Source organism: Marinilabilia rubra, assembly GCF_003121985.1.
Taxonomy (GTDB): Bacteria; Bacteroidota; Bacteroidia; order Bacteroidales; family Marinilabiliaceae; genus Marinilabilia; species Marinilabilia rubra.
Genome location: NZ_QEWP01000025.1, coordinates 1 through 48,497, shown reverse-complemented (window position 1 = coordinate 48,497; position 48,497 = coordinate 1). Strand labels below are relative to the sequence as shown.

The 48,497-nt window shown below is 39.0% G+C and carries 37 protein-coding genes and 1 riboswitch; of the genes, 27 read left to right on the top strand and 10 right to left on the bottom strand.

Going from position 1 to position 48,497, the window contains the following annotated elements; genetic code table 11:
• The first annotated feature begins 117 nt into the window (after positions 1 to 117).
• Together DDZ16_RS18975 and purL are read left to right on the top strand one after the other, a co-directional pair.
• Positions 118 to 1,116 (top strand): NADP-dependent oxidoreductase, encoded by a 999-nt coding sequence (locus DDZ16_RS18975; RefSeq protein WP_232526820.1) that lies wholly within the window; start codon positions 118 to 120, stop codon positions 1,114 to 1,116.
• A 94-nt stretch (positions 1,117 to 1,210) separates the two neighbouring features.
• On the top strand, positions 1,211 to 4,891 hold the full coding sequence (gene purL / locus DDZ16_RS18970; RefSeq protein WP_109266060.1) for a phosphoribosylformylglycinamidine synthase: 3,681 nt from the start codon (positions 1,211 to 1,213) through the stop codon (positions 4,889 to 4,891).
• Positions 4,892 to 5,118: 227 nt separating this feature from the next.
• Here the strand turns inward: purL and DDZ16_RS18965 are convergent, their stop codons facing one another.
• On the bottom strand, positions 5,119 to 5,796 hold the full coding sequence (locus DDZ16_RS18965) for an FAD-binding oxidoreductase (RefSeq protein WP_109266065.1): 678 nt from the start codon (positions 5,794 to 5,796) through the stop codon (positions 5,119 to 5,121).
• A 234-nt stretch (positions 5,797 to 6,030) separates the two neighbouring features.
• On the opposite strand from DDZ16_RS18965, the gene ppk1 reads away from it, so the two are divergent.
• Complete coding sequence (gene ppk1, locus DDZ16_RS18960) at positions 6,031 to 8,130, top strand: polyphosphate kinase 1 (RefSeq protein ID WP_109266059.1); 2,100 nt, start codon at positions 6,031 to 6,033, stop codon at positions 8,128 to 8,130.
• A 168-nt stretch (positions 8,131 to 8,298) separates the two neighbouring features.
• A complete protein-coding gene (gene tdh, locus DDZ16_RS18955; RefSeq protein WP_232526819.1) occupies positions 8,299 to 9,330 on the top strand; it encodes an L-threonine 3-dehydrogenase in 1,032 nt (343 codons plus the stop codon).
• A gap of 86 nt (positions 9,331 to 9,416) precedes the next feature.
• Here the strand turns inward: tdh and DDZ16_RS18950 are convergent, their stop codons facing one another.
• Positions 9,417 to 9,629: a DUF6132 family protein gene (locus DDZ16_RS18950; protein ID WP_109266058.1), complete on the bottom strand. Its 213-nt coding sequence runs from the start codon at positions 9,627 to 9,629 to the stop codon at positions 9,417 to 9,419.
• A gap of 98 nt (positions 9,630 to 9,727) precedes the next feature.
• Here DDZ16_RS18950 and DDZ16_RS18945 point away from each other — a divergent pair, with 98 nt between their 5' ends.
• The 5 genes from DDZ16_RS18945 (at position 9,728) to htpG (ending at position 16,766) form a co-directional block, all read left to right on the top strand.
• Positions 9,728 to 10,945, top strand: a complete 1,218-nt coding sequence (locus DDZ16_RS18945; RefSeq protein WP_109266057.1) for a hypothetical protein — start codon at positions 9,728 to 9,730, stop codon at positions 10,943 to 10,945.
• 31 nt (positions 10,946 to 10,976) lie between these two features.
• A riboswitch (cobalamin riboswitch) is annotated at positions 10,977 to 11,211 on the top strand.
• 29 nt (positions 11,212 to 11,240) lie between these two features.
• The gene (locus tag DDZ16_RS18940; protein ID WP_109266056.1) at positions 11,241 to 12,392 is read left to right on the top strand and encodes an ABC transporter substrate-binding protein; all 1,152 of its coding nucleotides are present in this window, start codon (positions 11,241 to 11,243) and stop codon (positions 12,390 to 12,392) included.
• A 3-nt stretch (positions 12,393 to 12,395) separates the two neighbouring features.
• Entirely contained in the window at positions 12,396 to 13,466 is a 1,071-nt protein-coding gene (locus DDZ16_RS18935; protein ID WP_109266055.1) for an iron ABC transporter permease, read from the top strand.
• Positions 13,467 to 13,572: 106 nt separating this feature from the next.
• A complete protein-coding gene (locus tag DDZ16_RS18930) occupies positions 13,573 to 14,613 on the top strand; it encodes an ABC transporter ATP-binding protein (protein WP_109266054.1) in 1,041 nt (346 codons plus the stop codon).
• Between the two features lie 98 nt (positions 14,614 to 14,711).
• Entirely contained in the window at positions 14,712 to 16,766 is a 2,055-nt protein-coding gene (gene htpG, locus DDZ16_RS18925) for a molecular chaperone HtpG (protein WP_109266053.1), read from the top strand.
• A gap of 441 nt (positions 16,767 to 17,207) precedes the next feature.
• On the opposite strand, the gene rocD is transcribed toward htpG, so the two are convergent.
• Positions 17,208 to 18,431 (bottom strand): ornithine--oxo-acid transaminase, encoded by a 1,224-nt coding sequence (gene rocD, locus DDZ16_RS18920; protein ID WP_109266052.1) that lies wholly within the window; start codon positions 18,429 to 18,431, stop codon positions 17,208 to 17,210.
• A 185-nt stretch (positions 18,432 to 18,616) separates the two neighbouring features.
• Positions 18,617 to 21,031 (bottom strand): TonB-dependent receptor, encoded by a 2,415-nt coding sequence (locus DDZ16_RS18915; protein ID WP_109266051.1) that lies wholly within the window; start codon positions 21,029 to 21,031, stop codon positions 18,617 to 18,619.
• Between the two features lie 233 nt (positions 21,032 to 21,264).
• Between DDZ16_RS18915 and DDZ16_RS20800 the strand changes: the two genes are divergently transcribed.
• The gene (locus tag DDZ16_RS20800) at positions 21,265 to 21,441 is read left to right on the top strand and encodes a hypothetical protein (RefSeq protein WP_158275713.1); all 177 of its coding nucleotides are present in this window, start codon (positions 21,265 to 21,267) and stop codon (positions 21,439 to 21,441) included.
• On the opposite strand, the gene DDZ16_RS18910 is transcribed toward DDZ16_RS20800, so the two are convergent.
• Positions 21,422 to 22,027 (bottom strand): Fic/DOC family protein, encoded by a 606-nt coding sequence (locus DDZ16_RS18910; protein ID WP_109266050.1) that lies wholly within the window; start codon positions 22,025 to 22,027, stop codon positions 21,422 to 21,424. The two genes, DDZ16_RS20800 and DDZ16_RS18910, sit on opposite strands and share 20 nt — an antisense overlap.
• A gap of 655 nt (positions 22,028 to 22,682) precedes the next feature.
• Here DDZ16_RS18910 and DDZ16_RS18905 point away from each other — a divergent pair.
• From DDZ16_RS18905 to DDZ16_RS18855, 11 genes are all read left to right on the top strand, one after another.
• Entirely contained in the window at positions 22,683 to 23,444 is a 762-nt protein-coding gene (locus DDZ16_RS18905; RefSeq protein ID WP_109266049.1) for a LytR/AlgR family response regulator transcription factor, read from the top strand.
• A gap of 275 nt (positions 23,445 to 23,719) precedes the next feature.
• Complete coding sequence (locus tag DDZ16_RS18900; protein ID WP_109266063.1) at positions 23,720 to 24,424, top strand: curlin repeat-containing protein; 705 nt, start codon at positions 23,720 to 23,722, stop codon at positions 24,422 to 24,424.
• A 95-nt stretch (positions 24,425 to 24,519) separates the two neighbouring features.
• Entirely contained in the window at positions 24,520 to 26,295 is a 1,776-nt protein-coding gene (locus tag DDZ16_RS18895; protein WP_109266048.1) for a hypothetical protein, read from the top strand.
• Between the two features lie 81 nt (positions 26,296 to 26,376).
• Entirely contained in the window at positions 26,377 to 27,003 is a 627-nt protein-coding gene (locus tag DDZ16_RS18890) for a hypothetical protein (protein ID WP_109266047.1), read from the top strand.
• Positions 27,004 to 27,094: 91 nt separating this feature from the next.
• Entirely contained in the window at positions 27,095 to 27,646 is a 552-nt protein-coding gene (locus tag DDZ16_RS20930) for a hypothetical protein (protein ID WP_198416767.1), read from the top strand.
• A gap of 126 nt (positions 27,647 to 27,772) precedes the next feature.
• Entirely contained in the window at positions 27,773 to 28,201 is a 429-nt protein-coding gene (csgH, locus tag DDZ16_RS18880; protein WP_146192265.1) for a curli-like amyloid fiber formation chaperone CsgH, read from the top strand.
• Between the two features lie 145 nt (positions 28,202 to 28,346).
• Positions 28,347 to 28,781: a CsgE family curli-type amyloid fiber assembly protein gene (locus DDZ16_RS18875; protein WP_109266045.1), complete on the top strand. Its 435-nt coding sequence runs from the start codon at positions 28,347 to 28,349 to the stop codon at positions 28,779 to 28,781.
• 50 nt (positions 28,782 to 28,831) lie between these two features.
• Positions 28,832 to 29,242, top strand: a complete 411-nt coding sequence (locus DDZ16_RS18870) for a curli production assembly/transport component CsgF (protein WP_109266044.1) — start codon at positions 28,832 to 28,834, stop codon at positions 29,240 to 29,242.
• A gap of 107 nt (positions 29,243 to 29,349) precedes the next feature.
• Complete coding sequence (locus tag DDZ16_RS18865; protein ID WP_109266061.1) at positions 29,350 to 30,696, top strand: CsgG/HfaB family protein; 1,347 nt, start codon at positions 29,350 to 29,352, stop codon at positions 30,694 to 30,696.
• Positions 30,697 to 30,698: 2 nt separating this feature from the next.
• A complete protein-coding gene (locus DDZ16_RS18860) occupies positions 30,699 to 32,186 on the top strand; it encodes a carboxypeptidase regulatory-like domain-containing protein (RefSeq protein ID WP_109266043.1) in 1,488 nt (495 codons plus the stop codon).
• A gap of 251 nt (positions 32,187 to 32,437) precedes the next feature.
• The gene (locus DDZ16_RS18855) at positions 32,438 to 33,163 is read left to right on the top strand and encodes a hypothetical protein (RefSeq protein ID WP_109266042.1); all 726 of its coding nucleotides are present in this window, start codon (positions 32,438 to 32,440) and stop codon (positions 33,161 to 33,163) included.
• Between the two features lie 286 nt (positions 33,164 to 33,449).
• On the opposite strand, the gene DDZ16_RS18850 is transcribed toward DDZ16_RS18855, so the two are convergent.
• Positions 33,450 to 34,436: an aldo/keto reductase gene (locus DDZ16_RS18850; protein WP_109266041.1), complete on the bottom strand. Its 987-nt coding sequence runs from the start codon at positions 34,434 to 34,436 to the stop codon at positions 33,450 to 33,452.
• 261 nt (positions 34,437 to 34,697) lie between these two features.
• Here DDZ16_RS18850 and DDZ16_RS18845 point away from each other — a divergent pair, with 261 nt between their 5' ends.
• On the top strand, positions 34,698 to 35,267 hold the full coding sequence (locus DDZ16_RS18845; RefSeq protein WP_109266040.1) for a manganese efflux pump MntP: 570 nt from the start codon (positions 34,698 to 34,700) through the stop codon (positions 35,265 to 35,267).
• 189 nt (positions 35,268 to 35,456) lie between these two features.
• Positions 35,457 to 36,032, top strand: coding sequence for a DUF996 domain-containing protein (locus DDZ16_RS18840; protein WP_109266039.1), 576 nt, complete (start codon positions 35,457 to 35,459; stop codon positions 36,030 to 36,032).
• Positions 36,033 to 36,305: 273 nt separating this feature from the next.
• On the opposite strand, the gene DDZ16_RS18835 is transcribed toward DDZ16_RS18840, so the two are convergent.
• Entirely contained in the window at positions 36,306 to 36,944 is a 639-nt protein-coding gene (locus tag DDZ16_RS18835) for a hypothetical protein (RefSeq protein ID WP_109266038.1), read from the bottom strand.
• 331 nt (positions 36,945 to 37,275) lie between these two features.
• Between DDZ16_RS18835 and DDZ16_RS18830 the strand changes: the two genes are divergently transcribed.
• Entirely contained in the window at positions 37,276 to 38,526 is a 1,251-nt protein-coding gene (locus DDZ16_RS18830; RefSeq protein ID WP_109266037.1) for a metallophosphoesterase, read from the top strand.
• A 255-nt stretch (positions 38,527 to 38,781) separates the two neighbouring features.
• On the opposite strand, the gene DDZ16_RS18825 is transcribed toward DDZ16_RS18830, so the two are convergent.
• Both DDZ16_RS18825 and DDZ16_RS18820 read right to left on the bottom strand, forming a co-directional pair.
• A complete protein-coding gene (locus DDZ16_RS18825) occupies positions 38,782 to 41,103 on the bottom strand; it encodes a PAS domain-containing sensor histidine kinase (RefSeq protein ID WP_109266036.1) in 2,322 nt (773 codons plus the stop codon).
• 328 nt (positions 41,104 to 41,431) lie between these two features.
• Positions 41,432 to 44,410, bottom strand: coding sequence for a TolB-like translocation protein (locus tag DDZ16_RS18820; RefSeq protein ID WP_109266035.1), 2,979 nt, complete (start codon positions 44,408 to 44,410; stop codon positions 41,432 to 41,434).
• A 150-nt stretch (positions 44,411 to 44,560) separates the two neighbouring features.
• Here DDZ16_RS18820 and DDZ16_RS18815 point away from each other — a divergent pair, with 150 nt between their 5' ends.
• From DDZ16_RS18815 to DDZ16_RS21160, 3 genes are all read left to right on the top strand, one after another.
• On the top strand, positions 44,561 to 46,285 hold the full coding sequence (locus DDZ16_RS18815) for an alpha-amylase family protein (protein ID WP_109266034.1): 1,725 nt from the start codon (positions 44,561 to 44,563) through the stop codon (positions 46,283 to 46,285).
• A 74-nt stretch (positions 46,286 to 46,359) separates the two neighbouring features.
• Positions 46,360 to 47,412 carry a nucleoid-associated protein gene (locus tag DDZ16_RS18810; RefSeq protein ID WP_109266033.1) on the top strand — a complete coding sequence of 351 codons (1,053 nt, stop codon included), beginning with the start codon at positions 46,360 to 46,362 and terminating at the stop codon, positions 47,410 to 47,412.
• A 131-nt stretch (positions 47,413 to 47,543) separates the two neighbouring features.
• Positions 47,544 to 47,660, top strand: coding sequence for a 30S ribosomal protein THX (locus tag DDZ16_RS21160; protein ID WP_109266032.1), 117 nt, complete (start codon positions 47,544 to 47,546; stop codon positions 47,658 to 47,660).
• A 483-nt stretch (positions 47,661 to 48,143) separates the two neighbouring features.
• Here DDZ16_RS21160 and DDZ16_RS20795 read toward each other — a convergent pair whose 3' ends face one another.
• On the bottom strand, positions 48,144 to 48,293 hold the full coding sequence (locus DDZ16_RS20795; protein ID WP_158275712.1) for a hypothetical protein: 150 nt from the start codon (positions 48,291 to 48,293) through the stop codon (positions 48,144 to 48,146).
• Between the last annotated feature and the right edge of the window lie 204 nt (positions 48,294 to 48,497).

Below are 48,497 nucleotides of genomic sequence, written 5' to 3'. Positions count from 1 at the left end.
CGAAAAAACAGATATACAAAGGGCTAGCAAGGTTCGGTCGACAAAAGGATTGATAGTTCATGCCTTTGGTCGTTTATCTGCTGCTTTTTTAAACTATGCTTTCAACCCTTGATTCACATGAATAAAACGATTCTATTAAACAGTCGCCCTGTGGGCAAGCCCAAACCTGAAGATTTTAAAATTGTTTCAGCCGAATCTGAAAAACAGCTTTCGGAAGGTGAAATGCTTTTGAAAACCATGTACGTATCAGTGGATCCCTATTTGCGAGGCAGAATGACAGATGCTGATTCATATATTCCGTCATTTGAGTTAAACCACCCAATTGAGTCAGCTATTGTGGCAGAAGTTTTAGGTTCTGAGAACAAGAACTTCAGTGAAGGGGATATTGTAACTGGTTTGTTGGACTGGAAAAAAGAACAGATTTCCGATGGCAAAGATCTGATGAGGGTAGATCCTGATCAAGCACCGCTCTCAGCATATCTGGGTGTGCTGGGAATGACTGGTTTAACGGCTTATTTAGGGTTAATGAATATCGGTAAACCTAAAAAGGATGAAACACTTGTTGTTTCCGGTGCTGCAGGCGCTGTTGGGAGTATCGTTGGTCAAATTGGAAAAATTTTGGGTTTACATGTTGTTGGTATTGCCGGCTCTGATGAGAAAAATGAAATGCTAAAGCAGGACTTTGGTTTTGATGAAACCATTAATTATAAAACCACACAGGATATAACCAAAGCCATTGCTGATGCTTGTCCCAAAGGAGTTGATGTTTACTTTGATAATGTGGGTGGCTCTGTTTCAGATGCCGTAATGTTTAACATCAATAACTTTGCACGGATTGTTAATTGTGGTGCTATCTCATTATACAATGCCACTGAGATGCCTCACAGTATTAGTGTTCAACCTTTTTTGATTCAAAAACGGGCTCTGATGCAGGGTTTTATTGTTATGGATTATGCTTCTCAATTCCCGGAAGCCATCGGTCAGTTGTCACAATGGCTAAAAGAGAAAAAGCTGAATTATACCGAAACCGTTGTTGAAGGATTTGACAATATACCACAAGCGTTTATAGATCTTTTTGATGGTAAGAATAAAGGGAAAATGGTGGTCAAAGTTTAAGTTGTTCTTCCTTGAGGACAATTTACTGCGATATTTCCCCCAAATGTGTTAATTTTGCAGCTTCAAAGTACAAACTGCATAAAACTGAAATCACATGGTCCTTTTCTTTCAGGGGGATAACCGCCAAATATTGGCTGTTGGTAGTAAAGCCCCCCTTTCTCAACCTGATTTGGAAAAATTAAACTGGCTTTTTGAAGGTGCTCGTTTGGCGGATGAACCAAAACTTGATGGCTTTTTTGTTGGGCCACGTCAGGAGATGATCACCCCCTGGAGTACAAATGCTGTTGAAATCACCCAAAATATGGGGATCAAAGGCATTGAGCGCATCGAAGAGTTTTTTTGTACCGATGATGAAGATGCCGAATTCGATCCTATGCTTCAGGTACTTTATAAGGGGCTTGATCAGGAGATTTTTCACATTAATAAAGAGCCCGATCCAATCGTGTATATTGAGGATATAGAGGCTTACAATCAAAAAGAAGGTCTCGCTCTTAATGCTGAAGAAATTCAATATCTCAATGAATTGAGCATCAGGCTTGGACGAAAATTGACCGATAGTGAAGTATTTGGTTTCTCCCAGGTTAATTCGGAGCATTGTCGACATAAAATATTTAACGGCACCTTCATTATTGATGGTGAGGAGAAAGATAGTTCTCTTTTTCAGTTGATTAAAAAGACCTCAAAGGTCAATCCTAATTATTTGGTTTCGGCTTACAAAGATAACGTTGCTTTTATTGAAGGTCCTGTTGCCAAACAGTTTGCTCCAAAGCGTCAGGATACCGCTGATTTTTTTGAAGAGAAGGACATTAATACCGTACTATCACTGAAAGCAGAAACGCATAACTTTCCAACTACTGTTGAGCCTTTTAATGGTGCTGCGACGGGTTCGGGAGGTGAAATCCGTGACCGACTGGGGGGTGGGCAAGGAAGTTTGCCCCTTGCCGGAACCGCTGTTTATATGACCAGTTACAGTCGTCTGGAAAGAGGACGCGAATGGGAGGAAAAGTTTAAAGCCCGACCATGGCTTTATCAAACTCCTGAACAAATACTCATAAAAGCATCGAACGGAGCCAGTGATTTCGGCAACAAATTTGGGCAACCGCTTATTTGTGGTTCTGTACTTACCTTTGAGCATTTCGAACATTTCCACAAGTTTGCTTTCGATAAAGTTATTATGCTTGCAGGAGGTATTGGTTTCGCCAAAAAAGAGCATAGTTTGAAATCCACACCTGATAAAGGCGATCAGGTGGTTGTACTTGGTGGTGATAATTACCGGATTGGAATGGGGGGAGGAGCTGTATCTTCGGTGGCTACCGGAGAATATGCCAATGCCATTGAATTGAATGCTGTTCAGCGCTCCAACCCCGAAATGCAGAAACGTGCCATGAATGCTATCCGTGCCATGGTTGAAGGGGATGAAAACCCAATTGTTTCTATTCATGATCATGGAGCCGGAGGGCATCTTAACTGTTTGTCTGAGTTGGTTGAAGAAACCGGCGGAACCATTCATCTGGATAAGTTACCTGTTGGAGACCCCACTTTATCTGCACGAGAAATTGTTGGTAATGAGAGCCAGGAACGTATGGGACTGGTTATGCACGAGAAGGATGTTGAGAACCTCAAAAAGGCTGCTGACCGTGAAAGGTCTCCAATGTATGTGGTTGGTGAAACCACCGGTGATATGCAGTTTAAGTTTGAAGATGACAAGGGCAATGCGCCTATCGATCTTCAATTGGCAGATATGTTTGGTAATCCGCCAAAGACTGTCATGAATGATGAAACTGTTAATAATAAGTTTGAGGAAATAGAATATTCGGTTGATCAGGTTGAGAAATATCTTGAGTCTGTTTTACAATTGGAATCTGTAGGTTGTAAAGACTGGCTGACCAATAAAGTGGATCGCTCTGTGACAGGAAAAGTAGCCCGTCAACAGTGTATTGGAGAAATGCAGTTGCCTTTGAGCAACCTGGGAGCTACTTCCATTGATTATACCGGCACAAAAGGAATGGCTACTTCCATTGGTCATGCTCCCGGAGTAGCTCTTGTTGATGCTGCTGCAGGTTCTGTTATTTCAGTGGCCGAATCGTTAACCAATATTGTTTGGGCGCCATTAACACATGGCATTAAGGGTATTAGCTTGAGTGCTAACTGGATGTGGCCTTGTCGGAATAAAGGAGAAGATGCTCGTTTATATGAAGCAGCAGAGGCTGTAAGTGACTTTGTCTGTGATCTGGGAATGAACATCCCTACCGGAAAGGATTCTTTGTCCATGACCCAGAAATATCCCGACGGGGAATCAGTGGTATCCCCGGGGACCGTTATCATCAGCGCAGCCGGGGAAACAGAGGATGTTAAAAAGATTGTAACACCTTTACTTAAAAAGGATGTAAATACTCACTTGCTGCACATTGATCTTTCTTTTGACAGCTTGAAGCTTGGTGGTAGCAGTTTTGCTCAAGTTATTAACAAGCTTGGCAATGAAGCTCCAACAGTAACTGATTCAGAATATTTTAAAAATGGTTTTGAAGCCATTCAAAAACTGATCAGGGAAGACCTTGTTCTTGCCGGTCATGATGTTTCTGCCGGAGGATTAGTGACTGCCTTACTTGAAATGTGTTTTGCCAACAAAGAATTTGGAGTTGATGCCGATCTTTCGGAGATGGAAGAGAAAGATCCTGTCAAGCTGCTTTTCAGCGAGAATCCTTCAGTTGTGATTCAGGTGGCTGAATTGGCGACAGTGTCAAAAATTCTGGATGATGCCGGAATTCAATTTAGTGTAATTGGTAAACCCTCACAGAACAGAAATGTAACCGTTAAAACGGAAGCCAAAACCTTTAGTTTTGATATTGATCACCTGCGTGATGTTTGGTACCGCACTTCATACTTGCTGGATCGTGATCAGAGTGGAGCAGAGAAAGCCAAAGAGCGCTTTGAAAACTATAAATCACAACCTCTTGAGTTTAAGTTTCCAAATAATTTTTCAGGCACTGAAAAATCCCTGGATATTGAGAACCCAAAGAGAACTGCCAGAGCTGCCATTATACGAGAGAAAGGAGTCAATGGAGACCGTGAAATGGCTTTTTCGCTTTACAAAGCCGGATTTGCTGTTAAGGATGTCCATATGACTGACCTTATATCAGGGCGTGAAACCTTGGAAGAGATTGATTTTATAGTATTTGTAGGTGGATTCTCAAATTCTGATGTTTTGGGGTCTGCCAAAGGGTGGGCTGGTGCTTTCTTGTACAACGAAAAAGCAAAAAAAGCTTTGGATAATTTCTATGCCCGTCCCGATACGATGAGCCTTGGAATCTGTAATGGATGTCAGTTGATGGTTAATCTGGATCTTGTCAATCCCGAACACAATAAAAAAGCCAAAATGCTTCACAATGATTCCCATAAATTTGAATCAAACTTTGTGACCATGCATGTTCTGGAAAATGATTCTGTTATGCTCAAGTCGTTAGCTGGCTCTCAGATTGGAGTCTGGATTGCACATGGTGAAGGGAAATTCAATTTGCCTATGGAAGAAAGTGCTTATCAGATCCCCGGCAAATATGGTTATGACGTTTATCCGGCCAATCCTAATGGGAGTGACTATAATGCTGCTGCTATCTGCTCTAAAGATGGTCGTCATCTGGCAATGATGCCTCACCTGGAGCGGGCTGTTTTTCCATGGCAATGGGCATATTATCCTGAAGACAGAAAATCTGATCAGGTGACCCCATGGATGGAAGCTTTTGTAAACGCCAGGAAGTGGATCGAAGAGAAGAAGTAAAATGTAATTAAAGGAAGAAGACGTCCGGTAATGGATTTTCTATAACAAGTTTGAAGACGCACGGTTCCGTTTCTCCTAAAGGGAGGTTGTAAAGATGCTCGGCCGTGCGTCTCTAATCTTAAATCTTTCCTGACTGCCGTGAGGAGGCAGGTATCTAAAAATCTAACGATCTATTGATTGGTAAGGAATCCAAAACCCTTTCTGGCAGGAACCTATTTCGTTGGGCGCTAAAAATAAACTTCAGCATGAATGTTTTCTGAGGCAATCCCTTGGTTTTCAAGGATGTCATAAGTATCATGAATCATGCCGGAGTTCCCACAAAGGTAACACTGTGTTTCCGGACTTACAGGGTTCTCTTCAAGGTAGTGCGTTACACGGCCAAAATAGGATTCATCGCTTTTTTGACGTGAAGTGCAAGCAATATACCTTGATGGTTCGTAAAAGTCAAAATCGTATCTTTCTGATAAATTTCTTACTCCATGGATCAATTTATAGTTGAGGTTGGGAGTAGTTTTTATAAAACTGTGGAAGGGGGAAATACCTGTTCCACTGGCTATTAATAATAGTTTTTGGTCTGGTTTTATATTTTGAGGTAATGAAAAGTAACCAACGGGTTCTTCAACAATTAGCATATTTCCCGGCTTTTGCTTTTTTAGAACAGGGGATATAAAACCATCGGTAACTTCTTTTACAAGAATGTCAAGATATTCATCATTTTCTCCACTGTAAACCGAATATTCTCTTGTATGAATGCTGTTAGCGGGGCCCACATTAATGTGCTGTCCCGCTTTGAAATTAACCCCGTTCTTTTCCAGTCTGACAATAAAAGTGGAATCGTTTAGGTGAAGCATATCGACGATCTCATGAAGCTTTGTAGATATTTTATTGGCTTCTGATACTTCCATAGTTTTTGTTTTTGATTTGATTTTTAAGGAAACCGCTTGAAGGAAGAATGGTTCAAGAAAGCGGATAAAAAAATCCGAAAAGACCATGTAAGAAAGATGCATGATGCTGTATCCCAATAAAATGTTAGGAAAACAGACAAAGGAGAGATCTTTTTTGAAAAATTAATATTTGGAAAACGTCAACAAATTGTATAAATTTTAGTTTTGTTAATGCATAATCTTTAAGTTTCAGAAATGATATACTCCAAATACAGGTCTAAAGAATTAAGTTGGCTCTTCTTTAACGAACGTTTACTGCAAGAGGCATCAAAAAAGGAGGTGCCTCTGATTGAGCGGATTAAGTTTCTGGGTATTTACTCCAATAATCTGGATGAATATTTCAGGGTGCGTGTGGCTTTGCTAAAGCGACTTGTTCAGTTGGGTAAAGACACTGAATTTGATGGCACCTCACCAAGAAAAACACTTAAGGAAGTCAATCGTCTCGTTAGAAAGCAGGGAATTGAATTTGGACGGATTTATGAGCAGATCATAAAAGAACTGGAAGCTCACAATGTCTATATGCTGGATGAAAAATCTCTGAACGAAAAGCAGGGAGAATATGTAAGAAGGGTTTTTGAGCATAAAGTCCGTCCAAAATTAATGCCTATCATAATTTCAAAAAGACGACCGTTACCTGATTTGAAAGATGATGCCATTTATCTTGGTGTAATATTGAGAAAAAAAGATACCGGAAAATCTGTTTATGCATTAGTAGAGGTTCCGGTGGATGCGTTAGGGCGTTTTTTTATTGTGCCTTCAAGTGAACGTTCTACTTGCATGCTTTTGCTCGACGATGTTATTCGTTACGAGTTAAAAGACATTTTCTACATGTTTGAATTTGATGAGATAGGTGCCTACACTTTTAAACTCACCCGTGATGCAGAGCTGGATATAGACGATGACATTTCGGAAAGTTATGTTAGTGCTATTGCGCAAAGTCTGGAACGAAGAAAAGATGCTCCGCCGGTTCGTTTTGTATTTGACAAGGAGATGCCCGAAGATCTTTTGGAGATTCTGTTGCGAAAGCTTCATTTTACCAGGGATGATGCCATTATTCAGGGAGGAAGATATCATAACTTCAAAGACTTTATGGATTTTCCCAAAATAGGAGGAACTGACATGGTGTACAATCCTTTGCCACCTATTCGTCACGAATCCTACCCAAATGGTCAGTCTGTTTTTCCGGTTTTACATGAAAGAGATATTCTTTTGCATTTCCCGTACCATTCCTTTCTGCATTTTATTGATTTTTTAAGGGAGGCAAGTATAGATCCTTTGGTAAGTGATATAAAAATAACCATTTATCGTGTGGCCAAGCACTCTAATGTTATGGATGCTCTTGTCAATGCTGCGCGCAATGGGAAAAAGGTAACTGTGGTGTTGGAACTTCAGGCAAGATTTGATGAACTTCATAATATTAAATGGGCCAATAAACTTCAGGACGCCGGAGTTAAGGTGATATATGGCGTTAAGGGGCTTAAAGTTCACTCCAAACTTTGTTCGGTTGTCCGAAAGGAGGGAAGCCACTATAAAACATATGCATGTGTAGGAACCGGTAATTTCAATGAAGATTCAGCAAAAGTCTTTAGTGATCACTTGTTGATGACAGCACACGATGGCATTGCCCGTGAGGTTGCTGCTGTTTTTGAGTTCTTTGATAAGAACTATCGGATTGCCCGTTACAGTCATTTATGGGTATCCCCGTTTTATCTGAGAAAGAAATTCAATGAGCTTATCAATAAAGAAATACGTATTGCAAAGGAAGGTGGCGAGGCCCGGCTTTGGATTAAGGTAAACAACCTTGCCGATTACCGTACCATCAGGAAGCTTTATCAGGCCAAAAGGGCAGGAGTGGATGTAAGGCTGAATGTGAGAGGAATGTTTAGTCTGATGCCTGATTTTGATAAAAACTCAGAACCTATACCTTCCATTGGTCTTATTGATCGGTTTCTCGAACATAGTCGCTTTTATGTGATAGGAAAAGGGGAAAGAGAGCGAATTTATATTGCATCAGCCGATCTTATGTCACGTAACATGGACAGGCGGGTTGAAGTGGCTTGCCCTATTTATGACAAGTCACTTAAAAAGCAATTAAGAGACATGTTTAAAATTCAGTGGAACGATACCAGTGCAGCAAGAATTCTTGATAATGAATTAAATAATCATCTTAATAAGCCTGTTGACGGAGAGAAACCTTTTCGTTCGCAAATTGAATTTTACAAATACCTGAGCAATATAAACCAACATCTTGAACCGGATATTGAAAAAATTGAAGAAACGGCTTCCAAAACCTGATGATTGTTGTTTTTTACAGAAGATGCTCATTGTAACTTTGTACTAAAAGTTAAGGGGGATTCCAAGCAAGATTGTATTTGGGCCCCTTTCCTTTTTTAATGATCTGTCAATTTTTTTATAGGTTATAAATCTGATTTTATCATCGGTCAGGATAAAACTATCAACTGTATGGAAACAATGAAAGCTCTTGTAAAGGCCAAACCTGAAAAAGGCATTTGGATGAAAGAAGTTCCAATTCCAGAACCCGGTCATAACGATGTTATTATTAATGTCACAAAGACTTCTATTTGCGGCACCGATTTACATATCTACAAGTGGGATGATTGGGCACAGAAAACCATAAAAACGCCAATGACCATTGGACACGAATATGTGGGATATGTTGCGGCTGTGGGGTCAGAAGTGACCAATGTTAAAGAGGGGGACCGGGTTACCGGAGAAGGTCATATCGCTTGCGGACATTGTCGAAACTGCCGACGCGGACGCCAGCATATTTGCGAAAAAACGGTTGGAATTGGAGTAAATATTGATGGGGCCTTTGCTGAGTATGTCAAAGTTCCATCTAATAACGTTATGAAAATTAATTCCAAAATTCCTGATGAGATTGTTTCCATTATGGATCCTTTCGGGAATGCCACCCATACTGCTCTTTCTTTTCCCCTTATTGGAGAAGACGTATTGGTGACCGGGGCCGGGTTAATTGGGAGTATGTGTGTGTCAATTGCAAAATTTGCAGGGGCAAGGTATGTCGTAGCTACTGAAATGAATGAATACCGTGCCGATCTTGCCCGAAAAATGGGAGCCGATCGCGTTGTTAACCCCCAAAAAGAAAACCTTGAGGATGTTACTAATGAGTTGGGGATGATTGGTTTTGATATCGGATTGGAGTGTTCGGGAGCTCCCGCTGCTTTCAATCAATTGCTTGCCAATATGTATAACTCGGGTAAAATTTCGCTGTTGGGAATTTTGCCTCCTTCCACCGTAGTCGACTGGAATACCATTATTTTTAAAGGATTGATGTTAAAAGGTATATATGGTCGTGAAATGTTCGAAACCTGGTATCATATGGAGCAAATGCTGATGTCAGGACTCGATTTGTCGCCTATGATTACCCATCGTTTCCATGTTGATGACTTTCAAAAAGGATTTGAAATAATGGAAGAGGGTAATTGCGGGAAAGTTATCTTAAATTGGGATTGAATAAATTTATAGATTAAGGTCGAGGTTAAGGTTGAGTTTAAGTATCGAATTTCTCAACCTCAATCTCAACCTTATCCTCAAAGGTTTTATTTTACTGTCCAAAGGACTCCCAACGCCATTCCACCGAATGTGCTGTTCCACGGGTTGCTGGTAATCGGGCAGGTACCCCCGTTACATCCTATAAAATAATAATAACCATAACCCAAAAGAGCTCCCGCAACTATTCCAATCGCAATACGCGCCCACCTTGGTATTTTTTTATTTTCTTTGTTTTCCATTTTTATTATTTTCTTTTGCATGCTATTTGTAAACAAAAAATAATAAGAAATTTTGCTGTTTTCTTATATTTTGATTTTACAAATATATTTAAAAATATAGATATTTAAAATAGTCTCTTATGGTCAGGACGGTGTATTTTATTATTATTCTGTTATCAATAACTTTTGGTTCTCTTAAAGGGCAAAGCAAAGAATTTCAAAAATTGCAAGATGTCTGGAACCGTTTTATTAACGCAGATGATAATGAAAAGGATTTTAGATCCGTTTCATTCCTTAATTATCTGGAGCAGGAACTTCAGCACAATGAAGCATTTATAGACCATCTTGAGGAGTTGCCCGAATGGCAAAGAATTGATACCAATGGAGGTTTTTCGCTGCTCGCCGCGTATGTTTCTTTCGAATACCGTCCCGATCGAATTTATTACTGTCTTTGTTCCACGGCTAATGGCAATGCCCGGGCATTGGTTAAGGAGTCGACTATTGATATTGACCAGGAGCATGCCCAGATTGTTTTGAATAATATGGATGTGACTGATTCTGACATAGCATCAGTAGAAATAAAGCATGGCAAAGAATTACTCTTCAATATACCTGATATTAAAACCGCTCTTTTAGTCAGGCGTTTGTCTGAGCAGAGGGGCGGGAAGGTTGCTTTCGAGGTTTCTGATTCATTGGAAAACAGAGTTTCTGCCTTACTTTCCAATTCAGAATTATTCGGAAATGATTTTTCAGGTCTGGAAGGATTATCCACATTAATTTCATCCGATCAGCGAGTGAAAATTGTGACCTGGAATGTGGAAGAAAGAATGGGAGAGCACTTCTTTTATGGAGTTTTGGCAGTGAAGAATGAAGATGGTGGAATGGTAAACGTTTTTCAACTCAAAGACAGGCGCAAGGATATTTCTACTCCTGAATATGCTGTTTTGAACACTTCCAAATGGTTTGGAGCAGTCTACTATCAGATGGTTTCTCAAAAGTATAAAGGCGATATGTACTACACACTTTTGGGCCATAATGGAAATGATGCTTTTTCGAAGTTAAGAATAGTGGACGTCTTAAGTTTTTCCAAACGAGGAACACCTAAGTTCGGCGGTTCTATATTTGAAATAAATGGCCGCACCAAAAGAAGACTGGTTTATGAATACAGCAATCAGGCTAATATGATGTTGCGCTTCGATGAAAGAGAAGAGCTTATCGTATTGGATCATCTTGCACCTATGGAGCCTATGTATGAAGGTGACAGAAGTTATTACGGACCTGATTTTTCATACGATGCTCTGGAGTTTAAGAAGGGAAAATGGGTCTTGATTGAAAATGTTGAACTGAGGAATCGCTAATTGTATTGCATTTGTCTTGAATTAATGTAATTTTGCAAGCATTGATACAGGTGCTGTTGTGCCTAACAGGGAATCCGGTTAAATTCCGGAGCTGTACCCGCAGCTGTAATCCCATTTTTATTACTGTAACATTCACGCCACTGTCAATTAGAATATCAGTTATTTAACCTACTGATAATTGTTAATTGGTTATTGATCATTGAAAAAGACGGGAAGGCGTTACAGTTTGGGAGAGCCAGAAGACCTGCCTGATCAAGAAATATTTAACCAATAAAAGCTTTCGGGAGAAAAAGTGATGGTACAAAGAACTTTCTTGTGGGTGTTGGCCCTTGTAATAATTGTTTTATCCGCTTGCAATTCAGATAAAAAACAAGATCCGGTAAAAAATCTTTTTGGAAATCAAGAACCGGATTCGGTTTACACTCCTTTTTATGCCAAAGGTTTCTCAATTTCATATTTTGGTGATAATAAGTTAATTGAAGTTTATGACCCCTGGGATTCTACACGGGCAGGTTCTCTATTTGTGGTGGGAGATGAAACGACTCCTGAAAAATTCAGAAACTCGCAAATTCCTTTCATCGAATTCCCTGTAACCAATTGGGCGGCATTTTCATCCACGCAAGTTGTTTTTGCCGAGAAAATCGGGATGCTTGAAACATTGAAAAGTGTTGCTGAGCCTCAATATATTTCCAATTCTTATATTCAGGAACGCCTTAAAAAGGATGAGGTTAGGAATGTTGGAATGGCTAATGCAGCGGATGTTGAAGTCTTATTGGAAGTTTCACCTCAGTTTATCTTCGTGTCTCCCTTTAAAGATAACCGATACAGCCATCTTGCGGATGCGGGACTTTTACTAATCAATGATGCCAGTTATCTTGAGACAAGTCCTTTGGGCAGAGCAGAATGGCTTGTGTTTTTCAGTGCTTTTTTTGACAAAGAAAAAGAAGCAGTCTCCATATTTAAAGAAATATCTGAAAGATATAATTCGATTACCGGCAAAGTATCAGAAACAAATATCAGACCTACGGTTGTAACCGGCACACTTTTTAATGCTATATGGTATATGCCGGCCGGAGAGAGTTACATGGCTCGTCTCTTTAATGATGCCGGAACGTCCTATGAATACTCTGACAGGGAAGGAACCGGGTCTTTGGGATTAGACTTTGAAACGGTTTTTAATGATTTTCATGACAGTGATTATTGGATTTTCACTGTTAATCATGCCGGACAGTTTACCAGGGATGATCTTCTGCAAATGGATGAACGTTATGGTGATTTCCATGCCTTTAAAGATGGCAAGATCATATTTAGTAATACCCATCACTCTCTGTTTTATGAAAAAGGGATTATCGAACCAGATGTTGTTTTAAAGGATTTGGCAGCTTCTCTGCATCCCAATCTATACCCCAATTATGAAGCAGTATATTTTGAATTTTTAAACGAATAATTGATGCGGAAGCCTTATATATATTTTCTTAAAGGGCGGCAACTGACTTTTTTTTTAATTTCCGGATTAATTATTCTGTCCATTGCCTTATTTCTGCTCAATTTAATTTTTGGATCTGTTAATATTCCGATCAATGAGGTGGTTAAAATTCTTTTGGGTAATGGATCAACGGAGGAGAGTTGGAGATTAATTGTACTGAAGAGTCGTTTACCACAGACGGTTACAGCAATATTGGCTGGTGCCGGATTAGCGGTTGGTGGACTTCAGATGCAAACTTTGTTCAGAAATCCTCTTGCCGGCCCATCCATTTTGGGAATTAGTTCGGGAGCGGGCCTGGGCGTGGCTTTGGTATTGTTACTGGCCGGCAAAATAGGAGGCGTTGCTTTGAGTCATTTAGGCTGGACGGGCCATTTATCTGTTGCGCTCGCTGCTTTTGCTGGGGCTTCGTTGATATTGACACTGGTTTTGTTTTTGTCCCGGCATTTAAAAGATAATGCCATGCTTCTCATTGTCGGCATTATGGTTGGCTATGCTGCCTCTGCCTTAGTGGGGATATTGAAATTTTACAGTATGAAGGAAGATGTTCATGCTTACGTAATATGGGGGCTGGGAAGTTTTTCAACGGTTAGCTGGTCGCAAATGTGGGTGCTTTTCCCGATTGTTGTGCTTGGGTTATTTGGTTCTTTTTTCCTGGTAAAGCCATTGAACGTAATGCTTTTGGGAGAGCAGTATGCCGGCAATTTGGGAATTAACATTTCACTTTCCAGATTGTTGATTATATTATGTACCGGTCTATTAACCGCAACTATAACAGCCTTTTGCGGGCCCATTGCATTTTTGGGCTTAGCAGTACCTCATTTAACGAAGGGACTGTTTCGCACCTCCGATCATAAGGTCTTATTGCCGGCTGTTGTCTTTGCAGGGATGACAGTAGCACTTTTTTCCAATTTGATTGCTCGTCTCCCCGGATTTGACGGAGCTTTACCTATTAATGCAGTAACCAGCATGATTGGTGCGCCTGTAGTGATTTCAGTAATATTGAAAGGACGAAATTTGAGAACTCCCGGTGTCTGAATTAGAATGTGAAATTGTTCGTTTTAAAATAGAAGCCCTGAAACAAAATTTATACTAATCACCATGTCTATTGGCTCATATACTAATATCTAACCATCTAGTCAGTATGGAACCTAAAGGTCAATCATTAATATCAACACAATCTCTTTCGATTGGGTACAATAATGCCCGTCAGGGAATCAAGGTACTTCATTCCAATATTAATGTAAAACTGGGAGCCGGAGAATTTGCATGTCTTTTAGGTCCAAATGGTTCCGGCAAATCAACTCTTTTACAAACCCTTTGTGGCTTTAATCCTGCTTTGGGAGGAGAAGTTTTTATCGATGGCAGATTAATCGACACTATTTCTAATCGTGAGATGTCATTTCTTTCAAGTGTTGTTCTTACTGAACGGATTGCTGTGTCGAATATGACTGTTTTAGATCTCGTTTCACTGGGACGTACTCCTTATACTGGTTTTTTTGGCCGGTTGAAAAGCAGTGACCATCAATTGGTGGTAGAGAGTATTAAAGCTGTTGGCCTTGAGGGGTTTGAAGATCGATTGGTCACCAATATGAGTGACGGGGAGCGTCAAAAAGCCATGATTGCCAAGGCGCTCGTTCAGGAAACTCCCCTTATCATGCTTGATGAACCTACGGCCTTCCTTGATTTACCCAGCCGTATTGAAATTATGCACCTACTTCGGAAACTGGCTCATGAACGAAATAAAGGCATTTTATTATCCACTCATGATCTTGATTTAGCGCTCCAAATGGCTGATAAAGTCTGGCTTTTGGCTGAAGGGCGTGATATGGAAACAGGTACACCAGAAGACCTGGTACTTACCAATGAGTTCAGGCATTTCTTTGAACGGGAGGGAATTTTATTTGATAATGATACCGGACAGTTTACCATTGAGAAACAAAAAGTAAAGACCATTCGCATTGTGGGTACCGGTGTTGAATACAAATGGGTCAGCAGAGCCCTGGCGCGTCGTGGTTTTGCTGCCTCGGATGAACCATTTAGTGGTTTTCAGGTGGAAATCAAATCTGATGGACAACGGCAATACTTGCTCACAGGTCCTTCGGGAAAAACTCATAAATTACGCACCATCGAAGACTTGCTGGCACAATTGGATCATGAAGAAGCTACTTTTCTGACAGATTAGTACGTACGGCTGTCTATCTGTCAGTCCTGTCCCTTTGGCACAGCCTTTGTTTTTTCCGGGATGGAAATTCTGTATAATCAATTTAAACAAAAATAGCTATGCAAAAAGGGAAAATTGGTATTAGTACCGAGAACATCTTTCCGATTATTAAAAAATATCTCTACTCAGATCATGAGATCTTCCTGCGTGAGTTGATTTCCAACGCTGTGGATGCTACTCAAAAACTGAATACTCTGGCCCGTATTGGCGACTACAAAGGAGAAGTAGGCGATACCACTATCCGTGTTTCAGTAGACGAAGAGAAAAATACCATCACTATCTCTGATCGTGGAATCGGTATGACAGCTGATGAGATTGAGAAGTATATCAATCAGGTGGCTTTTTCCGGTGCTAATGAATTCCTGGAAAAATATAAGAATGATGCCAATGCCATTATCGGGCATTTTGGGATGGGATTCTATTCTTCTTTTATGGTTTCCGAAAAAGTGGAAATCCATACGCTTTCACATAAAGAAGGTTCTCAGGCGGTAAAATGGGAATGCGACGGAAGTCCTGAGTATACTATTGAAGAAATCGACAAGAAGGAGAGAGGAACAGATATCGTTCTTTATATTGACGACGAAAACAAAAACTTTGTCAGCAAGGATGAGATCAATCGCCTGTTGAAGAAATATTGTGGATTCCTCCCTGTTCCTGTGGCATTTGGTAAGAAAACCGAGTGGAAAGACGGAAAAGAGGTTGAAACTGATGAAGAGAATATCATCAATGATACCAATCCGTTATGGACACAGGCTCCTTCAAACCTGAAGGATGAAGATTACAATAAGTTTTACCGTGATCTTTATCCAATGGCCGAGGATCCATTGTTTAACATTCACCTGAATGTGGATTATCCTTTTAATCTGACAGGAATTCTTTATTTCCCAAAGATTAAAAACAATATTGAGGTTCAGCGCAACAAGATTCAGCTCTACTGTAACCAGGTTTATGTTACTGATTCGGTAGAAGGAATCGTTCCTGAATTCCTGACATTGCTTCACGGTGTTATTGACTCTCCCGATATTCCCTTGAACGTGTCGCGTTCTTATCTTCAGAGTGATTCAAACGTTAAGAAAATTTCCAGCCACATTACCAAAAAGGTTGCTGACCGGCTGGATGAGATTTTCAAAACAGAGCGTCAGTCTTTTGAAAACAAATGGGATGATCTGAAAATTTTCATTGAATACGGTATGTTGACCGATGAGAAATTTTACGATCGTGCTCAGAAATTCGCTCTTCTGAAAAACACCGATGGCAAATTCTTTACTTTCGACGAGTACAAGAATATCATTAAGGATAGTCAGACTGATAAAGACAATCAGCTTGTATATCTTTATGCTACCGATGCTCAGGATCAGTTCTCCTTCATTGAGGCAGCTAAAAACAAAGGTTATGATGTGTTGCTGATGGATGGTCAATTGGATACCCATTACATAAACCATTTGGAGCAGAAGTTTGAAGGTGCCCGCTTTGTACGTGTTGACAGCGATGTGCCTGAAAAACTTATCCCAAAAGAGGAACAAACCGAGTTAAAGCTTACTGAGGCAGAAAAAGACAATCTGACAACCATCTTCAGCTCTCAGGTTCCCAATATGGAGAAAGCTAACTTCGTAGTTTCCTTTGAAGCGCTTGCAGCCGATGATAAGCCTGTTATGATTACACAGCAGGAGTTTATGCGTCGTATGAAAGAGATGAGTCAAAATGGTGGCGGACCAATGGCTTTCTATGGTGAAATGCCCGACAGCTACAATTTGGTTGTTAACGGAAACCATGAATTGATTCAGCGTGTTGTAAAAGATTGCGAAGAGGCAGTAGGAGAAAGCGTGAGCAGTTTGCGCGGTAAAATGGAAAGTTTGGAAAGTCGTAAAAGCGAACTGGAAAAATCTAAGGAAGACAAGAAAGAGGAAGAAGTACCTCAGGCAGAAAAAGAGGAACTTGAAGATGTAGAAAAGAAAGTTACCGAATTGCGCGGTAAAAAGGATGAAGCTCTTCAGGGATTTGCTTCCAAAAATAAACTGGTTTCTCAGCTTATTGATCTCGCATTACTTTCCAATAATATGTTGAAAGGTGAAGCTCTCAATCGTTTTGTAAAAAGAAGTATTGATCTGATATAATCAGGTACTGATATATTTGTTAAGAGGGGTAATTTCTTAGGGAGTTACCCCTTTTTTTTTGCCAGGAATTTGAAAGATTCCTGGTTTCGAGTTAAGTGAAGAATGTCAGGTAGGCTGCCGCTATTTTCTCCTTGTGAAAATCAACAAAAAAGTAAGCATAGCCGTAGCTACGGGAGTCTTTTTTTTGAGAGGCACAGGTTAGAAAAAGTAAGGCTTGGGCTGTCAGATTAGGCTTGACTTGACATTACAATGCATGGCTCTTCCCGGAATGATGAGAAAACAGCCGGGACTGAATAAAAATTGAGCTAATGTGGATTTGCTTTCAGGAGTGGTCAAAAGAAGCATTGGGGGAGACTCTTTCATAAAGTCCATACCATGAACTTAAAGGGAAGGTCAGGTGAATTGCAAGTTGCCTGATCTTCCCTTTTTTTTTTGTTCCAACTAATCCATTTCAAGTATGGTCTTTTTGATGATCTCTATTGCCTCTCTTAGTTCCTCTTCATTGATAACGAGGGGGGGAGCAAAACGGATAATGTGCTGATGAGTTGGCTTGGCAATTAAGCCATTTTCTTTCATGGCAACACACACATCCCATGCTTCCTTCCCATCTTTAGGTTTGATGACAATGGCATTCAAAAGGCCTTTGCCTCTTACCAAATCCACCATTTCTGAATCGATTTTTTTCATTTCTTCCCTGAAGATCTTACCCAGCCTTTCAGCATTTTCTTCCAGTTCTTCATCTTTAATGACCTGAAGAGCTTCCATGGCTACTTTGCAGGCCACGGGATTGCCCCCGTAGGTAGATCCATGTTCGCCGGGTTTGATAACCAGCATTATGTCATCATCAGCTAATACCGCTGATACCGGATAAACACCTCCCGAGATGGCTTTTCCGAGAATCAGAACATCGGCCCGAACACACTCATGATCACATGCAAGCATTTTCCCTGTGCGCGCAACCCCAGTTTGAACTTCATCGGCAATAAATAAAACATTGCTGGCTTTACACATTTCATATGCTTGCTTTAAAAAACCGTCATCGGGCACATAAACGCCGGCTTCACCTTGAATGGGTTCTACCAGGAAACCTGCCACATTTGGATCCTTTAGTTCTCGTTCCAATGCTTTAGTATCGTTGTATGGGATTGTGACGAATCCGGGTGTGTATGGTCCGTAACCTTTATAACTGTCCGGGTCTGTCGACATGCTTACGATGGTGATTGTACGCCCATGGAAATTACCTTCACAAACTATTATTTTTGCTTGATTTTCAGGAATACCTTTCTTATCGTAGCCCCATTTACGGCAAAGCTTAAGAGCTGTTTCGTCCGCTTCCGCACCTGTGTTCATCATCAGGACTTTGTCGTAACCGAAATACCTGGTTATATATTCTTCAAATTCGCCCAATACATTGTTGTAAAATGCCCGGGAGGTTAGTGTGAGTTTTGAGGCCTGTTCATTAAGTGCTTTAGTGATTCTTGGATGGCAATGGCCCTGGTTAACGGCAGAATATGCAGACAGGAAATCGAAATATCTTTTCCCTTCTACATCCCACACAAAAATTCCTTCTCCATGCTCCAATACAACTGGAAGAGGATGGTAATTATGGGCGCCATATTTTGATTCGCGTGCGATGTAATCGTTTGTGCTCATTGGTGTTTTCATAAACGCAGACTTTTTAATAATGTAGATTTTTTTGATTGCTCACTGGTCACTAAAATAAGGAATTCTGTGCCACTAAAAAGCTGAAATTTATCAGTGAGGATGTTAAATTGTTAGTTTTCTACTTGTATAATAGTCAGTGTGTGATCAGATTTTTGATGTGAATAATTTGTAACCGCGCTTACAAATTAAAAGGCCATGTTGAGAGAGAGGTTTATCCGTCTTCCGGTGAGATAATTGGGAACTGCATATTGCCTGTCTTCTACATCACTGACCCAGTAATACGAAATGGTATTGCTGATGTCAAACAAATTGAAAATCTCCAGACCAACCCAGAAGTCTTTGATGATTTTTTGTTGCGTATTTCTTCTGAGCCAGGGCATCAGGTCTTTAGAGAATCCAATGTCCACCCTGCGGTAAGGAGACATTCGATAAGTGGCCAAATAGCGGGGTGACCGGGGAGGACCAAACGGCAAACCCGAGCCATAGAAAAGGCTTAGATGTACTTTAAAGGTTGGATTATTGGGAAAGTAATCCTGAAAGAAAAGGGAGAAGTTAACTCTCTGATCTGAAGGCCTTGGTATGTATCCAGGCTCGCCCGGCTTTTCCCAGGTGTCGCTTTCCAGATCCTCTTCAGTTTTCAGGAGAGATAACGTCGCCCAGGATTCTGTGCCCGGAACAAATTCACCGTGAAGTTTGAAATCAATACCTGCCGCATAGCCTTTTGCCTCATTTTTTCCGGTGTATTGAATGCGCACATTGTCTACCTTGTAGGGTGTCAGGTCAAACATGTGTTTGTAATAAATTTCTGTGGAGAATTTAAAAGGGCGGTCGAAAATGGAAAAGTAATGGTCCAATCCCCCCAGTATTTGTCTGGATTTTTGAGCAGTAAGAGTATTAACCTCACCCGATTTTGGTGGACGATATTCTTTATAGAAGGGAGGCTGATAATACCATCCGCCACTGAGCCGGAATCTCGTATTGGGGGTTGCAAAAGGTAGTAGGGTTACCTGAAATCTGGGCGTAATGTGGAGCTTTTCTTCTCTATCGGAATAAATAAAGCGGCTGCCATAATTGAGGCGTATTTTTCCCCATTCTGGTGAAAAGGTTGTCTGATGAGCTGCATATGCTTTTATGTGTTGCGTTTGCATTTCAATTTCTGCATTGCGGCTGTAGCTGAGTTCCAGTTCTGGATTCCGGGGAATGGAATAACCAGCCGAATCAATCAGTTCCCATTCATTTATTCGATCTTTAAAATTTTCGCTTTTAAGATCTACTCCCCAGTTGAGTGCGTTGTTTTTACTGAATACATGGTCTCCTTTTAAGGAAATTGAAGTGACGGTTGCCAACAGGTCATTTCTGGCATGTTGAAGGTATTCTCCAACTCCGATGTTTGTGGCTGATTCTTCTCCGTTTAACCCCGCTATTTCCTGAAGCCAGTATGCTCCTGCAATGTCAAATGCTTCTTCTTCAAGTGCCCGGTAATGGCTGGCCTGTAATTTATATTTATGATCTTTAGAAGGAGTGAGGTTCAGTTTAACGGCGCCCATACCTGTTTTAAACCGGTCATTTTCCTGACCCGCAAAATAGATTTTCAGTCGTTTAACATCACTCATAGTTCCAAAATCGGTTTCCCGATCGGAAGGTTTAAATTGGTAGTGGTTGAGTGCATAGTACCCCAAGCCCTCTATTGAAAACTTTGAGTTGATATGGTACGTGACAAAGGCTTGCGCATCTATAAAGGAAGGATTATAATCTCCTTTTGTGTCTAAAGATCCAAGCAGATAACGGTTGGTTTTATGGCGAATTCCTGTAAGCCAGGTGACTTTGCCTTTTTTTAATGTGCCTTCTGCATGAGCACTCATACCCAGTAAGTTGATGTTGGCACTTGCTGCCGTAGAATCTGGTGTTTTATAGTTTACATCCAAAACGGAACTCATTTTATCACCGTAACTAACCCCAAAACCACCGGATGAAAAGTATACAGATTTTACCAGGTCGGGGTTCACTATGCTCAATCCTTCCTGCTGGCCGCTTCGAACCAATTGTGGGCGATGCACTTCAAATCCGTTCAGGTAAACCAGATTTTCATCAAAGTTTCCTCCACGCACACGATATTGGGTGCTCAACTCATTATTGGATGATACACCCATTTGCGAGCGCACCAGTCCTTCGATGGCGTATCCCGCAGGTGACGGTAATTTGGTTGATAAATCAGGTGTGATTTTTTGAACTGTTTGATCGTCTCCTGCATCAACTTTTACTTCTACTTCCTTTACCTCCCGTACCCGTGCTTTCAAGGTAACTTTCAAGGTGCTTTCTTGAAGTTCAGAAGGGGTGACAGATGTTTCATTAGGGATGTATTCAATGTGCGAGAATTGCAGCAAAACAGGAAAGGGGGGGGTGACCAGGATTTGAAATTCCCCGTTTTCATCCGATGTGGTACCCAAAGATCTACCTGCAACAATGATATTGACCAATTCTACGGGATCTCCTGCTTCCGACAAAATCTGTCCCTTAATATTGAAATTATCCTGGCCGTAACCCTTGATAGTACTGAGGAGCAGAATAAATATGGAAAGAAGAATAGGTTTTAGCTGCATAAACTTATACGGTCGATTAATTAAATGGCTTTTTAAGGGTATTACGAACAACGCAAAAATAAACAAAATATTGGCATGAAACCGATTAGATTTATGTAGAGAATATGGCTATATTTATCCTCTCTCTATTTAAGATTGTGAGTTTGTCAAACAGCTGAAATATTGATGTTTAAATGGGTTCTTTGAAAGCCTGGAAATTGGTTTTTTTCAATCTTTTTTTGTAAATTTGAAGAATGGAAAAGAAAGTAATTGAAACCAATAACAACTTTTTGGATACTGATGACAGAGTCTCAAAAGTTGTAGATTCAGTGGTGGAATCCTTTGCTATTGAAGGAATTGTTTTTTCAGAAGAAGAACTAAGAAAACTGATTGCTGATTTCCGGGAAGAAATCAAAATACGAGTCGAATAATTTTTTCCATTTGAACATAGTTCTCGTTTGCTGCAGCTTGAACACCCTTGATGTAAGCTTCAAAATTGTTTTCCATGATTTTGTTAAAATCCAAAAAATCATGGCCTTGCCTGGCTGCCATTAAGTTGGCTAAAACCCTAGCTGTCCGTCCATTTCCTTCCCGAAAAGGGTGTATGTAAAGCAATTCAGCATGTATCTTGGCAATGTCTTTTATTAAATCATCATCAGAATTATAGGATAGAGGCAAAGGAGAAAGAAATCTTTCTTCAAAGTCGTCCATTATTTGTGGGAGAAATCTGGCAGTTGGAAACATAAAACCTCCTTTGGCCATGTTAACATGTCGTAACTTGCCGGCAAAATCATAAATATGAGACAAAGCCAGACGATGAATTTTTAAAATATAAGCAACATTAAACCTTGTGGTATCGGTTAATTCCTCCAATAGCCGAAACTGGGTTTTAAGAAACCCTGAGAATTCCAGTTGGTGAAGTTGCCTAGGGTCAGTGATGCCTTTTTTGTTGTGTAATATAACATCCTTATCCTCTTCCTCCGGAACATAGTATTTATCGTATTTTTCTTTTTTCATGCTGGTTAGATCTTTTATGGTCTTTGCAAGAAAACTCCGATAACTGCGTTACGCTCATCTTACTTGCCAGTCATTTACAGAAGTAAACTACTGACAATTAAAACTCGCAAGCTTTGTTCTCGAAGTTTTCTTATCAAAGCTTTCGAAAAAAAGAGGGTTTTCTTGCAGGCACTATTTAAGTAAAGCTTCGGGACTACCGATCTTATAATGTCTCACAAGTTATCATTTTTGTTTTCAAAATACCACTAGGAACTGCCTGAAAAGACTTTTTATTACTGAGTGGTTAGTTTTGGTCTTATTTTCTGATAATTATTGCATTACAAATGCTATTGATCAAAGTAAATAACATTTTTTAGCATCTCGCAAGAACAGAATTTTTTAATTGGTAATGTTTTAAAGTGTAAGAAATGGGATTCTAAAGAGTTAAAATTTAAATTGTTGAGTGTTTTGTTTACCTCTTAAAATGTGTAGTTAACCTATATTTTACGGTCATTCACAAATTAATCCCCCATTGCGTCAATTTTAATGTTAATTTATGAATTGTAATTGGATAAAAGTGCTCAAAACTATGTTTGTTGATTTCTGGAATTAAAATGAATAGATTGAGGTTGAAATAAAAATATAGTGTGCCTGGAAAACAACTTGATTGATATATATGAAGAGAGAATTACAATTAAAGTCAAAAGAAGATTATAATGGGAATAACCGAAAACCATTAGCCCCATTAAGTTGTATTGCTATTGATGATGATTCGTTTTCATTATCCGTTCTGGAAAAGCATTGTTCCAAACTTCCTTTTTTGGCTCTGAAAGAGGTTTTTGATAATCCTCTTGAGGCGCTCAATCATTTAAAAAATAATCAACCTGACTTGGTGTTTCTGGATATTAATATGCCGGAGGTTTCAGGGATTTCTATCGCCCGAAAACTTCAAGGCCAGAGTATGGTTATTTTTACCACTTCCCATAAGGATTTTGCTCATGAAGGTTTTGAATTGGATGCTGTAGATTTTCTTCTCAAACCCATTGAATTCGACCGTTTTTATCAGGCAATTTCCAAAGCCAAGGAACACAAAGACTTTCTTGAGTTGAAAGAGAAGGTTGAAGCCGATTATGATTATATTATCATAAAAGAAGATTATCAAAATGTGAAAATTAAGTTATCAGATATTTTATTCATTGAGGCTTTGGATAATTATGTAAAAATACATACTACTCAAAAAACTTATATGACTCTGAGAAATTTGAAATCCATGGCAGGTCATTTGTGTTCAAGAAACTTTATGCGGGTCCATAAATCCTATATCGTATCTCTTAATCATATTGATTATTTCTCAAGAGATCAGATACATATAAATGATTCTGTAATCCCCATTGGCCGTACTTTTATGAAGAAATTCAGAGAAGAGATTCAAAACTGATTTTACTTTTCACCATTACTTTTTTGCAGTTAGCAATTTTTTCCGGCATTTGCTTTTAAAGGATTCTAATTTGCTTTTAGAATTATTCAGGGCCCTTGTTCATTTTATAGTTAATTATTTTTTCTGATAGATCGTAGATCTTGTTCAAATTGATTTTGACTTCTTTTTCTTCTATTATTGAGCGAAAAACAATAAGATATCAAATGGTTTTTTTGAACTGCCGATTTATGAGAAAAAATAAAGTTTTAATTTATTTAACCTAAAAATAGTTAGTCATGAAAAAATTATTTTTAATTGTTGGTGTACTCGCAATGTCTGCGGGAGTTGTTTTTGCTCAGGGAAATGATGCATCCATTGACCAAACTGGTGATGACCATAGTGCTACAATCGAACAGGTTGGAAGTATGAATGAGTCCTTTGTTGTTCAAACAGAAGGAACTGAAACACCCGATGGAACTGTGGCCGTTGCAGATATTTATCAAGAAGGGGATGCGAACTACGTAAATTTAAACCAAAGAGCATTTTATGGTTCTGTGAATAGTGAAGCACTCATCGATCAAGTTGGAGATGACAATACCGTTATGGGTGTTAATGAAGGAGACGCCTGGTATCAGAACCAGACTGGTGGCTTATTAGATGTTTGGATGAAAGGCGATCGTAACACTCTTCGTTCTTTAAGAACAGAGGCTCAGAAAAACAAGAACTATTTAACACTTGATATCGAAGGAAGTGATAATGATGTTGCTGCAGCCCAGGAATTTGGCGATGCCGACATTGATATTACCGGTGGCGAAAACACTGTTTCCTTATGGCAAATGGCTGGAGCTAATTTTGATGAAACGCTGTTTAATACTGCAGATGTGGATGTAGTAGGTGATGTTAATACAATTAATGTTAGTCAGGTAAGTACTTCCAATAATGCAGTTGTAGATATAATGGGAGACAATAATAGTGCTACCGTTACTCAAACCTCTTTTTAATTGAATTGATAACACAAATCGAGAAAAGTTTGATTATGAACTTTTCTCGATTTTTTAGCCTAATATTCAAAAGAATACCTTTAAATTAAGCAGTTATGAAAAAGATTTTTTTATTATTTTGCATTCTTTCTCTATCCCTAGGAGTAGCTCTTGCGCAAAATACTTCTGTACATGATCAAACAGGCGATGATAACCAGGCCACAACAACACAAACCGGGTCTAATGACGCAACAGTAACTCAGATGGGTGACGAAAACACTGCTACCCAAGATCAGAATGGTGCAGGTAATGTTGCTGACATTATTCAGTCTGGAGCTGGATCTACTGATGTTAATACCTATGATAATGAGGCAGATCAAACTCAGATGGGAGATAATAATTCAGCATCCATTGATCAACAAGAAAAAGGAGATAACGTTGCTTCACAAACGCAAAATGGGGATGATAATACTGCCACAATTATGCAGCGGAATCCTTGGGGAGCAGCTACTCCAGGTAACGATCATACTCAAACTCAGACTGGGAACTCCAACACCGCAAAGGCCAATGCTTTTAACGGCGATAATACTGGTTCACAAACACAAGATGGAGATGGTAACTGGTCATTGCTTCAGCAAGCTCAGAATGGTAATGTAGCTACTCATTATCAGGAAGGTGATGATAATTACACCTTCTCTTTTCAGGGTAACGGAGCTAATGATGCACAACTTACTCAGATAGGAGATGAAAACATTGCTACTGCCAATCAATCGGGTGATGGCAACTTCTTGCGGGTAAACCAAACTGGAAATGCGAATAATGCCGGGAATGTTCCTTATTGGACAGACGAAAAAGGTGTTGAACAGGTGGGAAATAACAATGAAGTACAGTTTGATCAGGACGGAAACTTAAACAATCATTTCATTTACCAGGAAGGTGACTACAACTATGGTGATGTTTGGGCCACTGGAAATGAGAATACAGGTACTATCAAGCAAATTGGTAATGAAAATACAACCGGGGAATTTGCTACAGGCGGAATTCGTCAAATAGGATGGGACAACCATGCTGAAATAGACCAAAAAGGCGGCAACCAAACTGCATTTGTTAAGCAGGAAGGAATGTTGAATAAGGCAAAGGTAAAACAGTTTACTGATAATTTTGGTCCTCAGGTATCCGATGTTCTGCAGGATGGTGAAGAAAATGTAGCCACCGTTGAAATGAACCAAACCGGTGTTGGTAATACTACTTTAAACACTGCTTTTGTTCAGCAGGTTGGTAATATGAATAAATCTGACCAGAAAGTGAATGCTCCGGGATATAACAGCGGTCAGACTGTTACTGCCTATCAAACCGGCAATGAAAATGATGCAAAACAATACATTTTAAGTGGCTATACCGAATCACTTTATGTAGAGCAAATGGGTAACCGCAATGTTGCCAGGCAGATGGCTACAGGTGGTGGACATAATCATGGTGAGATAATTCAAACTGGTGATGACAACAACGCCAAGCAGGAGCTTTCCGGAAATAATAATGGTTACATGGGAGCTGACCTGAAAATTACTCAAACCGGTAATGAAAATGAAGCTGAGCAAGACTTTAATGGTTCAGGCGGATTAGGTCATAAAAACAATGGTACCATTGTACAAACAGGTAATGAGAATGATGCATTTCAAGTTGCCGATGGACGTGACCTCGATCTTCAGATTACACAAACTGGTAATATGAACTTTGCTGATCAAGTTTCTACAGGTGAAGGAAGTGTAGGTATCATTGTTCAAGATGGATCTTCCAACGATGCCTACATGAGCCAGACAGGTGATCTCAATACTGGAAATATTAACCAGGCTGGAGATGGAAACTGGTCCTCAGTTACTCAAAATCCATAAAGTCATCTCTTTAATTCAAAAGGGGGGGGAGAGGAATGATAAGTTCCTTTCTTTCCCATTCATCTTAAAATAACATCAAATATGAAAAAACTAATTTCAATATTTGCTCTGTTTACTTTATCCATCACTGTAACTTTTTCACAGAATACTGGAACTGTTACCCAGACCGGTGATGAGCATGAAGCTATGATTGAGCAAACAGGCCAAAATAATGAGGCGGATATTATTCAGGAACACAACCGGAACAGTGCTGAAGTTGTTCAGGTTAACGATAATAACAAAGTTATTATTGATCAAATTTATGGTTCCGATAATGTGGCGCAAATAAAGCAAATGGGCAATCAGGAACACACATACTTCCGTCAGAATGGAAATGAGAATGTTTTTCGTTTAAGACAGGAAGAAGGTAATAACCAGGTTGGACTGGACGGCGATAATCCATTTATGCAAAATGGCAATGGCAATACATTTGCCGGATTTTACAGCGAGAATGATTATGCCAGGCAGTACAATGGTTCGATATTAGATCCTACCAGTATACAGGATGGAGATAATAATACCATTGGATTGTATCAGGATAATGCCAGGGCTTTGATTCAACAAATGGGAGATTTTAACAAAGCTCTAGTATGGCAGGAAGCTGGTGGTGATGTAGCCGAAGTTGTTCAGAATGGATCAAACAATTCAGCAACTGTTATTCAGCAATAATGAATTGTAATTTCTAAGCCTGCAGGGGGTAAACTGTTAAACTCTGCAGGCCTGTTTTAAGATCTCAAACTTATTCTATTAAAATTTCAAAATGATGAAAAATCTTGTTTTTTCTGTTTTGTTAATATGTCTTTTCTTCTTTTCAAGTACGATAAATGGTCAGGATGATGGCAGCCAGGCTGATGAAGAATGGATAGAAATGGGCATTATTGATTCTGGAGGCAATGTGTCAAAAACTGGTAGTAGTACGTGGAAGAATCCTCTGGAGAATTCTGATTTAAACGGCAGTCAGTCAGGGGCTGAAACCAAGGTTTATATTGAACAGATGGGGCACAACAACAATATTGACTGGGAGCAAAAAGGCCAGAATAATTGGATACATTTGAGGCAAAATGGGAATGGCAATGTTATTTCTGGTTATCTTATTGGTGATGAGAATGTAATAGATATTCGGCAACGCGGTAAAGGAAATTTTGTGGGCCAGGAATTGATGTATGATGGCCAGGAGATACAAATTACACAGAGTGGGATGAATCATGTTTTTATTCAGAAAAGTGATGCGGTAAGTATTCCAAATTATAAAATCCACCAACAAGGAAATCATGGAATGACAGTAATTGTTGAACACGATCAGCAATATTAATTTATTATAGGAATGTTGCCTGATTGTTTAAATGGTTTTCGTTGAAAATTGATTTGAATAACTCTAAAGGCTATTGTATTTTTTTTAATATAAATTTCAATATTCACTTGGTAGTCTCAAATGTTGATGCTTAAATTCTTGTTTTCTATATTACTGTTATTGCAGCAAGGAGCTTCAGTTTTTTCTGTCAGGGATGATTTTTCTTCTGATGTGCCGCTTTATGAAGCTCAAATTACATTTAAAAATATGGGTTGTAAATCTGAATTTGTTGGATCCTTTTTAAATCATACAGAGATAGAAATTAAATGTTCTTACGAGTTAAGTGTATTAAGAAAAGGGAAATCCGGATCCAGCCGATCTATCCAAAGAGGAATGGCCAATGCAAAGCCAGAAGTAGCTACTCTTTTAAGCAAATCTTCAGTCAATGTTGGTCAAAATGATTATTGCTTTGTTTCATTAAAGGTTTGGTGTCAAGATATGTTAATTGCAAAAGATAGTATAAATATAGATTGTTCCTCACAACTTGACCTTTCCTTAAAAACTACTATTCCTTAATTATTCTTGTCGTTCACACAAATAATTCTGCAGTTTACAATTATTTGATTTCCTTTCTTCATGGAAAAAGGGACATTTAATATAGTAAATAGGTTTTAAGAAAAATCTATTAGAAAGCTAACATAAGTAAAGCTTAGGTTTGTTTATGAAAAATGCTCGTTTAATTGTTTTCTTTTTTGCAGTTTTTTTTTCCTTGCTGCATATTAAGGCCCAAAACATAAATGTTGTTGATACCGCATCCAATATCCAGGTTGAAGATTTGAGTTTTTTATTTGATGAAACAATTACCAAAATAGGGGCAGACTTCTCCAGGGAATTTCATAGTGAATGGGATGCACCAGTAAATATAGCAGGGGTATCTGTTTATGTGGGAGAAAAACCTATTCCTGGAATGGGGACCCAAATTTGGATAAAAGTTGGAGAACGAATTGTTTATCGTTCTGTTTTGAGACCCAATCCAGAGAAAATGAAGAAAGAGGTAGAAAAAGCATTGGCTATGACACGAAATTATTTTATCAACTATGAAACTATACAAAAGCAATTGGGATCCCAGGATTATAGTGGGAACGGTATTTATTAAGGAATACTTTAGAAGCTGTTTAAATTTTGTTTAATAATATCTCTTGACTAATGAAAAAATCTATTTTCTCATCCGTGTTTTTTTTATTTTTTCTTTCTTTAGCTATAGATGGGCAGGATTTCGTATACCAACCTGTTAATCCCGCTTTTGGAGGAAGTTATCTAAATTATTCATGGCTGCTCCAGAGTGCAAATGCTCAAAACACTCATGAGGAACAGTCTACTTCTTCAAGATGGAATCAGGATCCCCTTGCAGATTTCGAAAGTAGTCTTAACCGTCAGATTTTAAGTCAGCTATCACGTAACCTCATGGGGGATTATTTTGGGGAAGGATTGTCAGAAGGTCAATATACCATTGGGGATTATGAGATTGAAGTGGCACCCGGTAATGAGGGTTTGGAGGTAGTAATCTTTGATACTTCCACAGGAGATAAAACAACAGTTACTGTTCCATATTATTAATCCGGGTTTTTATTTTGCTTCACATCTAACTTTCTTATATGTCTTTTGAGGCTTTTTATCGAAATCGGTTTAGATTCGGACTGATTATTTTTCCTTTTCTTTTTTTTATGAGTGGGTGTATAAGCACTTTTAAACATCCAATTCAACCACAACCGGCAAGGTTAGGGGAATTTTCTGATGTATATAAAAAAGGATTGTCACGACTTCCTACTCCAAAAGAAAAAATTTATGCCGCCGTTTATAGTTTTCGTGACCAAACCGGGCAGTATAAACTCTCCGAGTCTGTGTCTAATTGGTCAACAGCTGTTACTCAGGGAGCGACATCTGTCTTATTGCAATCATTAGAAGAGTCAGGCTGGTTTAACACTATTGAAAGAGAAGGGTTATCAAATTTGTTAAATGAAAGGAGAATCATTCGGCAGACCCAGCAACAATATAAAGGCAATGGAACCAATTTGTCTCCGTTGCTATATGCGGGGATAATCATAGAAGGTGGAATTATTGCTTACGAATCAAACATTCGCACGGGAGGAGTTGGCGCCAGATATTTTGGAACCGGTGCTTCCGGAGAATACCGTGAAGATCAGGTTACTATTTACTTAAGAGCTGTTTCAACGAGTAGTGGCAGTATTCTAAAAACAGTACATTCCTCAAAGACTCTGCTTTCCCAAAAACTTGATATGGGAGTGTTTCGGTATGTCTCCTTAAAACGTCTTCTGGAGGCCGAAACGGGATATACGTATAATGAACCCTCCTTTGTGGCAGTTCAGGCAGCTATTGATAAAGCTGTATTAGCCCTCATCATTGAAGGGATACAAGACAACTTATGGGCTTTAAGCGATTCGGAAGATGTTAATAGCGAAATTTTTAGTGAGTACTTTAAAGAAAAAGAGGAAGCATCAAAAACGGATTATCTTGGGAATATTACTCTTGAAAGCCAAAAGAATTTTAGTTTAGGATTAGGCTTTTCTCCATCTCTTTATGATGGAGATCTGGGCGAAGGTAAATTACAGTCAGGAGGGACTCTCGAATTAGGATTTTTCAGGAAAAAGCCGTTTCAATTAATTCTTAATACAAATGTCGGAAAGGCTGCCAGTAGAAATGAATTTGACAGTTACGTCGCAAGTACTAGTCTTCTATTTCATTATGACGTATTCAGGAATTTATCATCTACACCCTATTTCCGCTTTGGTTATGGTATGCTATATCAAGATGCTGAAAATTTGTTTGATACAAAACCTGAGATGAATGAAAATATATTTCAATACCTCCAATTGGGAATGGGTTACCAGTGGAAAGTGAAGAATAAGCCTTTTTATATTAAGATGGGAGTCGATAGTCAAATATTTCTAAATGACGATTTCGATGATTTCTCTTATGGCAATTATAGTGATAGATTATGGTATTTCTCCTTAGGATTTGAATACCGATTTAATTTATCTAAAAAGCAATAAATATGCGACTTACTAATTGTAATCTTTTATTGTTCTTGGCATTCACAGGCTTGATTCTCCTCACAGGATGCGAAGATAAAATTGAGTCCTCTCTCTCTGGAACCTTATCCGGACGCGTTTTAGGCCAGGAAGACATGCTGCCATTAACGGAAATACGTATATCCACTAATCCTTATAGTGAGGTTGTTGAAACAGATAGTGTCGGTCATTTTATAATTGAAGGTATAAAAACAGGAGAATATAATGTAATTGCAACAAAATCCGGGTATAAATCTGAAAGTGTTGCTGTGACTATCTTTTTTAATGAAACCACCGAGATTGAAATGGTGCTTTCTGAGAGTGTGGAATCCTATTCTGATTTGGAATTCATCGAATCGTTTCTACCTACCGAAAAAGAGACAGTCAGTGGTTTGGAAGTTTTATTTGCCTGGGGTGTTGAAGGAGCTGACTCAATTTCGTTTGATTTGTTTTTATACGAAAATGGAGCTGACTCCTCTCCAATGATTTTTGAGAATATTCAAGATACCGCCTACTTAGTTAATGGGCTGAAATATAATACAGGTTATCTTTGGCAAATTATTGCGCACCACAATTCAAGTGAAATTTATTCTCCGGTACGCAGATTTAATACCTCCGCTTTTCCCGAAAACCAAATTTTGCATGCCAGACAAAACGATGACGTATTACAATTGTTTGTTACCGATTCGCTTGCAGAAACAAACTCCCAAATAACCTTTGGCAAACACCACACCTGGAATGCCAAAATAAATCACCAACGAACGGCCATTGCATTTCAATCCACCCGGGATGTTGAGTCAAGCTTATATATAATGGATTTGGACGGAGGCAATGTTAGGAGATTGACTGATTTTCATGTAGGTGGCTATTTCCACAAAAAAATTGAGTACGATTGGGCACCGGACGGAACCCACATCATATTTTCAAGTTATGACAATCTATATTCTATCAATCCGGACGGTACCGGGTTAAGAGTTTTGGCTAAAGCTCCTGAAGATTATCATTTCCGTGAGGTAGTATATAGTCCGGATGGTGAGAATATTTATGTCATTGTATTAAGCAGTGATGTTTTAGACCGGAAGATTTATCAGATGGACGGAAATGGTGATAATTTGTCACTTCTCTATGAAGATCCGGGTTATGCCCTGGCAAATTTGGACGTAAGTCCTGATCTAAAATCATTATTGTTTTCCAAAGATTTGAGTGGCCATGTCTCAACCACCGGCAGGATGTTAAACGCACATGTGTTTGAGTTGAATATATCTTCCGGTGCAGCGGTGGATTTATCTGATCATAAACCTGCCGGGACAAATGATCTTAGTGCCTCTTATTCTCCGGATGGAGGCAGTATAGTGTTCACAAATTCACGAAACACACTCTCGGCTACGCCCTCGGTTTGTGTAATGGATCTAAATGGTGATAGTCGTAAATGCATTATTGAGGGAGGATATACTCCCCAGTGGTTTGAGTGACTTCGGTGAGAAATTTAAACTTAATCAATAGATTGTTAGATATTAGATGTAAGATAATTCGTATCATGCTGAAATTCTGCACATTAATACAAAAGAGGGTGCTCGCATAATCAATTGATTATGAATTTATTGTGAAAGTTTAACGGAGTATTGTTAATAGCAGACGCCCGTAATTGTATTTGCCATTGTAATCCAGCTTTGTTATTTTATATGTGACAATCGGATATTGCAAAACTTAAATGAGAAATATTATGGACAATCAAAACAGATTAAGTTTTACCGTAAATCGAAAAATTCTTGTTTTATTACTTGTGCTGTTGCCCGGTCTGGGATTATCATCCCTTAACGGACAGGTGAAGGTTGCACCAACTGGCAATGTAACCGGTATTATGGTTGACGACCAATTGGTCGAATTTACGACACGGCTTTGTGTCGTCGAGGCAGGTTGGGGGAAAACTATTGCCAGTGGCAAGGATGTTGAGCATTCGACCTACTCGATGGAGGAAGGAAAGCATATCATAGAAACCACAGTAGATGGGGTGCAATTTGTCGAAGAAGTGGAAGATAAAGGTGATGGATTTGCTTCAATAAAAGTCAGGAGCGAGGCTGAAACAGATAAAGCACTCGAGGGTGCATTTCTTCAGTTTGAAATGACAGGCGGCAATCTTGATGCCGGATATATATGGATGGATCCTGAATTTGGCAAAACCAAACTACGAATTAGTGAAATTGTCCCAAAACGCCTTGGGGGACCTGCGTCTTTTCTAATACGAAGCTTCCAGATTGATTCAGGTGCAGAAAAATTAAATGTTGATTTTGGTGAAGACCTAAGGGTTTTTGTTATGCACCTTGATGAAAATGAAGAGCACATATTAAGAGTTTTTGTAAAATTGATGGGGTCTGATCTGAACAATGGAGATGTGAGTTTAAACAGATTTGAAGTTGAGGCCGATTTAAATGAGGTTGCAATGAACTAAGAAATAAAAAATCCCTGTAAGAAGGCTCTTGCAGGGATTTTTTATTAGTAACCACAGGCAGAAGAAAAACAATTGATGGATAATGGTATCGATAAATTATTTTTTGATAACTTCATGCTCTTTGCCCCGTGTCAATTTACTTGTAGACCTGATAAAATGAGGAGAAATCAAGTGTGTCAGAAAGAAACACCATCTTCCCTTTCCACCCTTCCACCTTCTCACCTACAACAGACATTAGATTGTTAGTTAAAAGACATTAGCATCCAACTCCATTTACCGGCTATTCTTACCATCGTTGATGAACATCCTGTTTGATGTATTTTTCATAGATTTCATTCATCTTTTCTGTTTTCTTTTGCGAAAGTGGTGGAAGATCATAAACTGATAAATTAGATTTTACATGATCAACCGATGAAGCTCCGGGGATGATGCAACTTACTTCACTGAATTGCAATATCCACTGAAGGGCCAGGGGAGCAAGATTTTGTTGTTCCGGGAACAGCGCTTTTAATTCATCAACAGCCTTTAATCCCTTTTCGAAATTAAGGCCTGCAAAGGTCTCCCCACGGTCAAAAGCTTCTCCTTCGCGATTAAAGTTACGGTGATCTCCCTCTTCAAATTTGGTTGAAGAATCGAACTTTCCGGTCAGCAACCCGCTGGCAAGCGGAACCCTTACAATAATTCCCACATCTTTTTTGGCTGCCTCTTTAAAGAACAGCTCTTTGGGACGTTGCCTGAAAACGTTAAAGATAATCTGAACCGAGGATACATTTGGGTATTCGATGGCCTTGAGACCTTCTTCTACTTTCTCGATACTTACTCCTAAATTTCTTATTTTTCCCTGATCTTTGAGTTTTTCGAATCTCTCAAAAATCTCCGGACGGTAGTAAACATCAGTAGGAGGGCAATGCAGCTGGATAAGGTCAAGTGTTTCCAGTCCGGTTCTTTTCAAACTGTCTTCCACAAATTTTTGCAAAACATCGGGCTGGTAACCTTCACTGACATGAGGATTTATTTGCCTTCCGCATTTTGAAGCTACAAATATCTCTTCGCTGCGGGATTTAACCACTCTTCCTACAGCTTTTTCACTGAGTCCGGCTTCATATACATCGGCAGTATCAATAAAGTTTACCCCATTGTCAATAGCGGTATTAATGATGTTTTCTGCCTTTTGGTCATCAAACCCGGAACCCCATTTTCCACCTACTTGCCAGGTTCCCAATGAGATTTCTGAAATTTTAAGATTGGTTTTTCCCAATTGTCTGTACTTCATATCCAATACTTCGTTAATATTTTGCAATCAATTGTTTGCAGGTATTCATTGATTTAGACTAATGTGCCGTTTTTCAGTGTTGTATGATTTGTCTTACATGTAACCAGACTGTCGTCAGGCAGGAATCTAAAATTCTAACGATATATTAATATCATAAAATTATTGTATCTCAAATTTACAAACAAACATTGGCAGAACAAAAGAGGTTTTTTACATTATTGATAAAGTTATATTTTTGCAGCTTTCTTGATTTTTAGAAATATGACTGTCTTTTCTTTTTTGATTATAGGCATTGGCCTTTCAGTAGATAGTATGGCTGCAAGTGTTACCACCGGGGCATGTGCGGGGCGTATTAAAGTGATGGAAATTCTCAAAGTTGCCGCTTTTATGTCTGTTTTTCAAGGTTCAATGCCATTATTGGGATGGCTTATTGGGAGTAGTTTTAAAAATGTAGTTCAGGCATACGATCATTGGATTGCTCTCTTTATGCTGGTGCTGATAGGTGGAAAAATGATTGTAGATGGTCTGAAGGAAAAAGACCCTGATGCTTCCGCTTGTTTGTGCCCTTCAAATCATTTGATGCTTGCCGGAATGGCCCTGGCAACAAGTATCGATGCCCTGGTTGTGGGAATTGGTTTTGGCATTCTTTCCATTAATATTTGGTTGGCAGTTATGATGATTGGAGGAATAACCTTTATTTTTTCGGTAGCCGGAGTCATTTTAGGAAAAACAATTGGATCTAAACTGAATATGGGGATGGAAATAATTGGAGGAATTGTACTAATAGGCCTGGGCCTAAAAATATTTCTCTCTCATACTTATCTGATGTAGATTTGAATTCATTTTACGCATTTTCGTTTGTAAAACCCCAATATGTCTGGTGCTTTATTGGCTGAAGTATTAGATGCCCCCAATACCAAATTTACAAGAATCTGGTATTTAACATTTAGTTTGTTGCTTGATAATTACAAATAACTTAGTTATTTTTATTATTCATGTACTCATTAAAAAAAAGTTACTATGAAAAAACAAGCAATTAACTTGGGACGAATTGGTATTTTGTTACCGCTGGCTTTCTTTATTCCTTTTCTCAATGCCTTTGCAGGCATCGCCTCTTTAATATTAATTTTAATGTCCCAAAATTACTTCTCCAAGTTGTATGGTAAACCTGAGATTTTTAAAAAGTCTTTAATGGGGGCTATTATTCCCATTGTAGCTAATTTTGTCGGTGGCATTATCATTGCTATTGCAGTAGGCTCTGCCATTTTTTCCATATCTTCAGGTAGCGGAGAAACGCCTGATGTTACTCAAATTGTAAGCCTTATATTTGAAAGTGGGGTAGCTATTCTTGGTTTTATTATTATTTTGGCTGGTAGTATAGTAGGTTATTACTTTTTCTTTCAGGCTCTTAAAATTCTTGCTGAAGAGAGTGGGGTAAAACAGTTCCGTATAGCCGGATTACTTTATTTTATTGGGGCTATCGGAATTATTGTTTTCTTTCTTGGATCATTGGTGATGATTGCCGGCTGGATTGTTCATATTGTTGCCTATTTTTCAATACACGCAGACGAAAATCCTATAGAAGAGGCTGTTTAAATTATATAGTGCCTGCAAGAAAACCCTCTTTTTTTGAAGGCTTTGATAAGAAAACTTCGAGAACAAGGCTTGCGAGTCTTAATTGTCAGGAGTTTACTTCTGTTAATAACTGGCAAGTAAGATGAGCGTAAGGCAGTTATCGGAGTTTTCTTGCAAAGACTATATAAAATCATAATTTAACCCGGTTTTTCAAAAATTGACCGGGTTTTTTTAGTCACTTTAAATATGCTTTATGGCAACAAGGGAATTGATTTCACTTTATATAGGTATCTTTTATTCTTGATAATTTGTTAATTCCATAAAATATTCTTCTCCCTCCGGGTATTCGACATGTGACATAAGGGGGAGAGGGATTTCGGGTTTAACACAGGAGTTCCATATTACGGTTTCATCCTCTGCATTTGTAAAAGTGGTTTGCATTACATAACCTTCATAACCTCCATATGTGTCGGTTCCTGTAATTTCAAACAGGAATGAATTATTTTCATATGAATAACTCCAGGAGCTTCCTACTTCGAGGTTTTGATTTGTAAAAGCTCCCATCCATACCGGTTGATAGATGACAATGCCTATGGGGGACTGACTTACCGCTGAGATGAAATTTTGGTTTATATCATCGAAGTTGTTGTTTGTATAGTTAAATGGAGTTCCATCCATTGTTCCGGTGATTTCTACATCTGGTTCTCCTATTTCTATCATTACATCTCCTGATGAGGTAACAACTTCGTTGTCTCTGATCTCAAAATTGTATTCATAAGATGTGTTGGCTTTAAGCTGATATGGTTCCCAGGTTTCAAATTCATCGGTTTCAGTATCATCCGAATTCTCGTCTTCACAAGAGGCAAGTGTCGAAATCATAGCTGTCGATGCTATTAATAATAGCAATGTCTTAAAAATGTTTTTGTTCTTCATAACTTCTCCTTTTTAATTTCCCTTGTGCCTTGTTAGCATATTATTCCACAAAAGTAAGGGTTTAAGACTTTTTTATCCAGTATTGAACAGGTAGATTTTAATTGATTGCTTTTACAGGGATTCAGGCCGTCACTTTTAAGTGTTTAAGGGAAAAATATTCCTTCAAGGAATAAGATTGTTTTTAAAATTCTTTAACGTTCTTTTGAGCCCCTTTTATTTTTGCGGCATTACATTTGCTGCATTGCAAATCATTGATTTAGAATTAAGATAGCCTAAAACCTTTTTTTTATTTTGCCGTAAATAGCAGGGGTTTGAAGAAAATTATATAAGAATGAGATATCACCTGGCTTTTTTGTTTGTTTTAGTGTTGTTGGTAGGAGCGATTGACTGGTTTTTGTGGCAGTTTTGGTCAAAAAATACATTGCCGCCAAAAATAAAAAAAGTCCTTGGGGTTATCGGTTTTTTGATTTTACCGGTTGGCTTTCTTTCCGGCTTTTTTGTTTTTGGTTTTTTAATTCCCGACGCCAACAGTCACGAGGTGTATAATGCTTTTAGTGTCTTTCTGACATTATTTCTTTTCATTTATCTTCCCAAAGTTTTCTTTCTCTTTGTTTATGGGGTAGGACAGTTGCCACTTCTGTTGCAGCGAAAGACAATAAAGAAACGAAAAAGACATTATCCGGGAATTTCGAGAGCTAAATTCTTAAGTCAGATTGGGATCATTATGGCTACGGCTCCCTTTGTTGCCCTTTTGTTTGGGGTATTCAAAGGGCGTTTTGCTTTTTATACACGTCATCTGAAATTAAGTTTTCCAAATTTCCCCACAGCATTTGATGGTCTTAAGATTGTTCAAATTTCTGATCTTCATTTAGGCAGCTTTGGAACCAACCGGGCTCCGCTTAAAGAGGCTGTTAGCCTTATCAATGAAGAGAATCCTGATATTGTACTTTTTACCGGAGATTTGGTGAACAACTTTGCAGGTGAAACAAGAGACTGGGAGGCGATTTTTGGAAAGATAAAAGCCTCAATGGGTAAATACTCTATTCTTGGAAACCATGATTATGGTGATTACAGTACATGGTCTTCAAAAGAGCGTAAAGCAGCCAATTTCAAGAGCATAGTATCTGCTAATCGGCGTCTTGGTTTTCAGTTACTTAGAAATGAATCGGTAACAATAGAAAAAGACGGAGCTAAGATTGCTTTAAGTGGTGTTGAAAATTGGGGACATCCACCCTTCCCGCAATATGGTGATATAGATAAAGCATGGCAGCAAACTAACGGTGAAACGTTTAAGATTTTGATGTCGCACGATCCTGATCATTGGGATGCGCAAGTGGTTGGAAAAAAGCCTTACGACCTGACATTAGCCGGGCATACGCACGGTATGCAGTTTGGGGTCGAAGTTGGTAATTTTAACTGGAGTCCTGCAAAATATAAATTTAAGCGTTGGGCCGGCCTTTATCAGGTTGGAAAACAGTTTTTGTATGTCAACAGGGGATTGGGTTACCTTGGCATGCCAGCCAGAGTGGGAATGCCTCCCGAAATTACGGTTTTCACCCTTTCAGCTGCAAAAACTAATTAGTGTCGGTCTAAAAACTAAGCAAACAGTGTCAAAATTTATTTGCGTGTTCAGAAAGTTGCATTTACAAGGCTTGCGAAGCCCGAAAACACGCAGTTTACCTTTGTAAATGAGTAATTTTTGGGCAAGCGTAACGCGGTAATGGGACTTTATGGAAACGCACTAATTAATTAGTGCCAGTAAGAAAACGCATGTTTTTCATCTGTGCTTGCAAGAAAACGACAATTGCTGCGTTATGCTTGTCTTCAAAACAGTCATTTACGAAAAGTTGGGCTTATGATCCGGTAAGGTGAAATAAAAGATAGAGCCTTCTAAAATTTTAGATTTCACCCATATTTTACCTCCAAGCATTTCCACGTAGGCTTTTGCAATGGACAGTCCCAATCCGGATCCTTCAAAAGCTCGTGTGTCAGAAATGTCCACTTGCTCAAACCGGTTGAAGATAGTTTCTTGTTTGTTTTCAGGGATTCCAATACCGGTATCTTTGACATAGAACAGAAAGTGAGTATTCTCCTTCAAACATCCTATTTCAATTTCGCCCTGATCTGTATATTTAATTGCATTTTTTACAAGATTGGTAAGTACTGAGTCCAGTTTATGAGGATCAGAATAAGTGATAGCATCATTTATTGTAATATGGGAGGAGAGTTTGAGTTCAATGCCTTTGTCGTTTGCCTGGGGCTTAAAAAAGCTATAAATAAAGTGCATCTGTTCATTGGTATCCAGTTTTGAGTATACGGGCCTTATTTGCCCGGTTTCAATCCTGCTTATATCGACCAGATCGTTTACGGTATCCAGCAGGCGTTGCCCCGACTGCTGAATAATTTTTAGATATTGGTTTCTCTCTTCATTGTCAATATCTTCTTGCATCAATAGACTTGTAAAGCCGATAATTCCATTCATGGGGGTTCTGATTTCATGGCTCATATTTGCCAGGAAGGCGGATTTCAACCGATCACTTTCAATGGCTTTTTCTTTTGCCAAAATAAGGTTGAATTCATAGTGCTTGGTTTCGGTGATGTTCCTTCCATACATTGAAGCCCCGACAACTTCATCATGCAATACAATTGGGTTCATCGAAACCTCAATGTAAACAGGCTGCTTTTTTGAAGTTATTTTATCTTCGAAGGTAACTCTGTGACCATTTAAAACTTTATAATAGCGATCGCGCCATTTTTCCCTGATGGTTTCTGGAAGGGCCTCCACAATGTCATCTCCTTTCGATAATAGAATACCGAAAGTATTGAAAAATGATTGCCTGAATACATCGTTAAGGTATTGGATTTTGAATTCCTGATTGATAGACCAAATGCTGTCAAGAGAGTTTTCTATAATAGCTTTAAGGTTTGCTTCACGCTCCTGTAATTCGAGGGTGGCATTTTTCTTTTCAGTAATGTCTTCTTTTACTGCAACAAAATGTGTGATTTCGCCCGAACTGTTTATTATCGGGGAAATGAAAGCATTTTCCCAATAAAAATCTCCATTCTTTTTTTTATTCAGAAATTGTCCGGTCCAGTTTTTTCCGGAGAGAATTGTTCCCCATAAATCACGGTAAAATTCTTCAGATTGATTTCCGGATTTTAAGATTCCGGGTGTCTGGTCTATAACCTCGTTTAGGGAATAGCCTGTTTTTTCGGAAAAAGCCGGATTAACATACTCTATTTTTCCTTTGTTATCAGTAATTATAATCAAAACAGGACTCTGCTCTACAGAACGGCTTAGGAGCATCAATTTTTGCTCAGTGGCTTTTTTAGTTGTATTATCCTGAATAAAGGAATGGATGTATTTTTTCCCCTCTATAGGTATTATGCTTGATATGGAGGCAATTTCACAAATAGACCCGTCTGCTCTGCGATGACGGAATTCCAGGTTCATGTTTTCTGAAGACCTGACCTGCTTCATCAACCTTTTAATGATATGCTCAGGAAGCGTATTTATTTCAGAAATATTTTTTGTTTTGAGGGTTGCAACGCTCCACCCATAAAATTTCTCGGCTGCTTCATTTGCATCAACAATTCTTCCGGTCTCAGAATCTATTATGAGTTGAACAGCCTTATGTTTTTTAAAAATACTTCTGAATTTCCTTTCACTTTTCTGAAGTTCTTTTCGGGCATTCACTTGTTCCGTAATGTCCTGAATGGTTCCGATAATGGCTTGTTCCTCTTGATTGTACTCTGCAACAGAGTGTATTGTTCGGATTTCTTTATCACATTTTCTTGTAATCTTGAAAGTCACGTTGTAATCCTCGTTTCTTTCAATAAGATTTTTTAGTGCTTTGTCAAGATTGAGGCGATATTCAGGAAGTGGGAATTTTTGTATTTCTTGTAAATCCAAGGTCTTATCTTTATCAATACCGTAAATATTATAAGACTGCCAGGAGGCATTGACCTCCCCGGTTTTAAGATCTACTTTCCAGCTTCCAATATTGGCTATTGCCTGCGCCTGTTGATATATTTTGTTGTTTTCGGCCAGTTTGCCGGATTCTGTTCCCCTTGCCTTTTTGAGTCTGGCAACTTTTTCTTTTAGCTCTTCAATCTCAGCCAATAGCTTTTCATTCTTATGTTTGTAAGATTTTGGCATAAAAAAGGGGATTAAGTTGAAAAGTATTCTGTTAACTTTTCATTAAATTAAATTCGAATTAGAAATATAATGTAAAATCATGACAAATAAAAGGTTTCATACCAATTGTTGGTGCTGTGCATCCAGGCACGGGTGCTTCAATTCGGAATTGTAATAAAAAGATAACCTATTGCTTTTTGTTTTTCAATAAGGTTACTTGAGATTAATAAAGGCTTTCCGATCTGGACTTCATTCCGTAATTCCCGATTTAAGGAGTCTGATGGAATTTATGATGATTTTTTGGAACCTCCCCTCTTGATATTTTATTGATTCTACATTCATGAACCTTTCATTTTCTTTTATTGATTAGGAAACTGTTGAAACTTGTTGAAAAGATAGCCTCATGAAAGAAAGTATTGTCGGCATCTCTGAACCCGCCGCGATAACCAATACTGAAAGGCAAAACAAATCTGAAAGGATGAAAATCTGCCATCAGTTCGATTCCGGTTGAAGTAAACCAGTTAGAGAAATTTTCTGTGTTGTTTTCTTCAATATAGTCCAATTCATAATTGGCAATGGCAGCATCGAAAAAAGCATTTAAACGAAATCGTTTTATATAAGCCACCCCTCCGAATGATAAATCGGGATTCCAAAGTGGCATTTGGTAGGAGCTTCGAAACAGGTACATGTCATCGTTTTTAATAAAGCTGTATCCTCTGGGGAGTGAGATCAGATCCCCAAATCTCTGGAATACTTTATATGGAAGTTCTGAATCTACCTGGTCCCCGTTGGTTTTATTTTGCCAGGCATTTTCCAGAACAAGTGCCTGATGTTTGCCTATCCCCGGAAGATAGATGCGGCTGCTGGCAGCATAAGCATCACCGGAGTTGTAATTTCCCCATGGGGTATGACGGTAAATGAGACTGATTGTTTGGCCCCATCTGGTATTCACATCTCTTGATGTTCCACGGAGTTTGTTGTGAAAATACAGACTGTATTCCATCCCCCAGTAGTCCAGGTCAGGAATTTCAATGAACTCTGACTCTCCTGTCTTGACCAGAGAGCCATCAGGGTATTGATCCCAGTTGGTTTGTTCATAAATACGATTGGAATTTTTCTGCCATGAAAGCTTTATTCGGGGTTGAATAATGCGATTCCACTTTCCTATACTTATATCCAAAGGCACACGAATACCTGATTCCAGTTTAAGTTGTTTTTCTTTCCCCAGTTGCCTTATTGAGAAAATTTGATTGTTATCTGTATAATAGCCATCAAAAGTTTCGGAGAAGTCTCCCCACTTTACGTCAAAATCAATTACCGGAAACCAGCCTCGGTAAGTAAATCCCGCATCAAATTTTTCCCGGCTTTCAGACTTGTTTGCATTGTATCCCATTCTGGTAATAGCTGTGCCTAAAAGGTTTTGACTCATTAGTGTAACCCCCGGGGCAATCAATGTTTCATCAATATCGATGTAGGCTGGTGCCCAGCTGTGAAGGTTGAAAAGATTCCATTTACTGTATGGCTCAATTGAAAATAACTTTTGTTTGTGACTATTTGGTATTGATGGTTCCTGCTCAGTTAGTTTTTCAACAAGAGGATTGGTTAAGTTTGCCGGTTCTACATCCTCTTTGAAGGTTTGATCCATCTCAGTTGAAACCAGTTTATAGCCTTTTGCTGTATAATTTAAGTAGAATATCTTTTCGTTTTCGGGATCTAAAAGGGGGGTGGTTGCACCAAACCTGGATTTTGTAATCTGTGATGTCTGACCGGTTTCCAGGTCTTTTTTGAATATCTCTTCAGAATGAAGGGTGGATGCTGTAAACAATAGCTTATTATCTGTTACAGTGGGGTATTTGGGCTCGTCAAAAGCCGGTTTTCGCAATTGCTTCCACTCTTCCTGCTCAGTGTCAAGCTCAACAATTTCTTTCCCTGCATCACTCAATAGAACCATCACTATCCTTCCCTGGGAATCTGTCCAGCGGGGATGAATGGGGTATTTATTGCCTGGGATGGGGATTTGCTTAATGATTTTACCCGATTGAATCTCAATCAATGTAATGAAAAAGGAATAAGCTTCATTTGATTCAACCACCACAAGGGTGTCGCTGGCCGGGGCCAGTGAAGGGGCAAAAAACCGGGAATCGTTCTTAAGAGTGAATGTTTTTCCATCTTTGCGATTATATACCCGAATGATAGAATAGTCAGCATTTGGCCAGCGAATATGGGGCTTCGTTTCTGCCCAGGCCACCCATCGTTCATTGGCTGCAACGGGCCCATTTTCTCTATATCCGGTAAAATCAATCGTTCCGTTTATTTCTCCGGATTTTATTTGCACAATTCTGGTTCTTAAGCCCGGCCCGTTTATCTCTGCAAAAATATCCCCCTGGTCAGTGATTACGGGGTATTCAATGTTTGAGTACGAATTCTCTTGTTTTGCGATGGGGATATTGTGTGTTAAATGTATGGACTCTTCGTGTTTTTTCCATTCCACTGCAAGACTGTCATATATAGCCTTATACAATTTACTGGGACTGTTGTATCCGGTTTTTTGCAGCTTTTGCCTGAAAGGAATCAAAGACCAACTGTTTCTTCCCACATTTCTTATTACTTCTTCCCATATTTCAGTCCCATATCTTTTTCGAATTTCGGCAGTCAGGTGATAACCCATTTGATAATAATTGGGGATATATTCTTTGTAGGAACCAAGATAGGCTTTATCGTATTTATCCGGACCGTATTTGCTTATTCTTGCTCTTAACGATTGGGAAAAAACAGGGGTTCTGCCTCTGCCACTTTTGCTTAAAGTGGTTTCTGTAACAACAGCATCTCCCTCTATAAACCACATAGGAAGATAAGCTCCTAATGCTGCTCCGGTTGCCTGTTCTCCTGTCAGCCAGGAAACATACCTTGTAAATCCCTGTCTTAGCTTATCTATTTGTACAATGTGCCTGTATTCATGCAAGGCCAATTGTTTCAACCAGTCGGTACTGTATATATCCTGATCCGGATTGGGGTACAGCTCAATTCTTCTGGGGGCCCAGGATACAAAACCATTGGTGTAAGTCGAATGCGAATGAATAAGAATATCAATTTTTCGGGGAGTATGATCGAGTGTCGCTTCAATTTTGGGAGCAATACTGTCCAGAAAGAAGGCTAAATCCGTAGCAGCACGTGAGAATTCTTCCGGGAAAACCATTCGGAAGCGTTCATTGTTTATAGATTTCCATTTTATGGAAGCCGGATCGGCACCTGATGAGTAATACTGAGAAAGCACAGTAAATAGGGGTAATATTAAAAACAGAGCAGTTATGTAAATTTTTTTCAGCATATAAGTTGACTAAGCATTCGTGAAAGGCGGATATTTGTAAACAACAAACAAAAATAATCGTTTTATCGGGATATGAGTTTTTTTCCATTAATGACCGATGAGCAGTAAAATGGTTTGATCGAATTTCAGGGAAGGAAAAAAGTTATTAATATGGATGAAAGTAAACAAACTGGGCGTCCGGTAATATATCAATTAATTCCACGGATTTTTGCCAACAAAGGGACAAAAAATATAAAAGGAGGGACCATTGAAGAAAATGGTTGTGGAAAATTAAATGATATTAATCCGGTTATTCTTAATGATATTTCTGATTTTGGGGCTACACATGTTTGGTATACAGGGGTGATAGAGCATGCTCAGCTTTCCGATTATTCCAATTACAGAATAGATCGTGACTCCGCTGATATTGTAAAGGGTGAAGCCGGATCTCCTTATGCCATAAAGGATTATTATGATGTGGATCCGGATTTGGCCGAGTCCATACCTAAACGAATGAAAGAGTTTGAAGCACTTGTGCAACGGACACATGAAGCTAATCTGAAAGTAGTAATTGATCTGGTACCCAATCATCTTTCACGTCATTATGTTTCAGACAGCAAACCTGAGGGGGTAAAGGATTTTGGAGCAGCTGATGATCCATCACTTGATTTTTCACCAAAGAATAATTTTTATTATATACCTGACGAAAGTTTTGTTTCTCCGGTTCAGACAGAGGATGGTTATCCCTGGGAGGAATTTCCGGCAAGGGTTACCGGTAATGATTGTTTCAAAGCCACCCCCTCCATTACAGATTGGTATGAGACCGTCAAGCTGAATTATGGAATTGATTTTGAAACCGGGGAAAAGTATTTTGACCCTATTCCTGATACCTGGCTTAAAATGAAAGATGTTGTTTTGTTTTGGGCATCAAAGAGTGTGGATGCCTTCAGGTGCGATATGGCAGAAATGGTGCCTCTTGAATTCTGGAAATGGATGATCGCTGAGGTTCGTAATCATTACCCATCGATACAATTCATCGCTGAGATATATAATCCGGATAAGTATCACGACTATATTTTTAAAGGGGGCTTTGATTTTCTTTACGATAAAGAGTTGTTCTACAATACCATGCGGGGGGTAATTATGCAAAAACGCCCGGCCATTGAAATAACTTCCTGCTGGCAGGGCGTGGAAGGGTTCCAGCATCATATGTTATATTTTTTGGAGAATCATGATGAGCAGCGTATTGCAAGTGACTTTTTTGCCCGAGATCCATTGAATGCCATTCCCGGATTGGCAGTTATGGCTGCCATGCAGCAAAATCCATTGTTGATATATTTTGGTCAGGAACTGGGTGAAACTGGAATGGATGAAGAGGGATTTAGTGGTGTTGATGGTCGTACTACTATTTATGATTATTGGGGTTTACCTCTTGTTCAGAATTGGATCAGTGATGTTGAGAAATCGACCGGTCAACTCCCGGAATATTCGCTGATTTTAAGAGGTTTATATTCAAGAATTTTAAATCTCTCCAAAAAAGAGCCGGCTATTTCTAAGGGGGAATTCTACGATCTCATGTGGAGTAACCTTCGGAATCCGGCTTTCAACTGCTCCTCTTTATATGCCTTTTTCAGATATATAGATAACCAACTATTGCTGGTAGTGGCTAATTTCTCGGATAAAGACCTCGATTACCGCTTGCAGGTTCCATCCCATTTTTTTGAAATGGCAGGGCTTAATGATCGTTTGTATTTTGAGGGGCAGGACTTGTTGAAGATGAATAAAATGATACAATTCCCCGCTGAAATAGCTTTGAACACCGGATTTGGCGGATTTTTGAGAAAAAGAAGTGTCTCCATATATGAGCTTAAATATCAGCAAATGAAACGAATGTGATAGATTGGCTTTTTTAATGCCTTTTATTTGATGTTTTTTCTAAATTTGTGGGTTAAAATGATCAGCGCATAATTATGATTGACTACTCGCAAGTTACCATAGAAAACATTGTTGTGCATCACATCGGAAGTCGCACTGAAGGAGAACCTGTTAAATATTCCAAAAGTCCGTTGCGGCTTTTCGACGATGAAGTGGTGGGAGATGTTTTACTCTCTTATTTCTTTAAGCCTTTTAAAACAGAGGCCTATTTTAATTTTACCGATGAAAATGAACAGCCTGAAAATAACCCGGTTTTTCAACTTGTTTCGTCGGTTTTCGATAGCCCCGATAAGCTCTACGATTTATCCATTCAGGCGGCTGAACATTTGTACGAACAATCCAATCATCCGAAAATACGAAGTGGTGAGTTTTATATGGCTTATTTCAGTAATTGTGTGGTTGATGGAGAAGTAACTGATGGAATTGGCATTTTCAAAAGTGAGAATAAGGAGACCTTTTTGAAAGTATATCTGAAAGATCAAACTTTTGAACTGGGCACTCAGGAGGGAATTAATATTCGAAAACTGGACAAAGGTTGTATTGTTTTCAATACAGAGAAAGAGGCAGGTTACAAGGTTTGTATGGTTGATAATGTGAATAAAGGGAATGAAGCTCATTTCTGGAAAGATGATTTCCTCGGATTAATGCCCCGTGAGGATAATTACTACTTTACCCGTAATTATCTGAATTTGTGTAAGGACTTTGTAACAGATGTATTTAATGATGAACACGAAGTCCCGAAGCCTGATCAGATTGACATGCTGAACCGTTCCATCGATTTTTTCGATAAGAACAATAACTTTAAAAAGGACGATTTTGAACAGCAAGTGATCCGCCAGCCAGAGGTTATTGAAGCTTTTAATGATTATCAACAGGTGTTTGAGGATGAAAAGGCGATGCCCTTAAATGATAATTTTGATATCTCCAAAAGTGCAGTTAAAACCGAGAAAAAACATTTCAAATCAATTCTAAAACTGGATAAAAACTTTCATGTATACGTACATGGAAAGCGCGACCATATAGAAAAAGGATTTGACAGAGATCGGGGAATGAACTATTACAAGCTTTTCTTTGATGTGGAGCATTAAATATCTGAATTAGTTTTCTGAAAAATATGAATTCCGCAACACATTTATTAGTTTTGTGGTTTGTTGAACAAAAATCTGTCAACAATTTTCAAAGTCAAAACGAATTTTAATCACTAAAGCTCAATTTGATTATGGGAAAAGGCGATAGTAAAACCAAAAAAGGAAAACTTTTTTTGAAGTCCTACGGCAAAAGCCGTCCAAGGCACATTGAAAAATCGAAAAAGAAGGCGGAAGCCCAAAAAGCTTAATTCTCAAAATGGTGTTCTGGTTGCAGGACACCTTTTTTATGCCTTCACTCTTAGTCTGATTTATTCATGAATTATTGTGATGAGATGGTCAAACAGCAAGAAATATGGACAACCGCAGATGAAATTGATGAGGGAAAATAGTGAATTATTTTCAAATCAATTTTAAAGATGACGTTCATATTTTGCAGGTGGTTGGCCATCGCACTAAATTATTTATGAATTATTCAGGTTACACTACTTAGTTAAACTTGGCTGTAGTTTAAAATGGCGATTTTATTAAATTCCACCAATGCCTGCCTGGCAGTAAGCAGGGCAGACAGGGGGGCAAATTTAAATAACCCCGGGCACACCTGCCAGGGGTGAATATATGGATATGATTAGTTTTTGAATGAGGCCAACATCTCATAACCCACTACAATATCCGGAATAGTTGGCCTCTTATCAGGAACGTACAAGAAACATCGAACACTTGAAAAGCCCCCCTCATACAGAAGAACCTCCCTGTCGCTGAAAGCGGCGAATCCGAATACCCCCGGGGCGAAAGTCCCGGGGATTGGATGCACTATCTCCCCCTAAGATCCCTGATAAGGGGTCAACATCCTCCAGCTCTTTTGCAGGTCGAGCTCTTTGCATCTTGATCCCTGTCAGTTAACTTAATCAATCAGGAAAAAGGTATCATCGATCTTAATTCAACTCTCTTCGATCAACCTACGGAATTCATCCAGGAAGCTCTCGCTTTCCGAATTAGTTGGCCCCTTTCAGGCATAGCCGTCAGGCTAAGCAGATTGATGCAGTGGAATATTCACAAAATCAAAGGTTTGGTTTATCATTTCTAAT

Excerpts from the sequence above, each read along its gene's own strand:
- DDZ16_RS18845 (WP_109266040.1), top strand. The coding sequence starts at position 34,698 with ATGACTGTCTTTTCTTTTTTGATTATAGGCATTGGCCTTTCAGTAGAT.
- DDZ16_RS18895 (WP_109266048.1), top strand. The coding sequence starts at position 24,520 with ATGAAAAAGATTTTTTTATTATTTTGCATTCTTTCTCTATCCCTAGGA.
- DDZ16_RS18855 (WP_109266042.1), top strand. The coding sequence starts at position 32,438 with ATGGACAATCAAAACAGATTAAGTTTTACCGTAAATCGAAAAATTCTT.
- tdh (WP_232526819.1), top strand. The coding sequence starts at position 8,299 with ATGGAAACAATGAAAGCTCTTGTAAAGGCCAAACCTGAAAAAGGCATT.
- DDZ16_RS18945 (WP_109266057.1), top strand. The coding sequence starts at position 9,728 with ATGGTCAGGACGGTGTATTTTATTATTATTCTGTTATCAATAACTTTT.
- DDZ16_RS20800 (WP_158275713.1), top strand. The coding sequence starts at position 21,265 with ATGGAAAAGAAAGTAATTGAAACCAATAACAACTTTTTGGATACTGAT.
- DDZ16_RS18850 (WP_109266041.1), bottom strand. The coding sequence starts at position 34,436 with ATGAAGTACAGACAATTGGGAAAAACCAATCTTAAAATTTCAGAAATC.
- DDZ16_RS18950 (WP_109266058.1), bottom strand. The coding sequence starts at position 9,629 with ATGCAAAAGAAAATAATAAAAATGGAAAACAAAGAAAATAAAAAAATA.
- DDZ16_RS18975 (WP_232526820.1), top strand. The coding sequence starts at position 118 with ATGAATAAAACGATTCTATTAAACAGTCGCCCTGTGGGCAAGCCCAAA.
- csgH (WP_146192265.1), top strand. The coding sequence starts at position 27,773 with ATGCTTAAATTCTTGTTTTCTATATTACTGTTATTGCAGCAAGGAGCT.
- purL (WP_109266060.1), top strand. The coding sequence starts at position 1,211 with ATGGTCCTTTTCTTTCAGGGGGATAACCGCCAAATATTGGCTGTTGGT.
- DDZ16_RS18860 (WP_109266043.1), top strand. The coding sequence starts at position 30,699 with ATGCGACTTACTAATTGTAATCTTTTATTGTTCTTGGCATTCACAGGC.
- DDZ16_RS18810 (WP_109266033.1), top strand. The coding sequence starts at position 46,360 with ATGATTGACTACTCGCAAGTTACCATAGAAAACATTGTTGTGCATCAC.
- DDZ16_RS18830 (WP_109266037.1), top strand. The coding sequence starts at position 37,276 with ATGAGATATCACCTGGCTTTTTTGTTTGTTTTAGTGTTGTTGGTAGGA.
- DDZ16_RS18910 (WP_109266050.1), bottom strand. The coding sequence starts at position 22,027 with ATGAAAAAAGAAAAATACGATAAATACTATGTTCCGGAGGAAGAGGAT.
- DDZ16_RS18905 (WP_109266049.1), top strand. The coding sequence starts at position 22,683 with ATGAAGAGAGAATTACAATTAAAGTCAAAAGAAGATTATAATGGGAAT.
- DDZ16_RS18940 (WP_109266056.1), top strand. The coding sequence starts at position 11,241 with ATGGTACAAAGAACTTTCTTGTGGGTGTTGGCCCTTGTAATAATTGTT.
- DDZ16_RS18820 (WP_109266035.1), bottom strand. The coding sequence starts at position 44,410 with ATGCTGAAAAAAATTTACATAACTGCTCTGTTTTTAATATTACCCCTA.
- DDZ16_RS18825 (WP_109266036.1), bottom strand. The coding sequence starts at position 41,103 with ATGCCAAAATCTTACAAACATAAGAATGAAAAGCTATTGGCTGAGATT.
- DDZ16_RS18930 (WP_109266054.1), top strand. The coding sequence starts at position 13,573 with ATGGAACCTAAAGGTCAATCATTAATATCAACACAATCTCTTTCGATT.
- DDZ16_RS18890 (WP_109266047.1), top strand. The coding sequence starts at position 26,377 with ATGAAAAAACTAATTTCAATATTTGCTCTGTTTACTTTATCCATCACT.
- DDZ16_RS20930 (WP_198416767.1), top strand. The coding sequence starts at position 27,095 with ATGATGAAAAATCTTGTTTTTTCTGTTTTGTTAATATGTCTTTTCTTC.
- DDZ16_RS18865 (WP_109266061.1), top strand. The coding sequence starts at position 29,350 with ATGAGTGGGTGTATAAGCACTTTTAAACATCCAATTCAACCACAACCG.
- DDZ16_RS18815 (WP_109266034.1), top strand. The coding sequence starts at position 44,561 with ATGGATGAAAGTAAACAAACTGGGCGTCCGGTAATATATCAATTAATT.
- ppk1 (WP_109266059.1), top strand. The coding sequence starts at position 6,031 with ATGATATACTCCAAATACAGGTCTAAAGAATTAAGTTGGCTCTTCTTT.
- DDZ16_RS18900 (WP_109266063.1), top strand. The coding sequence starts at position 23,720 with ATGAAAAAATTATTTTTAATTGTTGGTGTACTCGCAATGTCTGCGGGA.
- DDZ16_RS20795 (WP_158275712.1), bottom strand. The coding sequence starts at position 48,293 with ATGCAAAGAGCTCGACCTGCAAAAGAGCTGGAGGATGTTGACCCCTTA.
- DDZ16_RS18835 (WP_109266038.1), bottom strand. The coding sequence starts at position 36,944 with ATGAAGAACAAAAACATTTTTAAGACATTGCTATTATTAATAGCATCG.
- rocD (WP_109266052.1), bottom strand. The coding sequence starts at position 18,431 with ATGAAAACACCAATGAGCACAAACGATTACATCGCACGCGAATCAAAA.
- DDZ16_RS18870 (WP_109266044.1), top strand. The coding sequence starts at position 28,832 with ATGAAAAAATCTATTTTCTCATCCGTGTTTTTTTTATTTTTTCTTTCT.
- DDZ16_RS21160 (WP_109266032.1), top strand. The coding sequence starts at position 47,544 with ATGGGAAAAGGCGATAGTAAAACCAAAAAAGGAAAACTTTTTTTGAAG.
- DDZ16_RS18935 (WP_109266055.1), top strand. The coding sequence starts at position 12,396 with ATGCGGAAGCCTTATATATATTTTCTTAAAGGGCGGCAACTGACTTTT.
- DDZ16_RS18840 (WP_109266039.1), top strand. The coding sequence starts at position 35,457 with ATGAAAAAACAAGCAATTAACTTGGGACGAATTGGTATTTTGTTACCG.
- DDZ16_RS18915 (WP_109266051.1), bottom strand. The coding sequence starts at position 21,031 with ATGCAGCTAAAACCTATTCTTCTTTCCATATTTATTCTGCTCCTCAGT.
- DDZ16_RS18965 (WP_109266065.1), bottom strand. The coding sequence starts at position 5,796 with ATGGAAGTATCAGAAGCCAATAAAATATCTACAAAGCTTCATGAGATC.
- DDZ16_RS18875 (WP_109266045.1), top strand. The coding sequence starts at position 28,347 with ATGAAAAATGCTCGTTTAATTGTTTTCTTTTTTGCAGTTTTTTTTTCC.
- htpG (WP_109266053.1), top strand. The coding sequence starts at position 14,712 with ATGCAAAAAGGGAAAATTGGTATTAGTACCGAGAACATCTTTCCGATT.